Origin of the sequence: Pseudoalteromonas sp. 2CM32C, from assembly GCF_023161925.1 — a bacterium.
Classification (GTDB): domain Bacteria; phylum Pseudomonadota; class Gammaproteobacteria; order Enterobacterales; family Alteromonadaceae; genus Pseudoalteromonas; species Pseudoalteromonas marina.
Map to the genome: position 1 here is coordinate 466,608 of NZ_JALNTI010000003.1, position 42,020 is coordinate 508,627.

The following is a 42,020-nucleotide window of genomic DNA, read 5'->3' on the forward strand; positions in this document are numbered from 1 at the left end:
GGAGTGGTAGTTCAGTTGGTTAGAATACCGGCCTGTCACGCCGGGGGTCGCGGGTTCGAGTCCCGTCCACTCCGCCACTTGTTATTTCCTCAATAACGAGCTTATAAAGTCCTTGATTAAATAATTCAATAAAATATTATTTGGCTATCAGCTATCAGCTATCAGCTATCAGCTATCAGCTATCAGCTATCAGCTATCAGCTATCAGCTATCAGATCGACTCTTTTATACTAACCTGCTAATATTCCTTATTATTCTTCATTATTCAGCTTCATATATCTGCATGAATTACCAAGAATCTAACCTCACTTTTAAAAAGGAAGCATTAAGATGAGCACATTAGGTCAACAATTAAAGCAGCTACGAAATGATAAAAAACTGAGCCAACCAGAGTTCGCTCAGCAAGTGGGGATAGAGCAGAGTTATTTATCAAAACTTGAAAACGATAAATCAACTCCCTCAAATGAAATATTTAGAGCCTTATTAATAGCATTAAATCTTTCAATTGATGAGTTTATGAAGCCGCTTGTATCAAGTCATGATAAAACCAGACTTATGCAAATACCCGATGTAGAGCTGTGGTATAAAAGTAAAGAAGTAAAGAGCTCAGCCACGCAGCGTAAGGTTATTTATCTCGCAATGTTTTTAATATCTATTGGTTGTGCGTTGTTTTATGCAGGACATGAAAACTATGTGTTCAATGAGCGCTTTTACGAATATAAATCACAAGGTGTGATCAAAACAGATGAACCTCTGAATGTTTTTACTCATTGGAATATTTATATTATTGAGTCGAATCGAGAAAAAAGAGATGAGAAAAATCGGGAAATGCAGGCCAGAAGGGTACCAAGTTTTAAGTTAATGGATGAGTATGTTGGTGAGTCATTTGTCGAAGACGTTGAGGGAGGTAAACGTGTGTATAATGCAAATGAACTCCCAAGGACCTTGTCACATGCGGGCAATAGTTGGTTTGAATTTATCGGCATATTTACTGCTGTGTTTGGTTTGGTTCTTGCTGTACTTGAGCCAAAATTAACACGCCACCCACACTAAGTATTTTAATTAAAAATACGCAGTTTAACTTTCAGTTTAGCCCCAGCTTCGTGTGGCTTAGGTAATTTTATAAGCAATTATACAATCAGCTCGATAAGTCGCTAATACTTAAAATATTTAAGGATAATATTTAAATTACTTTAAAGAGTGTATGTGCCTTGTAACTAAGTCAAAGCACCTTATCTGTTTAAACAATCTTAATTTTGAAAAAGCACAAGGGTAGTCGCCGTTAACGGTATCGGTGGTCTCAGGGCTTCTGATGTCGTTAGTGTTATCTGTAGCTGTTGTGATGGGCTTTGTTTCTCATTAAAACTTTATACTATAACGCTAATTTATAAGGATATTTTATGATTGAAGTCATTGGTTTAAATAAGCAATTTTCCAACAATGTAGTTTTTAAAAATTATAACCAGGTTTTTTCAGATCAAAAACTCTGCATAGAAGCACCTAATGGCCACGGTAAAACCACCTTACTTATGATGCTAGCGGGGCTTGATAAACCGCAAAGTGGCTCACTTTTGTTTGCGGGGAGGGAGTTGAATGAGCCCACAAAAACAGTGGCCATAGCCAGTGACCGTATTACGTTACCTGATTTTTTAACAGCCCATCAAATTATTGACTTGTCTGTTAGTGCTGTCGACTGCCCGTGGCCACATGAGCTGGTTAAAGGGTTTAGCTTTACAGCATTTTTAAATACGCGTTTTGATGCTTTGTCCTCGGGTAACCAAAAAAAGTGTCAGCTAATATTAGCGCTAATGCGGAAGTCACCGTATTTACTACTTGATGAGCCAAGTGCTGCGCTTGATCAAATAAGCATTGAGCATCTTTTAAAATTACTCGATGTGTATTTAAATGATAAGCCTAATGGGCAAATTATTATTACTTGCCATGAGCCGGCTGTATTTATTGAGCATGGCTTTAAGTGTGTTTCGCTATGAGTTTCGCGAGCGTAAAAGGTAAGCTTGAGCAGTATCGTGCATTTATGAGTTATCGGTACCTAGCATACACGTTTGAGCTTAAGCAGCTGCTACTGCAGTTAAAAAGCTTTGGTTTGATATTTTTAGTGGTGTTGGGTTCATCTATTTTAGGCTTGGTGTTGTTGCTCTTTTTGGGCCTAGGGAAAATTATAGATAGTACAGATGCACCTGCATATGGTGCCCAAATAGCCTTGTTTTATTTGTTATTGCAAAGTGTGATGTTAAGCGCGATTAAGTCGGCAATTAAAAATAGCAAGCAACGGCTATTTCAACACACAATAGCTTGTCCTAGCTGGCTGAACATAGCAGATATTAAATTATTACTTATTAGTAATGGCTGGCTTATAGCGAGTCTGTTGATAGCGCTTGATTTAACCTGGGCTCAGTGGATAAAAGTACCGCACTTTTTTGTTTTTATGTTTATACAGTTAGGTTTAGGCATTGTTTGTTTATACAAACCTAGCGCACTCGTGTATGGATTTATTTTAAGTACTTTATTTTTGTTTACTCCTTTTGAGTTATCGCCGCTAATTTATCATTTGGGTTTTGCAATTATCTTTCTTTTAAGCGTATTCATTCCTGTCATTAATATAAATGGAATGACGAGTGTTCGGTCTTTATTTAGCTTTTGGTTTTGTTACTTCATAAACCATATTTGGACATTAGTATGGCGTATATCGTTGCTTTTGTGTGTATTTATGGCATCGGCTGAGTTATTGGCAAAGCGACCAGATCTTGTGAATATAATAGCCGGTGTGGCGGTTGCTTTTATTGTGCTTTTTAGCAGCTCATTACAATTTGATTGTACTAAAGTTTATGGACAACATCGGTTGTTTTTTAAAATGAATCAAAAGGCGCGAGCGTTTTATATTAGCCAGTTTATGCCCAGTATGCTTTTATTTTTAGGAGCCTTTATAGCCTATAGCATTACGTTTGAGAGATTAAACAGCACTTTGCTAAGCCTGGGGTTTGTGTGGTGTTTATTGCAGGTTTATTTTGCACAAAAAAAACCAGCGCATTATGCGCTGGTTTGGATTATTTCTACCGTTGGGTTGCTTGCTTTACTAAACTAGTTAAGCAGCATCCACTTTTGTAATAACACTATCTCGAGCTGCTTTGCCTGCAAGCAAATCAGCAGGGTCAAAGTCATCTACGTTAATTACGTCTAAACGAGCTTGCTCTACAGCGGCTAGCTTATCGGCCTCGGCTTGGCTTAAAATACCTGCTTCAAGACCCATTTGTGCCACTTTATCAAGTTGGAAGAACGGTAGTTTAACACCTTTCTCTTTACATACTCTTTCAAATAATGGCTCAACTTCTAGCACGTCTTTAAGCGTTTGCTCCTGACGACCTACAAGGTTAAGAGGCTCATTTGTTAAGTATACATAACTTGCTAAACGGTTACGTGTTTCGCTAGGTACTTGTAAGATTTGAGCTAGTTTATGCTCTAACTTATCAGTCGGTTTGCGCACCGGGCGACCAAACGGGAACAATAACACTTTTAATACGCCACGAAGTGGTGCAGAAGGCATATTGTTAATTAAATCAGCAAGCGCACGTTGACAGTGGTAAAGGTGATCCTGACAGCTCCATTGAACAAGCGCAAAATCTTCTTTTTTACGGCCTTCGTCGTTGTAACGCTTAAGCGTTGCAGATACTAAGTAAAGGTAGCTAAGTAAGTCACCTAAACGTGCAGAAATACGCTCTTTACGTTTAAGAGAGCCGCCAAATACAGCCATGCTAATATCTGACATAAGTGCTAAAGAAGCACTAAAGCGCGACGCTATACGGTAAAACTCAGCTGTTTCGTCATGGTAAGGCACACTTGTAAAGCGAGCACCTGTAAGGGCTAGCCATTTAGTACGCACTAGGTTTGACATAGTAAAGCCTATATGACCCATTAGCGCTTTATCAAATACGTTAAGCGCTTCTTCGCGGTCTTCAATTTCGCACGCACCTAGCTCGGTTAGTACAAACGGATGACAGCGAATCGCACCCTGGCCGTAAATGATCATATTACGGGTCAGGATGTTTGCACCTTCAACGGTTATGGCAATAGGTGCACCTTGATAGCCACGACCTAAATAGTTATTTGGACCAAGCATGATCCCTTTACCGCCAAGAACGTCCATTGCATGGATTGTTGCATCGCGCATTTGTTCGGTTAAGTGATATTTAATAATCGCTGATACAACAGATGGTTTTTCACCTAAGTCAACCGCACCAGTCGACATACTTACTGCTGCATCTGAGCTGTATGCGTAACCGGCAAGTTTAGCCATTGATTCTTCAACACCTTCCATTTTACCAATCGGTAAACGGAATTGACGACGAATACGGCTGTATGCACCCGTAGCGGTTGCAATCATTTTAATGCCACCGGCAGAATTTGACGGCAAAGTAATTGCACGGCCTACCGATAAACACTCAACTAGCATTCGCCAGCCTTGGCCAGCCATATCTGGCCCACCAATAATGTAATCAAGAGGTACAAAAATGTCTTTACCGCGAGTAGGACCATTTTGGAATGGTACGTTAAGCGGGAAGTGACGACGACCAATTTCTACTCCAGGAGTATCTGTTGGGATCAACGCACAGGTAATACCTGGCTCTTTTACATCACTTAATAAGCCATCTGGATCTTGTAATTTAAATGCAAGACCAAGTACCGTTGCCACGGGCGCAAGCGTGATATAGCGCTTGTTCCACGTTAGGCTTATACCTACAACTTCTTCACCGTTCCATTGTCCTTTACACACAACACCGTAATCAGGAATTGAACTTGCGTCAGAGCCTGCTTCTGGTGATGTTAATGCAAAACATGGAATTTCTTGGCCGCTAGCTAAGCGCGGTAAGTAATGGTCTTTTTGCTCTTTTGTACCATAGTGTTGTAATAATTCACCTGGACCTAACGAGTTTGGAACACCAACAATTGACGAAAGTAATGTTGATTTACTCGTTAGTTTTTGAAGTACACAAGACTGAGCAAACGCAGAAAACTCTAAACCGCCGTATTCTTTTTTAATGATCATGGCAAAGAATTTATTGTCTTTAAGGTATTGCCATACATCTTGCGGTAAATCAGTTAGCTCGTGTGTTGCTTCCCAATCATCTAGCATGCTACATACTACTTCAACAGGGCCATCTATAAAGGCTTGCTCTTCAATAGTAAGTTTAGGCACAGGGTATTGGTGTAGCTTTTTCCAGTCAGGGTTACCGCAAAATAAATCAGCTTCCCACCAAGTTGTACCCGCATCGATTGCTGACTTTTCAGTGTCAGACATGCTCGGTGTTACTTTTTTGAATACCGTAAAGATAGGTTTGATGATGTATTGCTGGCGAATACCAGTAACTGAAAGAGGCACTGCGATGATCAAAAAGATCAACCAGCTAATTAAACCAAAAGCACCTGCGAAGGTACCGATTAATAATGTTGCAGCAGAAACACCAAGTGCTGTGTTCCAACTCGCTCTGTGGTAAATCGCAGTGCACAGCAGCACGATTAAACCGAGTGTAAATATGAGTGTCATTTTAATTCCTTAATAGAGGTCAGACCACCTCATTTAGAGTAGCGCTAGTCAGCTCAAGTTTCAAGTAAATTAGCGTGTAAAATTATAGTAAAAAGTCAGAAGTTTTGCTTTACAAAATACCTTTTAAGGGGACGGATAGTGCTTTTTGCCATACACATTATGTTTTTTATTAACTCAGAGCGTTAAAAATTTATAATTCAGGTAGCCATAATGATTTTTTTAAGTAAATATGCAACTAATTTAGAAAATTTTTTTTGTAAAGTGTACTGCTATTCATCCGTACTTTTTAAGGGCTTTTTTATAAATGTGTGAATTACTTGGTATGTCTGCCAATGTGCCTACTGATATATGTTTCAGTTTTGCAGGGCTATTAGAGCGTGGTGGTAATACGGGGCCACACAAAGATGGATGGGGCATTACGTTTTATGAGGGAAAAGGGTGTCGAACTTTTAAAGACCCAGAACCAAGCTACCAATCAGAAATTGCTAAGCTTGTTAAAGCCTATCCTATAAAAAGTGTGTCGGTTATTAGCCATATACGTCAAGGTAATCGCGGGCGAGTATGCCTTGAAAATACCCACCCGTTTACGCGTGAGCTGTGGGGGCGAGAAATAACCTATGCACACAATGGGCAGCTTTCAAACTATCACGATTTAAAACCCGAATATTATCGTCCAGTGGGTAATACTGACAGTGAACTCGCTTTTTGTTGGTTGCTTGATAAAATTCGTGAAAAATACCCTAAACGACCTTCTAATATGGCGTCTGTTTTTAGATACGCTGCCAAGCTTTCTCACACGCTGCGTGAAAAGGGCGTATTTAATATGTTGTTGACCGATGGCGTATTTGTTTTAGCGTACTGCACAAATAACTTACATTACATAACGCGCCGTGCGCCTTTTGGTAAAGCTACATTAATTGATGCCGATATGGTTGTTGATTTTCAAAAAGAGACAACCCCAAACGATGTGGTAACTGTCATTGCAACAAGGCCGCTTACTAACGATGAGCGTTGGCAAAAAATGGAGCCAGGAGAGTTTTCGTTATTTAAAATGGGTGAGCTTATATAGTTCACCCATTTTGCAAATAAATCGTTAGCTAGTTCGCTTGAAGGTTTTTAGTGTGCTCAGCTGTTGCGGTTGGGGCGGTCACAGTAAACGAGTTCATTTGAACTTCAAACTGCTCAGTCCCTTTTTCACCTTTCCACATGCGCACAAGCATGTAATCCATTTCAGGTGCAAACCAAGCGAGGGCTTGTCGCTTGTCGGTATCGTATAAACGTTTTACTTTAATTGCCTCTATGTTACCTATAGGCAAAGAAATCATCTCTGTGCCTACCACTTCAAAGTTATAATCCCGACGGTTACCTTTTTTATCAACAAGCGGAAACGAGAAGTTGGTTTCGCCTTTTTTTAACCCTTCACGAACCTGAACTTGATACGAAATGGCATCTTGAAAATCATCAGTCCACTCGCATTTTAGCGGGTACTCACTGTTACTGCTGGTAACAATTTCATTCTCTTTGTCAAAATCAATTTTATAGTTTTTATCAGGACCTGTTCCTTTACGTACCATTGAATAATGATCAGGAGAAACCTTACCGTCTTTAAACGTAAATTTAGAGGTTTCTTTACGCGAGTCAGAAAAAATCATCCACTCAATGTCACTGTGGTAGGTTAATTCATAATTTTCATCATCAAGCTTTTTAAGAGAACGAACTGCCGTGCCGTGATTGCTGCCTTTACGCAAAATATCATACTTGGCTTCGTATTGAGTCAATTCGCCTGCAATAAGGCTTGTTGGAAGTAAAGCGCCCGCACATAGCATTAGGGCGCTTATTTTTTTATTGTGGGTAGTGCGCGCCGTGTGCAGGAAGTTGTTTTTTGTCAAGAACCGCATAATCTGCTTCCATAGTAAGTCTTTGTTCACTGAACCATTTGACCACCAAAGGATAAATTATATGCTCTTGTTCGTGCACGCGTTTTGCTAATGTGTCTGCTGTATCATCCTTGAGTACAGGTATTTGCGCTTGAAGAATGACCGGACCACCGTCTAATTCTTCAGTTACAAAGTGAACACTTACGCCATGAACATCGTCTTTTGCATCAATTGCTCTTTGGTGGGTATTCAGCCCCTGGTACTTAGGCAACAAAGATGGATGAATGTTCAACATTTTTCCAATATATTTTTGCACTAAGCTAGGTGTAAGAATACGCATAAACCCAGCTAATACAACTAGATTTGGTTCAAAAGAGTCAATAACGTTCATTAACTGCGCGTCGTAGGCCTCGCGCGAGTCAAAATCTTTATGACTGAGTACTTGCGTTGCAATGCCTGCATTTTTAGCACGTTCTAGGCCATATGCGTCTGCTTTATTGCTAATAACAGCCGCAATATGTCCGTTTATCTCGCCACGTTCACAGGCATCAATGATGGCTTGTAAATTAGAGCCACTGCCTGAAATTAAAACTACTAGACGAGTAGGTGCCATTACTTAGCACCACCTACGATGTCTACTTGCTCTTCGCCTGGTGCCGCATCTTGGATTTCGCCAAGGTGCCAAGCGTTTTCACCTAAATCTTTAAGCATAGTTAAGCTTTGCTCAAGTTTGTTGGCAGGTACAACCAAAACCATGCCTACGCCACAGTTAAATGTACGGTACATTTCATGTGTAGTAATGTTACCGTTTTCTTGTAACCAGTTAAAAACACTTGGCCACTGCCAGCTATCGCCTTTAACCACAGCTTTAGCTGATGCAGGTAATACGCGTGGAATATTTTCCCAAAAGCCACCGCCGGTAATGTGCGAAAGGGCATGCACGTCAACTTGCTTAAATAACTCAAGTAAAGGTTTAACGTAAATACGTGTAGGCTCTAATAAATGCTCGCCTAATGTTTTACCATCAATAACTTGATTGGTGTCGGCGTTAGATACCTCAAGTACTTTACGAATTAAAGAAAAACCATTTGAGTGTGGGCCACTAGAAGCAAGGGCAATAAGCTGATCGCCTGCAGCTACTTTAGTACCATCAATGATTTTTGATTTTTCAACCACGCCGGTACAAAAGCCTGCCATGTCGTAGTCTTCACCATCATACATACCTGGCATTTCTGCTGTTTCGCCACCAATTAGGGCACAACCTGAAATTTCACACCCTTTACCAATACCTGTTACTACGTCGGCTGCTGTATCTATGTCTAGTTTACCCGTTGCATAGTAATCTAGAAAAAACAGGGGTTCAGCACCTTGAACAATTAAATCGTTTACACACATAGCTACTAGGTCAATACCTACGGTATCGTGTTTTTTAAGGTCAATTGCCATACGCAATTTTGTACCCACGCCATCAGTACCCGCTACTAATACAGGTTGTTTATAACCTTCAGGAATTTCGCAAAGTGCGCCAAAACCACCAATTCCGCCCATCACTTCAGGACGACGGGTTTTTTTAACTACGCCTTTAATACGCTCAACAAGTGCATTACCAGCGTCGATATCTACGCCCGCGTCTTTATAGCTAAGAGACTGTTTTTGTTCGCTCACAGGTTTTCCTCAAAATAGTTGTTTTGGGTTGCTTAGAAACGCGCGTATTTTACAACAATTGCATCTGCGCGGCTAGCGTAAATATAGGTTTGAAATAATTAACAAGGACACTTGTCCGCTGTTTGTTGTTTAAATAAACAAAAAAACGCCCGTTGGCGTTTTTTTAGTATTAAAAGCGTTAAATTAACCGCTATGCTTTGGCGGTTAGTATCGCTCTAAGTGGAGCAGGGTAGCCTTCAATGGTTTTACTGGTGTCGGTTGGGTCTAAAAAATCAACTAACGATTCGTTTTCCATCCAATCGGTTTTGCGTTGTTCATCAAGCGTGGTCATTGCGCAATCTTTTATTTGCACATCTTTAAAGCCAACGCGCTCCATCCACAGTTTTAATGCAGCAGTACTTGGAATAAACCACACATTGCGCATTTTTGCGTAGCGGTCGGTAGGCACGAGTACTGTATTTTCGTCGCCTTCAATAACTAAGGTTTCCAGCACTAACTCGCCGCCCGGGCGAAGCTGCGCTTTTAACTGCGCTAAAAAATCAATTGGCGAGCGACGGTGATAAAGTACCCCCATTGAAAAGACCGTATCAAAGGCTTTAAGCTCTGGCAGGGCTTCTACACCTAATGGTAATAAATGCACGTTTTCGTCGGGGTTGAAGTGTTTAATTGCCTGAAACTGGCACAAAAATAAGTCAGAAGGATCAATACCTACTACAAACTCGGCGCCTTCTCCGCGCATGCGCCATAAATGATAGCCAGAGCCACAACCAATATCTAACACTGTACGGCCTTTTAATGGCTCAATATGTGGAAGGAGGCGATCCCATTTCCAATCACTGCGCCATTCGGTGTTTATTTCAATACCGTGCACACTGAATGGGCCTTTTCGCCAAGGCATCATGCGCTTTAATAAGTGTGTAGTTTGCTTTTGTTGGCCTTCACTCATTTCCCCTTTTGAGCCAATTTCTACTTTAGTGACTATATCAACGTGAGTTGTGTTTATTTCAGGCAAATTTTTAAGCACTTTTTGCCATTGTGGTAAATCACCATGGCTTGCCTCTAACTGCCAATGTTTTACTTGGGCAGGTAGCGTTTCTAGCCAGTGGCTAAGTGGGCTTTGTGCAATTGCAGCGTAAAATTGGTTAAACCATTGAGACATAAATTACTCTTTTTATTTAATTGCTACCATTGAGCAAAAATTAAAACATTGATACCACACTTGTGTTTGGCTAAAGCCAATATCACTTAACCTATTAATATGCGTGCTGAGTGTATCGGGGCGCATAACGTTTTCTATTGCTGTGCGTTTTTGACTTATTTCAAGCTCAGAGTAGCCATTGTGACGTTTAAAGTCGTGATGCAAATCTATTAATAAGTTATCGCATTGCTCGTTTTCAGCTTTAATTTTTTCACTAAGTAGTAATACACCACCGGGCTTTAAATTAGCGTATATTTTTTCAAGCACGGCTTTACGTTGTGCATGAGGTATAAATTGCAGTGTAAAGTTCATTGCTACAACCGATGCGTTTTGAATTTCAAGCTCGTTAATATCGCCAAGGGTAACAGTAACCGGCACGTCCGATTTAAACCCTTGTAAATGCACCTTACAACGCTCAACCATCGCTTGTGAGTTATCTACTGCAATAATGTTGCAATTATCGGTGCGAATATTACGGCGCATGCTCAGCGTAACCGCGCCCAATGAGCAGCCTAGGTCATACAAGTTAGAATTACTTTGAGCGTATTGGCCCGCTAATTTACCCATAGTGCTTACAATGGTGGCATAACCAGGCACTGATCGCTGAATCATATCAGGGAATACTTCAACCACATTTTGGTCAAAGCTGAAATCTTTTACTTGTTGCTCAGAGGCGTAAATACTGTCTTTTATGGTCACGAAGGCAGTCTCTTTAAAAATAATAAGGTTATTTTAACATTTTATGCTGGATAGTCAGTGATAAATTCAGTAGGTTGGCTAGAATTATGAATAATAAGTACAAAAGAGAACGTTAAATGAGCAAAAGTAAAGTTATTAGCACCGACGATATACTAGCAACGCTTTGTCACTCTGTGACAGGGGTACTTTCATCAGCAAGCGGTAACGAAATAAGTTACTCGGCCATGGTTCAAAAAATAACACGCACCTGCATGCGACCAGACATTGGTTGCTTTGTATTGTTTGATGGCGGCTTTACAGGGCTTGTTGTAACCAACTTTACATCGCAGGCTGCAATGGAAATCTACGGCGACTACATGCGCAACATGGGTATGCCAGAAGAAGAAATTGCACATAGTCACTTGTCAGACGATGTTTCAAACGTAATGGGCGAGTTAATGAACCAAATAGTAGGTGACTTTACTTCTAAGGTTCGCGAGCAATTACATACCTCTATTACGCAAAATCAGCCAAAAATGATGGCGATTAATAAACAAGTGCAAATTTCGGTAGATACCACAATGGATCGCCCACAAGCACGACGTGTTACTTTTACTACACGTAATCAAAATATTTTTTACCTAGAACTGGCAATGGATAAAACCGAGTTTATTAAACTGCACGATTTTGACATTATTGAGGCTATTGACCCTGATGACATTATTGAAAACGAAGCAAAGCAAAAAGCTGAAAAAGCGCAGGCTAAAAAAGAGCCCGTGCAAGATGATGCCGATGACGACTTTATGGCTGAGTTAGGGCTTTAACACCCAAAGTTGTCAGTTTAAAGCTTTCAAAATTGAAAAAGTATTAACAATAAAAGCGCGATTTAGATCGCGTTTTTATTGTTTATGGGGTTTTATTTACTAATAAGAGGTGCTGTGCAAAAAAGCTTATATGTACGGATTCTCTCCCATCGCCACCACCACACAAAAAATTCTTAAATCTAACTCTAGCTGGTGGTATTGTGGCTCCATGTGGCAACACAGCTTATAAAAGCTTTTGTTGTGGTCTTTTTCTTTAAAATGGGCTAGTTCGTGTACAACCAGCGCTTTTAATAATGGCTCGGGGGCGCGCAGTAAATCGCTGTTTATTGCTAAATCGTGTTTGCGGGTTTTACCTTGCATACGGTAGGTGTGAGTACCTAATGCGTTAGTTACCATGTCACCTTGTTTTTTAAACGCAGCGCGACCAAAAGGTGGAGCGTTTTTTAAATACTGCTTTTTAAGTTCTGTTGCGTAGCTGTAAAGCAGTTTGTCGCTGGTAATAGTATGTGCGTCTGGGTATTTTTTAAGTAAGTAGTCACATACCTTATTGTTACTAATAAGACTTAATACTTGCTCAACAATGTTTGCAGGGTAGCCTGTAAAGTAACGGGCGTATTCACTCATTTTTATATCTCTATATTTTTGTTTTAATTTTTAAAACAGGGCGTGCTGCTGCGCTTCTTTTTCGCCGCTGAACGGGTTGAGTACTGGGTGATTATACCCAAGATCTTTACAAAATTGACGTGCAAGTAGTGGCGACTCACGATTATCGGCAGTATGAAAAAACACATAAGGGGATTTACCCTCATCAAGCCATTGTTTTACTTTACTCAGCCACGGTTTATAAAAGGCTTGATAGTCGTTTTGTAAATCAGCGATTACAAACCGGGCCATAGGCTGCGAGCCAGTAGCAATAGCGTGTACAGGTAAGTGAGGCTTTTTTTGTTGGGCGTCTATTAGCGCTTCGGTGGTTGGCTTTACTGCAAAAAGCGCTCGTGTATCCATTGAAATACGATTTATGTTATTTGCTATTAATAGTTGGTTGAGTGCTACCTCGGATTCACCTTTTTTAAAAAAATCAGCATGGCGGACTTCTACACCATAGGTAATCTCTTTAGGCAGTAAGCTAATAAAGTGTGCCAATTTGGGTAAATCGTTTGGGCCAAATGCTTTGGGTAATTGCAGCATTATTTGCCCTGTTTTTTCAAGTAAAGGAGCAAATAATGTAAGCCAGTCGCTAAGCTCTGTTTGTACGTTGCTAAGCGCTAGCTCGTGGCTAAAACGACGATGAAATTTAAAGGTAAATCTAAAATCGTCAGGTACGCTTTGTGCCCAGCGCAAAACAGTACTAGGTGATGGGTCGGCGTAAAAACTGGTGTTACCTTCTACCGAATTAAAATGCTGTGCGTATTGGCTTAGCATGTCGGCGCTTTTACATTGGCTTGAAAATAAATTGCCTTTCCATGCACTGCTAGACCACTGAGGGCATCCAATATATAACATAAGAAATAGCTGATAAATTACATCGTGGCGCCAGTGTAGCAAATACCAACAGCGCCTGCTTTAAATTAACACCAACACACCAAACACGCCTAGCATCTTCAACCTACTTGGGTATAATGCAGGGCTTAATTTGAATATTCTTAGATTGCTTACGGCTTTATTTGAAGTGTGGTAGCTCTTTTTTAAATTATGCGCCTATAAAAACAAATAATTTTTACCGTTGAAGCCTTTTATCTGACAGGAAAACTATGCGCTCTATATACTGCGGACAGCTAAATAAAACTCACGTAGATCAAGAAGTTGAACTATGTGGCTGGATCAACAAACGACGTGACCTTGGTGGACTTATCTTTGTCGATTTACGCGATAGAGAAGGTTTAGTACAAGTTGTATTCGATCCAGAAGTTGAAGGACTCATGGATACAGCGAATAAGCTTCGCCAAGAATTTTGTGTTCAGTTAAAAGGGGTTGTACGTGCTCGCCCAGAAAGCCAAGTAAATAAAGATATGGCTACAGGCGAAGTGGAAATTTTAGGCACCGAGCTTACAATTATCAACCGCTCAGAGCCATTGCCGCTTGATTTTAACCAAACAAACTCTGAAGAGCGCCGCTTAAAGTACCGCTACTTAGACCTTCGTCGCTTAGAAATGAGCGACCGCATTAAATTACGCGCTAAAGCAAGCAGCTTTGTTCGTCGCTTTTTAGATGAAAACGGCTTTTTAGATATCGAAACACCGGTACTTACAAAAGCAACGCCAGAAGGTGCTCGCGATTACTTAGTACCAAGCCGTGTGCATAAAGGCAGCTTTTACGCATTACCGCAATCGCCACAATTATTTAAACAATTGTTGATGATGTCAGGTTTTGACCGTTACTACCAAATTGTTAAATGTTTCCGTGATGAAGATTTACGTGCCGATCGCCAACCTGAATTTACTCAAATAGATTTAGAAACCTCGTTCATGAGCTCGGATCAAGTACGTGGTATGACTGAAAAAATGATCCGTGAAATGTGGCAATCGTTACTCAACGTTGACTTAGGCGACTTCCCAATTATGCCTTACAGCGAAGCGATGAGTTTATACGGTTCTGATAAGCCAGACTTACGTAACCCAATGAAATTAGTAGACGTTGCTGATTTAGTGAAAGATGTTGAGTTTAAAGTATTCTCAGGCCCTGCAAACGACGAAAAAGGCCGTGTTGCTGTATTAACAGTACCGGGTGGCGCTAAGCTTTCGCGTAAGCAACTTGATGATTACACTAAGTTTATTGGTATTTACGGTGCTAAAGGGTTAGCATGGATGAAAGTAAACGACCGTGATGCAGGCGCTGAAGGCGTGCAATCGCCAATCGCTAAATTCTTAAACGAAGATGTGATCACACAGTTACTTGAGCGTACTAATGCACAAACTGGCGATATCATTCTATTCGGTGCAGATAAGCGCAACACAGTAAATGAAGCCATGGGTGCACTACGCCTTAAAATTGGTGTAGATTTAGAAATCACTAATCTTAACAGTTGGGCACCACTTTGGGTTGTAGACTTCCCAATGTTTGAAGAAGACGACGAAGGCACATTACACGCTGTGCACCATCCGTTCACGGCACCAAAAGATATTAGCGCAAGTGAGCTTGAAGCAAACCCTGCAGCGGCTATCTCAGATGCCTACGATATGGTATTAAACGGCTACGAGGTGGGCGGTGGCTCGGTACGTATACATAATGCAGATATGCAAGAAGCAGCATTTAGAATTTTAGGAATTGATGCACAAGAGCAACAAGACAAATTTGGCTTTTTACTTGATGCCCTTAAATACGGTACACCGCCACATGCAGGTTTAGCATTTGGTCTAGACCGTTTAGTTATGCTTTTATGCGGAACAGATAACATTCGTGACGTTATTGCTTTCCCTAAAACTACACAAGCATCTTGTTTATTAACCGACGCGCCAAGTAAAGCGAATAATGATTCGTTAACTGAGCTTGCAATAAGTGTGGTAGAAAAATCAGCCGCTAGCGAAGAGTAATTTGAGCTGAGTTTACAGCATTGAATTTAAAACCCTTAAGTTGTTTGCTTAAGGGTTTTTTTGTGGTTAAATTTAGCGCAGATTATAATTTAACCACTATGAAAAGGAATTCCCATGTCAATTAATCTCACTTTATTTGGCGAGTTTTTAACATTTTTCATCTTATTTTGTATTCCTATTTTTGCGCTTATTAGCTACAAAATTGGCAAGCGAAAAAGCACCAGCCCAGGTGTTTTAGCTTTTGTAGGCGGGTGCTTAGCATTATTTCCATTATTTGGGCTTATTTATATTGCAGTGCTTGCGCTAAGAAAAGATTTGCCAGAGAGAGGCGACTACAGCCATTGATAATTGTGAAGAGGAAAGCGTTAAGTAAAAAGTTTAACTAAAACATTAGAAGCAAAGACGATGCCTAAGCTTCTAAACGTTACATGCGTTCTTTAATTATCGGCTAGGGCCATTTTTATTGCGTGCACTGGCTAGTTGCCTAGCAATTGCTAGTAACGCCGGTGAAATATCGTCAGCGCCATTTTTAATTAAAGCAGTAACATCACCAGATGAAAACAGCCCATCACGCGGTGATTTAATTCCTAATTCACGAACAAAGTCCTTTGTTTTACCTGTACTGCCGGTTTCAATAAACTTAAATATAATCCGTTCATTGTTGTTTTTAGCGGGTGTTTTTAATGTGCTAATTTCATCATTAATTAAGGCTAACTTTTCTTCTAGAATTTCAATGCGCTGTTCAATGGTGCTGTATGATTTCATGTATCGGATCTTTTACTGAGTATATTGGAACAATTGCCTCTATTATCGCACAATTTTGTGTTTGCGGCTGTTAGTCTTTTTCAACATTTTTTAATCTATAATTTAAATGTAAATAAATTTGGTATAACCACACAGACTACTATTACTTTTAAGGCTGTCATTAATAGTATAAAACGCCTAAACTAACCCGCATTAATTATAATAAACAATACGTTAAGTAATATGCATAAAACACTTTTTTACCTCACACTTCTTTTCACAAGTGTAAGCTCCTATGCCAGCGAAACATATATTACAGACATTAGCCGTGATCGTGAGATCCCAATTAGCATTTCGTTGCCAACAAATAACGTTAAATGCAGCAAACAAAATAAATGCCCAGTTGCCTTTATTAATGCAGGGTATGGTATGGGTCACAATAGCTATACTTTTGCCAGTGATGAATTTAACAAACAAGGCTATTTAGCCATTGCAGTGGGCCATGAATTAAAAACAGATCCTATGTTAAATGTGCATCCACCTTATATGGCAACTCGCATGGAGAACTGGCACCGCGGTGTGGTCACCCTTAAGTTTTTAGTCAATAAATTAGCAGCCAAATACACAGAGTATGATTTTTCAAAGCTCACTTTATTTGGTCATTCTAATGGTGGAGATATTTCAGCCTTGTATGCTGCAATGTATCCTGATGAAGTCAGTGATTTAATTACGCTTGATCATCGCCGCATGTTACTGCCTCGTAATAAAGATATTCGTGTACTTACCCTTAGAGGTAGTGATTACCCGGCAGATGTCGGTGTGCTTTTAAGCGAAAAAGAGTTGAGTGAGTTTCCGGTTACTCAATTACGTATAGAAAAATCGCGCCATAACGATATGTATGATGGTGGTCCTCACTGGTTGGTTGATAGAATAAGTAAAGAAGTTGCTAACTTTATGAATTAGCCGTTTAACGCGCCGCTTTAGCAGCGCGTAATGGTAAGTTTTCCTTATGCGTAATTTACGTAGCGGTTTGCCCAATGTGCAATAATTGTTGCTGCGTAATCGGCATCGTTTTTATTTGTCAGTAAATGATCGGCGTTATCTAGACTTATAAAGCTTTTTGGGTGCTTAGCGGATGCGTAAATTTTTTCAGCTTCAGTAATGTTTACGGTTGTATCAACCGGTGAGTGCATGACTAATAAAGCGCGTTTAAGTTTACTTATGTGGCTTTTATCGTATTTAGCTATATCGTCGATAAATTGCTTTTTAATGGTAAATTCACGCCCAGCTAAACTCACTTTTGCTTCGCCAGCTGCGTTTATTTCATCTAAATGGGCTTCAAAATTATGTGCTACATGTTGTGCATCTGACGGTGCGCCAATGGTTGTAATAGCTGTCACCTCAGGAATATATTGTGCAGCAGCAAGCACTGCGGCACCCCCTAAACTGTGACCGATGAGTAATTGCGGTGCTTTAAAGTGCGCTCGTAAATGATCAGCAGCAGATACTAAGTCTTGAATATTTGATGAAAAGTTACTGTTTGCAAAGTCGCCATCGCTGTTGCCTAGGCCGGTAAAATCGAAACGAAGTACAGCGATTCCTTGCTGTGTTAAAGCACGACTAATACGTGTTGCTGCTGCAATGTCTTTACCGCAGGTAAAACAATGGGCAAAGAGGGCATAAAATTTTACTTCACCATCGGGGAGTTCAAGTTGTCCGGCAAGTTCTAAATTACCACTTTTAAAAGATACTTTTTGTCGCATGGGTCGCCTTTTTGAACAAATAAAATACGTTGTAATACTAGACCATACATATGCATCAATGTGTGCAAATTCAATCGCTTTTATTTATTGATCTTGATCAACGCACCCTTTGATGGGGGTGTTTTGCGGACATATGTCCTTATGTTTTTGGGGCTGTTTGTCTATCCTCGCATGGCGCTATAATGAAGTCCTTGCTACTTTATATACATAAAAGTACTTGAAGTACCTAACTTCAATTAACCTATTCACTGGAACGTACAATGCAATTACCTACTGTTGATTATAAAGCTCCCGATGCGGCTGCACAATTTGTTGAATCGTTAAGAAATACTGGATTTGGTGTTTTAAAAAATCACCCAATTCCACAGTCTTTAGTTGAGTCTATTTACAAAAACTGGCAAGACTTTTTTAACTCAGAGCAAAAGCACGACTTTTTATACTCTAAAGAAACACAAGACGGTTACTTTCCGCCTTCTGTGTCTGAAGTAGCTAAAGGCTTTACCGTTAAAGACATAAAAGAGTACTTTCATGTTTATCCAAAAGGGCGTGTACCTGCCGAACTTGAAGCTGATGTACGTGAGTACTACCGCTTAGCAAACGAGTTTGCTGCAACACTTTTAAGCTGGGTTCAAGCTGAGGCGCCTGCCGATGTGCGTGCTAAGTTTTCGATTGATCTAAAAGACATGATTGCAGACTCTGATCAAACATTGCTACGTATTCTACATTACCCACCAATGACAGGTGATGAAGAGCCAGGCGCAATTCGCGCAGCTGCACATGGCGACATCAACTTACTAACTGTATTACCAGCGTCAAACGAGCCGGGCTTACAAGTTCAAAAGACAGACGGCGGTTGGTTAGATGTACCATGTGATTTTGGTAGCTTAATTATTAACATTGGCGATATGCTGCAAGAAGCATCTGGCGGCTATTTCCCGTCTACTATTCACCGAGTTATTAATCCAACAGGCAAAGCCTCTACTAAGTCGCGTATTTCATTACCTCTGTTTTTACACCCGCGCCCAGATGTTGTACTTTCAGAGCGTTACACCGCAGATAGCTACTTGCAAGAACGTTTACGCGAGCTAGGTGTTAAGTAATACCTGAGCTTAATTAAGCCTTACCTTTAGGTTTTTAAGCATTAACAAAAAACGGCTCTTAGCCGTTTTTTGCGTTTTAAGCTTAGTAATATATGGCCTTCAATTGAGTGCAAACTAAATAATGGCATGCATTCTAGCCCACGACAGGTATAATGCGCGCAACTGGCCGTTTTGGCCTTATTTAAAAGAGAGTTTATATGAGTTTTGAAGGTCTAGGTTTATCACAGCCTTTAGTTAATGCGGTTTTAGAAAAGGGCTATGAAACGCCAACGCCAATTCAGGCTCAAGCAATTCCTGCAATTATAGAGCGTCGCGATGTAATGGCGGCAGCACAAACTGGCACAGGTAAAACAGCGGGTTTTACGCTTCCACTTATCGAACGTTTATCTACGGGCCCAAATGCAAAAAGTAACCATGTACGTGCGCTTATTTTAGCGCCTACACGTGAACTTGCACTTCAGGTAAGCGAAAACGTTGAAGAGTACGCTAAGCATTCAAACGTGAGTTCGTTTGTTGTGTATGGTGGGGTTAAAATTAACCCGCAAATGCAGCGCCTGCGTAAAGGTGTCGATATTTTAGTGGCAACGCCTGGGCGTTTAATTGATTTACATAATCAAAATGCCGTTAAGTTTGATAGCGTAGAAGTGCTCGTTTTAGATGAAGCCGACCGCATGCTCGACATGGGGTTTATTCACGACATTAAACGTCTTATTTCTAAAATGCCTGCTAAGCGCCAAAACCTCATGTTTTCGGCTACGTTTTCAGATGATATTCGAGCGTTAGCTAAAGGATTAATAAATGATCCGGTTGAAATTTCAGTCGCTGCAAAAAACACCACAGCTAAAAGTGTAACGCAAAGCGTTTACGCGGTAGATAAAGGCCGTAAAACAGCTTTACTAAGCCATTTAATTCGTAGTAACGATTGGCAGCAAGTTTTAGTATTTAGCCGTACTAAGCATGGTGCAAACCGTTTGGTTAAACAACTTGAGCGCGACGATATTGTAGGCGCAGCTATTCATGGTAATAAATCGCAAGGCGCACGTGTAAAAGCGTTAGATGGTTTTAAAAGTGGCGAAGTACGTGTACTTGTAGCCACTGATATTGTGGCACGTGGCCTTGATATTGTTGAGCTTCCGCATGTTGTTAACTACGACTTACCAAATGTGTATGAAGATTATGTTCACCGTATTGGCCGAACAGGACGTGCGGGTGCATCGGGCCATGCAATTTCGTTTGTTACAATTGATGATGCAGTCGATTTATACGGTATTGAACGCTTTATTGGTGAGCTTATTCCTCGTGCTGAAGAAGAGGGGTTTGAACCAGTAAACCCAGTAGCAGAACGCGCATTAGACGCACGCCCATTACCTGCTAAAAAGCCAAAGAAAAAGCAACCTTTTAACAAGCCTAAATCTGATAGCAGTAAGCCAAATAGTAAAAAGCCAAATAATGGCGGCAACGGTACTGGCCCTCGTCGTGGTGGCTCTAAAAAGCCTGCTGCTAAAAAAGATGATAACGCACAAAACCCTTGGGCAAAGCGTCAGTCGGTAGGCGGAAACGGTCAGCGCCGTCGCCGTCCAAATAATAATGACTAACTAGGTTTAGTTAGTTTTAATAAAAACGCGCTTACTTTAAACGGTAGCGCGTTTTTTAATGTATTAAATACTTTACCATTAAACCTACAAACAAAGTTACACTTACGCTAAGTAGTGTGCCTAACATTACGTATTCGGTGAGCTTTTTATCTTTACTGGCGCTTAAATCGCCAAACCTAAAGACCGACTTAGCCGCTAATAAAAATCCAACACCTGCAAATTGATCGAGTAAAATAAAGCTCAGCATTAACACGCGCTCCAACATGCCAATACTTTGCCCTGCAAGTACTAAGCTGCCTTTACTGCTAAAGTTACCCGTTAAACGCTCTAGCATCATTCTAATAAATACTGCACTTGGGCTTAAAATAATTAAATAACCGCACGCAACCCACAGCACATTTGGGTTAGTGACAAGTGAATATAGGGTGTTTAAAAAGTGTGTATTATCGCTCAGCCATACGCTTAAGTAGATTATTACGGCTATGTGGGCAAATTGATCCATTAAAAAGGGCACGACACCTTTGCTTGAGTAAGATTTGGCTATATCAATTGCGTAATGACTAAGCATAATAACGGCGGTTGCTATTACAACACTGCTAATTTGTTGCCAGCCATAAGTGTATTCCCACGCGCTAATAATTATTGCGCTAGTGACCCCATGAACCAATACATGAAAATACAGTTTAGTTGCCTTGAAGTGGCGGGAGTTTCTGTCGTTAACCCAGCTCATAGGTTGCCAGTAAAAATCAGCCAATAAATGGCCAATAATTAGGGCTACGAGTAAAAGCGAAAAAGCCATTAGCATCTCCTTTGATTTATATTTTTTATAATGTTGCTCGCATGCTCTAAAAATCGTTCGATAAGTTGGTAATGGGCTAAATTAAGTAGCTTAGTTACGTTTTCTCTGCTGGTTTTAAGATCTTTTGCTAAAGCTGCATGGCTATTATCTGTACTGGTTAAATAGGCGTACAAAGCATTGGCTTGTTTTTGTGTTATTTTAGTGAGGAGTACATCAGCAAAGGCTAAATTAAGGTTTAAACTTTCATGGATGTTTTGAGGAGGCGTATTAAATAAAAACCGTTGATTGGCTATTTTATCAAGGCCATGACCCGAAAGAGTAAATGCTGAACCTGTAGCTGTTTTTATATCATTGCGCGGGTTATCTATTTCCCCAATAGCCATACTTTGTCTGACTTCGTACCCTGATGCCTTCAAATATAAATAAATTAAAACGGCATGCTTAAACAAATACTCAGGGTTATTTATTTGTAATTGAAAAGAGTCGCCTCGATAAATATTCCAAAGTGTACTCTCGCCCGATACACAACGTAAACTTTGCTCTAGCTCATAAAGCATGGCATCGTATTGCTGTTTAGGAATAGTTTGCGATTTAATAATATCGCCGCTGATCACACCAATCATAACAATCCAAATTAGTTACTTTTTTAAATGTAACCAAAAATGGTTACATAGCGTTATGTAACTAATTTAGGTTACTTAAAAGCAAATAGCAAGGTACACTGAGTTTAAATTATTTCGCTATGGCTATTATTCTAACTAGGGCATTACATGACTTCATTTAACTCGCAGCAAAACATTAAACCGCGTGTAGGTGTATTTGTTGACGTACAAAATATTTATTACACGTGTAGAGAAAGCTATAGCAAAAACTTTGATTACAATGCTTTTTGGCGAGTTATCCAGGAGCAGTACGAAATAGATTGTGCGTTTGCTTACGCTATTTATCGTGGAGATGAAAAGCAAAATCAGTTTCAAAATATTTTGAGAGCGATTGGGTTTGAGGTAAAACTAAAGCCGTTTATTCAGCGCCGAGATGGCAGTGCAAAAGGCGACTGGGATGTAGGCATAACGATAGATATGTTAGAGCATGGAAAAAATCTCGATAAAGTAATTTTGCTATCGGGCGATGGCGATTTTGCACTGTTACTTGCGCATTTAAAAAATCAATATAATGTGCCGTGTGATGTTTATGGAGCAGATAAGTTAACCGCTGAAGTACTCAAACAAAGTGCGGAGCAGTTTCATTTGATTGATGATAATTTATTACTTTAAAGCTTACAAAAAAGAGGCTAAGTGCCTGCAACATGAGAGTTTTTAATACAGAGCCTATATAGTTTAATATAGGCTTTATTGTTGCTGTAATAAATTGGGTTTGCTCGTCGGTTATGTTAATTTTAAGCGATGACGAGTAATTAAGGATTTACATGCTCAACTACAGTGATATGCCACTTGATAGATGCTCCAATGTGCGAAAAGACCCAATATGGCTCAAAGGTCAATTGTCGTCGCAAAGCGTGTGGCTTTTGGTAAAAAACAACGAGACATTATTTATTAAAAATACGCCTCAAATAAAGTTTTTACCGTACGAGAAAATTGCACAGCTAAACTTAACCAATGCGCTATTTTTAGGCTTAAACACCACACAGCAGGGGGTGTTTGCCCTAGATGTATCTACTATTGATGACACAACACTTACCCCCATAATAAGTGGCGCAGAGTTTATGGATATTCGTAAGCAGGGGCCGCTTATTGATATAAAAGAGGGGTCTATGGCTGCGCTTGCCCGCGGGTTGTGTTATTGGCATGCAACGCATCGTTTTTGTGGACGTTGCGGCAGTAAAAACCACTTAGTTGAAGCGGGACATTCGCGTTTATGTGAAAACGAGCGCTGTAAACACCCTACTTTTCCTCGTACCGATCCTGCGGTAATTATGGTTGTAACTAAAACGTTTGCCGATGGCATTGAGCGATGTTTGCTTGGCCGCCAAGCAGTGTGGCCTACAGGAATGTATTCGTCATTAGCCGGCTTTGTAGACCCAGGTGAAACTTTAGAGCAAGCTGTTGCCCGTGAGGTAAAAGAAGAGGCAGGGATTGACGTTGATGACGTAACCTATGTAGCGTCTCAGCCATGGCCATTTCCTTCATCTATCATGCTTGGTTTTTTTGCTAAGGCAACGTCTGAGCAAATTAACGTAGATAAAGACGAACTTGACGATGCTAAGTGGTTTAGCCGTGAAGATTTGGCAAACTTTGGTAATTGGCATGACGAAGGAGAGCATTTAAAACTTCCTCGTACTGATTCTATTTCTCGCTATTTAATTGAACATTGGCGTACTAATCCATAAGGAATAACCATGTCGAGTGACAGTAATAAAAATACTCAGCTTGTGTCATCTGGGCGCAAAAAAGCTTACACCCATGGTGTAGTAAACCCCGTTGTGCAGCGCGCATCAACGGTGGTATTTGATTCGGTTGCAGAACTTAAAGAAGCAGCGAAGAAGCGTGGCGATAAAACCCTTTTTTATGGGCGTCGTGGCACTACCACCCATTTTGCATTACAAGAAGCCATTACCGATTTAGAAGGCGGTGAAGGGTGTGCGCTTTATCCGTGTGGGGCAGCTGCAATTAGCCAAGCGTTATTGTCGTTTTTAAAAAGTGGTGACCATATTTTAATGGTTGATAACGCGTATGAGCCTACTCGCGATTTTTGCGATAAAATTTTAGCAGGGCTAGGAATTACCACTACTTATTACCCGCCAACAGTTGGTGCAGGCATAAAAGATTATATTAAGCCAAACACCAAGGTGTTATTTTTAGAATCGCCAGGCTCCATAACGATGGAAATTCAAGACGTACCAGCCATGGTAAACGTAGCCAAAGAACATAACGTTATGACCATGCTGGATAATACTTATGGAAACGGCCTTCATTACCGACCGCTTGAGCATGGCGTCGATATTAGTATTCAAGCGGCAACAAAGTACATTGTTGGTCATTCAGATGTAATGATGGGAGTTGCAGTGGCAAATAAAAAATATTGGCCAACCCTTCGCGAACATTCTTACTTACTAGGTCAGTGTACAAGTGCTGACGATGCATACTTAGCATTACGCGGTTTACGCACGATGAGCGTGCGTTTAAATCAGCATGAAAAGGCGGCATTAGAGGTGGCAAAATGGCTTGAGCAACATGAGTTAGTTGATCATATTCGCCATCCTGCATTTGAAAGCTGCCCCGGGCATGCGTTTTTTAAGCGCGATTTTGATGGTAGTAATGGGTTGTTTTCAATTGTTATGAAAACAGGGAATCAAAAAGCGATAGATGAATTTTTAGATAGCCTTCAGCATTTTAAAATGGGTTTTTCGTGGGGTGGCTTTGAAAGTTTAGTTACCGCTAACTTAACAATGAAAGGATTGCGTTCAACCACCGGGTGGGATTTGGGACCGGTTATTAGATTGCATATTGGCCTTGAAGATATCGACGACTTACTAGCCGATTTAAGCCAAGCGCTTGAGGTATACAAGCAGCATTTATAATTACGCGCTAGTTACATTTTAATGGTTTGTTACAAAGCTCACTCTTCGTGGGCTTTTTTTTGCTGGTAATTCAAGGTGTTTACACTTAGGGTAGTTATATTAGGCTTTGAACTAAAGCATGAGCAACGTCATTAAGGATAGTCAATGGCAACACCATTACCAATAAACGTAGGGCGATTAACGCAAATTGCGGGATTTGAGCTTGTACGTATGTTTTTAACTAAACGTGGGCTTATAGCACTTGCAGCATTTGCACTCGTTTGGTTAATTATTTTACGCTACCCGATAGGGCAAGCTGTGAGCATTATTAGCTCCCCAAACTTTGAGCAAATAGCTCGTGATATTTCAGGCTCAATTGGCTTGAGTAAACTTCTTGATTGGCCTGAAGCTGAGTTTGCTATGTATTGGCTAATTGCTTTGTACAGTTTTCCTGTGTTTAGTTTATTTATTTGTAGTGACCAAACAGTGGGTGACAGAGAGCGCGGTACACTGAGGTTTTTATCATTACGTTCAACCCGATTTGAAATTTTGTTTGGCCGGTTTATAGGGCAATTAGCTGTATTAACGTGTTTGGTCGCAATTACTCTTGTGGCTACATTAGCGGTATTAGGGTATCGCGATCCGAGTTTGTTGGTAGGGGGCGTTGGCCGCGCTGTGTCGATATTTTCAATTCTTATAGTTACATTTGCACCATTTGTGGCGTTAATGACTTTAATTAATACTTTTGCACGTTCATCGCGGTTATCAATTGTACTCGCTATTTTATATTTTACAGCGGGTGGAATTGTAGTGGGTTTACTACAGTGGCAAATACCGGCATTAAGCGTGCTAGATTATTTATTCCCGGGTGTACAAATAGAGCAACTCGCCGGTCAAAACCTGCCATTATTGAGTGCCGTGGGAATACCACTTGTACAAACTGCTGTGTTAATGGCAGTGGCTCAACGTATTTTTGCAAGGAGCTCACTATGAATCCACTAATTACAGGGCGTAATTTAAGTAAGTCGTATGGGTCTAAACTTGCGCTTAATAATGTGAACTTTGAAATTGAGCAAGGTGCTCCTGTTGCTCTTGTTGGCCCAAATGGTGCGGGTAAAACGACATTATTTAGTTTGTTATGCGGCTATATAGCGCCCAGCAATGGTGAGCTTGAAATACTTGGCCATAAACCCGGCAGTGCCGCCTTATTTAATAAGGTCAGTGCTTTACCACAAGATGCGCAGCTCGATCCGCGTTTTAATATAGATAAACAACTTGCTTTTTACGCCAAATTACAAGGTATGAGTACCAAGCAAAGCCAAACAGAAGCATTACGCGTGCTTGATTTAGTTGGGCTGCGTGAAATTGCTAAAAACCGTGCAGGTGATTTATCTCATGGTATGCGCAAACGTGTAACTATAGCGCAGGCTCTTATTGGTTCGCCGCTAATTGTTATGCTAGATGAGGCAACCGCAGGACTTGATCCTATTCATGCCAGAGAAGTACGTGAGTTGGTGTCAACGTTGAGCTCTGAAGCAACCTTTATTTTAAGTTCGCACGATTTAACTGAGCTTGAGCGGTTATGTTCCCAAGTGCTGCATTTAGATAAAGGCGTATTGAGTGAGCACCAAACAAAAGTAAATCAAACCGACAAACACTTTTACACATTAATGCTAAACGAGATGTATGAAAACGTTGAGCAACAGTTACAGTTACTCAATGGTGTAAGCTCTGTTTATATGAGCCAACACAAAGAGTATGTTATTGAATACACACAATCTGAGCAGGCACTTGATATTGCACTATTACAGTTTTGCCACCAACATAATTGGCAATACAGGCAATTGGTTAATGGCCATACATTAGAAAATCAAATTTTTAAACAGGAGAAAGTATAATGGGTTTATTAAGCGGATTAATGGGTAACGCAAGCGAAGTTGATGATTCTGATTTAGAAAAAGTACTCGCTAATACATTAATTGAGGGTGAGCACGTCGAAAAAGCCTATAAAGTTATTCGCGATATGTTCATTTTTACTAATAAGCGCTTAATTTTAATTGATAAGCAAGGTGTAACTGGTTCTAAAATGGAAATGGTGAGTATTGCTTACTCTAAAATTACCAAGTTTAGCAAAGAGAGTGCAGGGCACTTTGATTTGGATGCTGAACTTAAAATTTGGATTGGCTCTGACCCAACGCCACTTACAAAAGAGTTTAAAGCAGGCGATAACATTAATGAGGTTTATAGAGTAATTAGCCAACACGCTCTATAATTGTACAACTACTTTAAGTAGTTGTTGACTAAATGTTGCAACTACTTTAATTTTACAGTTTCTTACACCTCCTTACAATTAACTCAACAAATACAATGGTTTAATTAAGTTTTCATTCAGTTTCCCGGCGTTAGCATATGCCCACTTTAGTAATTTAGCTAAAGCATAAAACGCAATGTACATAGGGAAGTCTTACAATGAAAAAATTAGCAGTTATTATTTCAAGCATTTTATTATCTAGCACTGCGGCTGCTGCAGACAGCTATAACTCAATCAGTAACTTAAGTTACAAAGACAGCGACAATAACGATACCGTTGCTGTAGATTCTATTTATTACTTATCACCTAAAAAAACATTAGGCCCGTACGACCAATTTGAATACATTAATAAACAAAGCAACATTTACGGCGCATACGCTGATGACGACTTTAGCGATACAACGTTAGTTGGTGGTGAGTACTTTATTAATGAATTTGTTATTGGTGCATCATACACAAACCTTGATGTTGGCAATCATAACGAAGCATATACAATTTCAGGCGGTTACTTTTTTAACCCAGATTTGCTTGCAAAAGTGACGCTAGTTGAAAATAAAGATGGCGAAGACTTCGCTTTATTCGATTTAGCGTATAACCATATGCTTAACAGTACCGATTACATTGGTGTAACTGTTACTGCGGATGATGATTTTGATTACCGCGCCGTTGCTGCTAAATACTTTATTGATTTACAGCAAGGTAACTACTTAACATTTGAAGGTAAATACGAAAGCATTGATGATGCTGAAAACCAATGGGTGGCAGAAACGAATTACTATTTCTCAAAAGCGACCTCTGTATTTGCAAGCTACGATAAACAAGATACCTACAGCTTTGGTGCTCAGCACTTCATTAACAAAAATATTGGCCTTAAAGTAGGTTACGAGAACAATGCCGATGACTCTGATAATGATGCTTACTTTGCAAACATGCGTTTTCAGTTTTAATTAATAACACAATTTAAGTTTTCAGCTTAATTAAAATATAAGCCCGCTCATGCAGCGGGCTTTTGTATTGATAAGGCTTATACGTTTTATTTGTTAGTTGCTTTACACATACCAAAATTAATAATTACAGACTAGTTTATCCTTTATTCCCTAATTTACAGGCTTAGTAGGCAGCGTATTTGCAATGATTGTATTTAAACTAAGATGGGTCATACTTAGGTTATTAATTTCTAATGTTAAAGGAATGTAGGCATGTCGGTATTTATCATTTTACTGGTTGTTATGGTGGTTATTTTTGCTGTTAAAGATATCCGCTTAAACCTGATCAGTAGACCCACGTTTAAAATGTTTAAAAAAGTACTTCCACCGCTTTCGCAAACAGAGCGAGAGGCTATGGAAGCAGGCGATGTTTGGTGGGATGGAGAACTATTTAGTGGTAACCCTGATTGGAAAAAATTACACAATTTTCCAAAGCCAGAATTGAGCGAAAAAGAAAACGCATTTATGGCTAATCAGGTTGAGACCCTAATGGCGATGCTAGATGATTACCAAATAGTGCAAAAAGACAAAGACTTGCCAAAAGAAGTATGGGATTACTTAAAAAAAGAAGGTTTTTTTGCATTAATCATTCCTGAAAAGTTTGGTGGGCGAGAGTTTTCGGCTATTGCTAATTCAACCATTGTTTCAAAAATTTCGACTAAGAGTTTAACTGCGGCGGTTACAGTAATGGTGCCAAATAGTTTAGGGCCGGGTGAGCTATTGCTGCATTACGGTACTAAAGAGCAACAAGACCGCTGGTTACCAACGCTTGCTAATGGTGAAGATGTTCCATGTTTTGCACTTACAGGCCCAGAAGCAGGCTCTGATGCCGGTAGCATTCCAGACTCTGGCGTTGTTTGTAAAGGAGAGCACAATGGTGAAGAAGTAATTGGCCTACGTTTAAACTGGTCAAAACGTTACATTACCCTTGCACCCGTTGCTACAGTATTAGGCCTTGCTTTTAAAATGTATGACCCCGATGGTTTATTAGGAGACGAAAAAGAGCTTGGTATTACGTGCGCACTTATTCCAACCGATCACCCAGGAGTTAAAACAGGTGAGCGCCATTACCCACTTAATATGGCATTTATGAACGGTACAACTTATGGTGAAGACGTGTTTATTCCGCTTGACTGGATTATTGGTGGGCAAGAGTGTGCGGGGCGTGGATGGCGCATGCTGGTGGAGTGTTTAAGTGCAGGGCGTGGTATTTCGCTGCCGGCTTTAAGTGCTGCAACCGGTCACCTAGCGGCTAAAATGACTTCAGCATATGCCGTAGTTCGCCAGCAATTTGGTGTATCTATTGGGCAATTTGAAGGTGTGCAAGAAGCGCTTGCTCGCATTGGTGGCTTAACTTACACGCTAGAGTCATGTCGATTAATGACGGCTGGCGCAATCGATTTAAAGCTTAGCCCTTCGGTTGTCACTGCTATTGCCAAATACCATATGACTGAAATGGGTCGTACAGTCATGAATGATGCGATGGATATTCATTCAGGCAAAGGCATTCAGGTGGGGCCAAATAACTATTTGGCACATGGTTATATGGGAATACCGGTGTCTATTACGGTAGAAGGCGCAAATATTTTAACTCGAAATTTAATGATATTTGGCCAAGGAGCAACCCGTTGTCATCCCTTTGTTCTAAAAGAAATGGAGGCCGCTGCACTTGAAGACGACGATGCTGCTTTGAATCAATTTGATGGTTTATTAATGAACCATATATTATTTGCGATAAGTAATGCCAGCATGGCTTTTATACATGGTTTAACACGTAGTTACTTTGCAAAAGCGCCTGTTGGCGGCGAAACAGCAGTTTACTACAAGCACCTAAGCAGAATGAGCAGAGGCTTGGCTATTTGTACCGACGTAGCCATGTTAATGTTAGGTGGTGAGCTTAAACGCAAAGAGATGATATCTGCCCGATTAGGCGACGTATTGAGCCAGTTGTATTTAGCTTCTACGGTTTTAAAACGCTACGAAGACGAAGGTCGTCAACAAGCAGACTTACCTTTTGTTAAATATGCGATAGAAACATCGTTATTTGAAATTGGCCAAGCGTTTGATGGTTTTTTCAAAAATTTCTCAAACCCAATTATTAATTTTGTGCTTAAGCGTATTGTATTTCCAATTGGTAATCATTACGAAAAACCAAGCGATGAAATTGCACAACGTATTTGCGAGCATATGACACAACCAGGTGTGTTTAGAAATCGCTTAACTCATTTGTGTTATGTAGATGAAAACGCAGGTACAGGGGTAATGGAAAATGCATTTTTAGCTATGCACGATATGCAGGCTCAATTCAAAGATTTAAAACAATGGCAGCGCAAGGGTAATATTCCTGCAACGCTCGATATTGAAGGTGCGATTAACTTTGCATTAGACAATGATTTAGTAACGCAAACCGATGCCGATGCTATGCACCATGCTAATAAGCTACGTAAGCAAGCAATAGCGGTTGATAACTTTCAGCAAGGCGAGTTGTAGCTAATTATTTGAACCGTAAATAAAAAAGGCCTTACATGTGTAAGGCCTTTTTTTAATATAATGATTAACGTGCGTATGGGTCTGCAACTATTTTGTCGATATACCATTTACCTTTTTTACGTAGCATTTTTACGCTACGCATGTCATCTATTTTGTTACCGTTTAAATAACCGGTGAAAATAAGATTTATTTTAGCATTGTCACCATACTGTTCGCGTACACTCATATTGGTCATATCGACTTCAATAATAACTTCATCGTACTGCATGTTAACTAAGTTACGAGTAAATTGTTTAGCTGTACCGTACGACTTCATGATTCGCGTAAGGTTGGGTGTTGCCATGGTTGTTGCTTTTTGAAGGTCTTGCTGATTGTACAAGGCATCAAAGTAGGCTGTTGCAGTGTCACCGGGTGAATCGCCAAGTTTTTTTACATCATCGCCACAGGCAACTAAAAACAAACACAGAATAAGGCTGACTAAATAGGTTATTTTTTTCATGTTAATTCTTGTTGGTTAGTTTTATTTAAGTGTGTGGTGAATTAGCTAATATGTAAAGACATGGAAGGTAAATAAAAAGATATTGCAGAGTAAATAATAAAAAAGGATGCCTAGGCATCCTTTCAAAAAATGGTTAGCTATGATTATTGAACAAGCTCTTGGTCACTAAATTCCTCATCAAATAGCGGGCTTGATAAGTAACGTTCAGTGGCACTTGGTAAAATAACAACAATATTTTTGTCGGCATTTTCTGGTTTTTCAGCAATACGTTTTGCTGCCACTACAGCAGCGCCCGATGAAATACCCACTAGTATACCTTCTTTTTTCATTAGCTCATGTGCCATAGCAATTGCATCTTCGTTAGATACTTGCTCTGCAGCATCTATTAGGCTCATGTCTAGGTTTCCAGGGATAAATCCTGCGCCAATACCTTGGATTTTATGTGGCCCTGGCTTAACTTCTTCACCGGCGAGTGTTTGGCTGATCACTGGCGAATTAGTTGGCTCAACAGCAATAGACTTAACATTTAGACCTTTCTCTGTTTTAAGGTAGCGACTAACACCTGTTATAGTCCCGCCAGTACCTACGCCTGCTACAAAGTAATCTACTTTTCCGTCAAGAGCATCAAAAATTTCTGGACCTGTAGTCTCAAAGTGTATTTTTGGGTTTGCTGGATTCTCAAACTGCTGTAGCAAGATATACTTTTCAGGATCGGTGGCTTGAATCTCTTTTGCTTTTTGGATTGCACCATTCATACCTTTAGCACCGTCTGTAAGCACAAGATTAGCACCCAACGCTTTTAAAAGTTTACGACGCTCTAAGCTCATAGTGTTAGGCATAGTAAGCGTTAGTTTATAACCACGTGCTGCGGCAACGAAGGCCAATGCAATACCTGTATTACCTGATGTAGGCTCGATAAGTTCTTTACCCTCAGTTAGCTGACCTGCTTTTTCAGCCTCCCAAATCATCGATGCACCAATGCGGCATTTTATACTAAAGCTTGGGTTACGCGCTTCCACTTTAGCGAATACATTCCCACCTGTAACACGTTTAAGTTTTACCAGTGGTGTATTACCGATACTAAGTGAGTTATCTTCAAAAATAGTAGACATAATGTTCCTTTGGATACAATCTGATCAACGTGCTAATAGCCTTTGCTACTAACTATATGTTGACACTTTACTGAGAGTTTAAAAAAATAAAAGTAAAGTTTGGCTATAAGATATATCTATTGAGCTTATAACTAAGTGAAATAAAAATCTATATTAGCTGTGCCTTTTGTTATTAGGTACGCACATTAAATTTAATGATAAGACGCTTTTGTTTGTTATGTCGGCTTTTTACCTATAAATAAAATAAAGAGAAGCTTAAATATTTAAATAGGCGCAGACACTCATGCGGCCTAACGGCTAATAAATTGAGTGATTTTTGAATATGATACTTTACCGAGGTCAAATGCACTTTTTATTGATGATTATTTATGCAAACAAACTTTAGTTCAGCGGTTTTATGACACAAGCTAACCAAAACATGATAAAAACGTTTATCTAACAATAATTGAGTAATAAAAATGAAGTTAATTTTAAAGTTAATTGCCGGCATTGTGGCTGGTATATTGGTAGGCTTTTATGTGCCTTTGACAGGTGTTGAACTCTTATTTACGGTTAAAGAGTTAATTGGTCAAATTATTTCCTTCACTATTCCTCTTATTATTTTGTTTTTTATTGCTTCTGGTATTGCAGGGCTTCCTAAAGGTTCTGGCCACTTACTTGGTAAAACGGTTGGATTTGCATATAGCTCTACCGTCATTGCCGGCACGCTTGCTTTTTTATTAGTCAGTGCTGTTATCCCATTTTTAAGTGGGGGTATTACATTCGAAGCTGAAGTAGCCACGGAAATAGGCAGTTTTATTGATATAGAAATCCCACCATTAATGGGTGTGATGACTGCGCTTGCTACGGCTTTCATATTTGGTATTGGTATGAGCCAGCTTGAATTAGACACATTAAAAAAAGTATCGGATCAGGGTCGTGATGTAATAGATGCGTTATTGTCAAAAGTGATTATTCCGGCATTACCGTTTTATATTGCCGGTGTATTTGCTGAAATGACTGTAGCAGGCACAGTGGTTGATACGCTGCAAACATTTGGCGTGGTGCTCATTGCAGCCCTTGTAATGCATTGGCTATGGTTAAGTGTTCTATATATTGCAACAGGCATTTTATTGAAGCGTAATCCACTTGAATTAGTTAAAAATATGCTACCGGCTTATTTTACTGCATTAGGTACTATGTCGAGTGCAGCAACTATTCCTGTGTCGTTGCAATCAAGTAAAGCAAATAATGTTAAAGAAGACGTAGCAAACTTTACTGTACCTTTATGTGCCACCATTCATTTGTCGGGTTCAACGATTACTATTGTTACGTGTGCCATGGCCGTTATGTTTTTATCGCCAGGTATGGAAGTGCCATCGTTAATGGGCATGTTGCCATTTATATTTATGCTCGGTGTTGTGATGATTGCAGCGCCAGGCGCACCGGGTGGTGCGGTAATGTCGGCGCTTGGGCTTTTAACAAGCATGCTTGGCTTTAATGAAGGGGCTGTGGCATTAATGATTGCACTGTACTTAGCACAAGACAGCTTTGGTACGGCATGTAATGTTACCGGTGATGGTATTATTGCATTATGGGTTGACCGTTTTAGTGAAAAGTCAGCCTCTTAAATCGCTGGGCACATTGATTTCAGTACTTTTAACTTTAGTTAACGTGCCTGAGTGAGAGCGATAATATTAGTTATTGTTTCGCTTTAACTGTGTTAATGTGACAAATTAAATTATTTAGACGTGTGTAGTTGAGTTAATGAGGGTATTGCATTGATTAATGTACTTTTAGTTGATGATCATGAACTAGTACGAACTGGGATCAGACGCATATTAGATGATGTGCGTGGGTTTAAAGTTGTAGGTGAAGCAAAAGACGGTGAAGCCGCTGTTCAGTTTTGCCGACAGCACACACCTAATATTGTACTTATGGATATGAATATGCCTGGCATGGGTGGATTAGAGGCAACTAAAAAGATTTGTCGCTATTGCCCAGATGTAAAAATTATCGTTCTTACTGTTAATTGCGAAGACCCATTTCCGTCTAAAGTAATGCAAATTGGTGCACACGGCTTTCTTACCAAAGGAGCTGGTTCTGATGAAATGGTTCGTGCTATTCGTTCAGTTCATGCTGGTCAACGCTACATTGCGCCTGAAATTGCACAACAAATAGCACTGGCACAGGTTACTGGTCGTACAGACGAAAATCCGTTTCAGAGTTTATCAGAGCGCGAACTTCAAATAATGCTTATGATCACCAAAGGTGAAAAAGCACAAGATATTGCAGAGCGCTTAAACCTCAGTTCTAAAACAGTTAATAGCTATCGTTACCGAATGTTTGAAAAATTGAATGTAGGTGGCGATGTTGAACTTACACATTTAGCTATTCGTCATAAGATGATTGACATAGACGTGTCGTACTAACCCTTTTATATGTCTGAATTTGATCACGTACATTTTTTAAAAACGCTATCAAGCGAGCCCGGTGTTTACCGCATGCTTGATAGTGATAACCAAGTTATTTATGTTGGTAAAGCTAAACAATTAAAAAAACGCGTAAGCAGTTACTTTAGATCCAACATTACCGACAGCAAAACCCGTGTTTTAGTCAGTAACATTAATGATATTGAAGTCACACTGACCAACACCGAAACCGAAGCGCTACTGCTCGAAAATAACCTCATAAAAAAATATCAGCCTCGTTATAATATTCTACTGCGAGATGATAAGTCTTACCCCTATATTTTATTAACGAACCATAAGCATCCGCGGTTAGCGTTCCATAGAGGGAGCCGCAAAATAAAAGGTGAGTATTTTGGTCCATTTCCGAGTGCAGGCGCGGTCTCGGAAAGTTTGCGTTTAATGCAAAAAATATTTCCCGTTCGTCAATGCGAAGATGCTTATTATCGTGCCCGAAGTCGCCCTTGTTTACAGTATCAGCTCAAGCGTTGCTCTGCGCCATGCGTTAACAAAGTTACCGAGCAAGACTACAGTGAACAAGTTGACTATGTTCGTAAATTTTTGACGGGTAAATCGGATGAAGTCATTGCCGAACTAATAAAAAAAATGGAAGCGGCCAGTGCGGAGCTCAACTTTGAGCTTGCCGCAAAAGTACGTGATCAAATAATGCTACTGCGTAAAATGCAGGAGCAACAATCTATTTCGGGTAATTTTGCAGAAATGGATGTGGTGGGCTTCGCGCATTTAAATGGATTAAACGGCATACATTTATTGATGATTCGCGATCATAAAGTACTAGGCAGTAAAACGTACTTTCCAAAAGTACCAAAAGATTCAAGCGAGCAAGAAATTTTAACTTCATTCTTAGGTCAATATTATTTAGCACCAGGTGCAACAGGACGCATTGCTAAAGAAATTATACTCCCGTTTGAAATAGAAGAGAGCAGTGCGTTAAGCGAAGCACTGACGCAAATAAGCGATCGTAAAGTGGCGCTTAAAGTGGTTACACGTGGAGAGCGTGCGCAATACCTTCAACTAGCAAATAAAAATGCGTTAAACAGTATTGCTGTCAAACAAAGTACACAAGACTCTATTAATAAACGCTATGCCCAATTAAAAGCAACATTACGCCTAGATGATATAGCGCGAATGGAATGTTTTGATATAAGCCATACTATGGGAGAAAACACGGTAGCAAGTTGCGTTGTTTTCGATTCGCAAGGCCCAAATACAAAAGAATACAGGCGCTATAATGTAACCGGTATAACCGGTGGTGATGATTATGCAGCCATGGAGTTTGCTTTAAATAAGCGTTACAACAAATTAGTGGATGAAGACAAAATCCCCGATGTAATATTTATTGATGGCGGTAAAGGACAGTTAGGGCGTGCAGAGCAATATTTTTCTAATTGGTCTCATTCTAAAATGCCTCTGCTAGTCGGGGTTGCAAAAGGAACGAGCCGTAAACCTGGCCTAGAAACATTACTCATAGATGGGGGGCGTAAAACAATTCCGATGGATTCTGATGCGCCTGCACTTCACCTAATACAACATATACGAGATGAATCTCACCGTTTTGCAATAGCTGGGCATCGTAATAAGCGCCAAAAACAGCGAACACAATCATTGTTGGAAGAAATTAATGGAGTAGGTTCTAAACGTCGCCAAACATTATTAAAATATTTAGGGGGCATGCAGGGGGTAAAAGCTGCTAATATAGAACAATTAAAGAAAGTTCCCGGGATCAGCCCTGATATGGCTGAGAAGATATTTAACCATTTACATGACAAGGGCTAGCCCTTCATGCGAATATAAAAGAAAAGACATATCCAAGTAGTTATGTGGAATATTCCAAACACACTCACAACATTTAGACTTTTTCTTATCCCCATTTTTTTGGTGATATTTTATTTGCCTTATAGCTGGGCTTTTTTTGCTGCCGCTTTTATTTTTTGGCTTGCATCAATTACCGATATACTTGATGGCTACCTTGCAAGAAAATTAGAACAATCAACGCCATTTGGAGCCTTTTTAGATCCTGTTGCAGACAAGGTAATGGTGTGTGCTGCACTTGTTGCTCTCTCTGATCAATATCAGTCAATGTATATGACTATTCCCGCACTTATTATTATTAGTCGAGAAATTGTTATATCAGCATTAAGAGAATGGATGGCTGAGCAGGGCAAGCGCGGCAATGTAGCTGTATCTAACATGGGTAAAATCAAAACTGCTGCGCAAATGTTAGCCATCATTGGTTTGATTTGGCAATATGACACCTGGATGAATTATTTAAGTTTTGGGCTACTCTATATAGCAACCTTTTTGACCTTGAGTTCTATGCTCCAATATTTGAAGGCTGCATGGAGTGAATTGACCAAAAATTAACTGTAAATGTATAATAACGCACCGTTTTAGATAAAAAACAAGCAAACAGTTCAAAACTAGCATTTTTTGTATTGACGCGTTTAATAATCTCTGTAGAATGCGTCCGTGTTGAGAGGGCATAGCCCCCAAGATAACGAAATGCGGCACTAGCTCAGTTGGTAGAGCGCGACCTTGCCAAGGTCGAGGTCACGAGTTCGAGCCTCGTGTGCCGCTCCAAGTTATCTAAGGTTATAACCCCAGTGCTGGGGCGGAATGGCAGAGTGGCCATGCACCGGATTGCAAATCCGTTTACCCCGGTTCGACTCCGGGTTCCGCCTCCAATCAACACTCCACACGCTTTAAAAAGCAAGCTCGATGCCCGAGTGGTGGAATTGGTAGACACAAGGGATTTAAAATCCCTCGCTCTTAGAGTGTGCCGGTTCAAGTCCGGCCTCGGGCACCACTTTGTGGTTTAGTTATATGCACCAACATATAACTTTTAAAATGTAATAGTAGAATTAATATGATGCGGCACTAGCTCAGTTGGTAGAGCGCGACCTTGCCAAGGTCGAGGTCACGAGTTCGAGCCTCGTGTGCCGCTCCATATTAGTTTTATCCACTTGCTTTAAATAGCAAACTCGATGCCCGAGTGGTGGAATTGGTAGACACAAGGGATTTAAAATCCCTCGACTAACAAGTCGTGCCGGTTCAAGTCCGGCCTCGGGCACCACTTTAAATTATCATACCAAGATAATTTAAAGTTGATAAATTAGTATTTTTGGCGTTAGTTCGGTTGCCAGAATGTTTGTCGCGATACAGTCGCGTACAAACGTAAAAATTACTGAAAAAGTTTAATGCGGCACTAGCTCAGTTGGTAGAGCGCGACCTTGCCAAGGTCGAGGTCACGAGTTCGAGCCTCGTGTGCCGCTCCAAATTATATGGAAGCGTTAAGGCGGAATGGCAGAGTGGCCATGCACCGGATTGCAAATCCGTTTACCCCGGTTCGACTCCGGGTTCCGCCTCCACATAATTTACTCCACGCGCTTTAATTAGCAAACTCGATGCCCGAGTGGTGGAATTGGTAGACACAAGGGATTTAAAATCCCTCGACTAACAAGTCGTGCCGGTTCAAGTCCGGCCTCGGGCACCATCTCTATATAAATCCCAAATCCCAAATTCGAAATCACAAAAACTCACACCACAAATTTTTTAATATATATTCAAATCTCATTTATCTAATCTATTTTTAATATCTCCTTAACTTTACTATTTAAAGATTTTGTCACTTAGCCTTTGCAAGGCCCAATTTTTATCGTCATTACTCTATTTCACTCAGCTCAGTTAATACCAATCCGAAATAGTACTTAATTATGTGAATCTGTATGAGTAACGCACTTGTCCATAACAAAATAAACAAATCAGAACATTAGTAATTTAATTACTCCTTTATCTATCTTTTAGTCAATCAGATATTTTCAACACGATGAGAGTAAGGTTTGCTCTTTTAAAATAAAAAAGTAGTAACTAGAGCTAGATTGAGGAAAATGTGACGTGGCTATAATAGGTTTTAAATGAGTTGTATACGCGACTCTTAAGAGCCACTTATATCGGATGAATTGTTAGTGCAGTTTGCTTTGAACCTTATAAGTAGGGTATTCGCTTAGCAAGCCTTGTATAAGCGCAACACACATTAAAATAAGTATGATTGAAAATGGGAGTGCAGTAGTTACTACACCCGATTGAAGTGCTTGTAAGGCTTGCGAGCCGCCAACCCAAAGTAACACTGCTGCTATCATACCTTCGACAGTAGCCCAAAATATACGCTGTGGCACTGGTGCATCAATTTTACCGCCAGCAGTTATGCCGTCTATCACCAGTGATCCTGAATCAGATGAAGTGATAAAAAAGACTAAAACTAAAGCAATAGAAATAATAGAAATAAAGCTAGAAAACGGTAGCTGTTCATATACCTGAAATAAAGTAACTGAAATATCAGTCAAACCATTTTGTCCAAGTGGTCCGACTTTGTCTATAACTTGTGTTATTGCCATATTGCCAAATACACCCATCCACACAAGGCTAAGCAGAGTTGGTAGACCTATAACAACAAGTAAGAACTCTCGTACGGTGCGCCCTTTAGAAACACGCGCTATAAACATACCAACAAACGGTGACCAAGATATCCACCACGCCCAATAAAATACAGTCCAAGAATGCATCCAACCTTCATCGGGCCTATTAAAAGGATTACTCAATGGTACAAAATGTTCTACGTATGCTCTCAGGGTAAGCCAAACAGCAGGGATTGAATCAGAGAATGTAAGTACGATAACAACTAACAGCAAAAAAAACGCACAAATTAAATTAACGTTGCTTAGTACTTTTACACCGCCCTCAATACCTCTAATAACAGAGAAAATAGCAATACACGTTACTAAGGCAATAACAGATATTTGAAAAGCAGTGCCATAATCGGTGCCTAATAGGTAATTTATACCACTGGTCGCTTGTTGTGCGCCAAGCCCCAGTGATGTTGCTAAACCAAATAAAGTCGACAATACCGCGAGTATATCTATGATATGCCCCATCCACCCCCATGCGCGATCAGCAAATAAGGGATAGAAAACAGAACGTATAGACAAAGGCAGGCCTGTATTAAATGCAAAAAAAGCCAAGCTTAAGCCAACTACTGCGTAAATTGCCCATCCGTGCAAACCCCAGTGCTACATAGTCGCACCTAAAGCTAATGAATGTGCTTGTGCTGAATTGGGTTCAACCCCCATAGGCATATGATACCAACCTGTATAATAAGCTGTTGGCTCTGCAACACCCCAAAATAGTAATCCAATGCCCATTCCTGCAGCAAATAACATGGCAAGCCACGATATGTAACCATGCTCTGGACGAGCTTTTACACCGCCTAAACGAATTTTACCTAAGGGAGAGAATGCCAAGATAATACAAAAGATTACAAAGGCATTAGCAAGTAACATAAAGTAACTATCGAATTGATTTATGATAACGTCTTTAGTGGAGGTTAGTGCATCGCGGGTAACAGTAGGGTCAAAAACCAAGCTAAGCAATACAAATAAAACAACTAAAAAAGCGCTTATTCCAAATACAGGGGTATGTATATCAAACCCCCATTTTTGAATATTATCTTGTCAAACTTGATAATCAGTAGTATCGATACTGTATTTTTTGTCATGTCATCCATCGGCTTTCCTTTTTTAGATACCTCTTTGTGTTCCTATACGTAGTAAATATAAAGTAGTAGTAAAAATTAATCTTAGTTTTTAATGTTGGGTAAATAAATTTTAGAACTAAAAAAGCGAGCCGGAGCTCGCTTTTTTATTTTTTATTTCCAAGCTAGAGGGTCTACCTCTTTGTCTAGTTTTGGATGTTTACTTTTATCAAACGAGGGGATTAGGCCTTTTTTACGTTGTTCGTTATAGTCTTTTGAAAGCCATACAACGACACCTGAAAGCATAAATAACGCGATTACATTAACAATAGCCATTAAACCCATAGATATATCTGCTAATGTCCAAATTAATCCGAGCTCACCTACGGCCCCAAACATAACCATTCCTAAAACGATCAGACGGAATATAAACATCCCTTTTTGGGAGTTATGTTCTAAAAACATAAGATTAGTTTCTGCATACGAGTAATTAGCAACAATAGAGGTAAAGGCAAAGAATAAAATTGCAATAGCGATAAAATATGTGCCCCAACTACCAACATGTTCTGATAATGCTGCCTGAGTCAATTCTATACCCAATACTCCTGATTCAGGAATTAATTGCTGAGATAGAAGGATAAGTGATGCAGTCGCAGTACAAATCACAATCGTGTCAATGAAAACCCCAAGCATTTGCACATAACCCTGTGAAGCAGGGTGGGGAGGGTATGGTGTTGCAGTTGCTGCAGCATTAGCAGCGCTACCCATACCCGCTTCGTTAGAGAACAAACCACGTTTAATTCCTTGGATCATCGCCTGTATTACACCATAACCTATAGCGCCAGCACCGGCTTGCTCTATTCCAAAAGCACTGTTAATTACTAACATGAATACATCAGGAAGTGAGGAAAAGTTAATAGCACAAACATAAAGCGCAACACATAAATAGGCCAAAGCCATAAAAGGCACAACCATTTCAGCAAATCGAGATATTGTTTTAAGGCCCCCAAATATGATGATCCCAGAACCAATAACTAAACAAATACCTACAATATATTTTGGGATATCAAATGCTACTTCAAAAGCGGCAGCAATAGAGTTTGACTGCACAGCATTAAATACCAGACCAAAAGCTAAAATTAAACACAGTGAGAATAAAACCCCCATCCAACGCTTACCTAGGCCGGTTTGCATATAGTAAGCTGGACCACCTCTAAAATTGCCTTCAGCATCTTTTGTCTTATAAGCTTGTGCAAGTGTACTTTCGGCAAAGCTTGTCGCCATACCAATTAATGCAATTAACCACATCCAAAAAATAGCTCCCGGGCCACCCAGATACAATGCAACAGCGACACCTGCCATATTTCCAGTACCAACTCGAGCTGCTAATGAAGTACAAAAAGCTTGAAAAGAAGAGATTTCGTTATTCCCACATTTTCGAGATCCAAACATAACCTTGAACATATGTGGAAATTGTACAAATTGAATAAAACCTAATTTAAAGGTAAAAAATAAACCCGCTGCTATTAATAAGTATACGAGAATGTGCCCCCACAAGAGACCACTTATACTATTTATTATATCTGCCATAAATACTACCTAAAGACATGCGTTAAAAAAGTGACCGCAACTTACCATAGGAATGACAAAGTGTTTAGAATAAACGACCATAAAAACAAAGTTATCAACAGGTGTTTGTGGGTAACTTGTGTTTAGGGTGTGCGCTTGCTTGGGGTGCAATTTAAATCACTTTTTTAGCTAAAAAAGGCTTGCGTTAA

36 protein-coding genes, 9 tRNA genes and 2 pseudogenes are annotated in these 42,020 nt (G+C 40.0%); 31 read left to right on the forward strand and 16 right to left on the reverse strand.

The window, feature by feature from the left end; genetic code table 11:
• The 4 genes from MTF67_RS09115 to MTF67_RS09130 all read left to right on the forward strand — a co-directional run bounded on the left by MTF67_RS09115 (nt 1) and on the right by MTF67_RS09130 (nt 3,102).
• Nucleotides 1-77: transfer RNA gene (locus MTF67_RS09115), tRNA-Asp, on the forward strand.
• A 252-nt stretch (nt 78-329) separates the two neighbouring features.
• On the forward strand, nt 330-1,052 hold the full coding sequence (locus tag MTF67_RS09120) for a helix-turn-helix transcriptional regulator (RefSeq protein ID WP_039038067.1): 723 nt from the start codon (nt 330-332) through the stop codon (nt 1,050-1,052).
• A gap of 347 nt (nt 1,053-1,399) precedes the next feature.
• The gene (locus tag MTF67_RS09125) at nt 1,400-1,990 is read left to right on the forward strand and encodes an ATP-binding cassette domain-containing protein (protein ID WP_039038066.1); all 591 of its coding nucleotides are present in this window, start codon (nt 1,400-1,402) and stop codon (nt 1,988-1,990) included.
• Entirely contained in the window at nt 1,987-3,102 is a 1,116-nt protein-coding gene (locus tag MTF67_RS09130; protein ID WP_248519337.1) for a DUF6136 family protein, read from the forward strand. Before MTF67_RS09125 ends, MTF67_RS09130 begins: the two co-directional genes overlap by 4 nt.
• Here MTF67_RS09130 and fadE read toward each other — a convergent pair whose 3' ends face one another.
• Nucleotides 3,103-5,559: an acyl-CoA dehydrogenase FadE gene (gene fadE, locus MTF67_RS09135; RefSeq protein ID WP_006794046.1), complete on the reverse strand. Its 2,457-nt coding sequence runs from the start codon at nt 5,557-5,559 to the stop codon at nt 3,103-3,105. It lies immediately after the preceding gene.
• A gap of 304 nt (nt 5,560-5,863) precedes the next feature.
• On the opposite strand from fadE, the gene MTF67_RS09140 reads away from it, so the two are divergent.
• Entirely contained in the window at nt 5,864-6,628 is a 765-nt protein-coding gene (locus MTF67_RS09140) for a class II glutamine amidotransferase (protein ID WP_008132190.1), read from the forward strand.
• Between the two features lie 28 nt (nt 6,629-6,656).
• Here MTF67_RS09140 and MTF67_RS09145 read toward each other — a convergent pair whose 3' ends face one another.
• The 5 genes from MTF67_RS09145 to cmoA all read right to left on the reverse strand — a co-directional run bounded on the left by MTF67_RS09145 (nt 6,657) and on the right by cmoA (nt 10,998).
• Nucleotides 6,657-7,385 carry a DUF3108 domain-containing protein gene (locus MTF67_RS09145; protein ID WP_010557113.1) on the reverse strand — a complete coding sequence of 243 codons (729 nt, stop codon included), beginning with the start codon at nt 7,383-7,385 and terminating at the stop codon, nt 6,657-6,659.
• Between the two features lie 16 nt (nt 7,386-7,401).
• Complete coding sequence (purN, locus tag MTF67_RS09150; protein ID WP_006794043.1) at nt 7,402-8,049, reverse strand: phosphoribosylglycinamide formyltransferase; 648 nt, start codon at nt 8,047-8,049, stop codon at nt 7,402-7,404.
• Nucleotides 8,049-9,101 carry a phosphoribosylformylglycinamidine cyclo-ligase gene (gene purM, locus MTF67_RS09155; protein ID WP_248519338.1) on the reverse strand — a complete coding sequence of 351 codons (1,053 nt, stop codon included), beginning with the start codon at nt 9,099-9,101 and terminating at the stop codon, nt 8,049-8,051. The genes purN and purM overlap by 1 nt, the downstream gene beginning before the upstream one ends.
• A gap of 190 nt (nt 9,102-9,291) precedes the next feature.
• Nucleotides 9,292-10,260 (reverse strand): tRNA 5-methoxyuridine(34)/uridine 5-oxyacetic acid(34) synthase CmoB, encoded by a 969-nt coding sequence (gene cmoB, locus MTF67_RS09160; protein WP_248519339.1) that lies wholly within the window; start codon nt 10,258-10,260, stop codon nt 9,292-9,294.
• 12 nt (nt 10,261-10,272) lie between these two features.
• Nucleotides 10,273-10,998: a carboxy-S-adenosyl-L-methionine synthase CmoA gene (gene cmoA, locus MTF67_RS09165; protein ID WP_006794040.1), complete on the reverse strand. Its 726-nt coding sequence runs from the start codon at nt 10,996-10,998 to the stop codon at nt 10,273-10,275.
• A 116-nt stretch (nt 10,999-11,114) separates the two neighbouring features.
• Between cmoA and MTF67_RS09170 the strand changes: the two genes are divergently transcribed.
• Nucleotides 11,115-11,801, forward strand: coding sequence for a DUF3334 family protein (locus MTF67_RS09170; RefSeq protein ID WP_006794039.1), 687 nt, complete (start codon nt 11,115-11,117; stop codon nt 11,799-11,801).
• A gap of 126 nt (nt 11,802-11,927) precedes the next feature.
• Here the strand turns inward: MTF67_RS09170 and MTF67_RS09175 are convergent, their stop codons facing one another.
• Both MTF67_RS09175 and MTF67_RS09180 read right to left on the reverse strand, forming a co-directional pair.
• Nucleotides 11,928-12,425: a YgjP-like metallopeptidase domain-containing protein gene (locus MTF67_RS09175; protein WP_248519340.1), complete on the reverse strand. Its 498-nt coding sequence runs from the start codon at nt 12,423-12,425 to the stop codon at nt 11,928-11,930.
• A gap of 30 nt (nt 12,426-12,455) precedes the next feature.
• Nucleotides 12,456-13,304: a DUF72 domain-containing protein gene (locus MTF67_RS09180; RefSeq protein ID WP_248519341.1), complete on the reverse strand. Its 849-nt coding sequence runs from the start codon at nt 13,302-13,304 to the stop codon at nt 12,456-12,458.
• A gap of 248 nt (nt 13,305-13,552) precedes the next feature.
• On the opposite strand from MTF67_RS09180, the gene aspS reads away from it, so the two are divergent.
• Nucleotides 13,553-15,331, forward strand: coding sequence for an aspartate--tRNA ligase (gene aspS / locus MTF67_RS09185; protein WP_138741093.1), 1,779 nt, complete (start codon nt 13,553-13,555; stop codon nt 15,329-15,331).
• 114 nt (nt 15,332-15,445) lie between these two features.
• A complete protein-coding gene (locus MTF67_RS09190) occupies nt 15,446-15,676 on the forward strand; it encodes a hypothetical protein (protein WP_010557107.1) in 231 nt (76 codons plus the stop codon).
• 96 nt (nt 15,677-15,772) lie between these two features.
• Here MTF67_RS09190 and MTF67_RS09195 read toward each other — a convergent pair whose 3' ends face one another.
• Nucleotides 15,773-16,096 carry a hypothetical protein gene (locus MTF67_RS09195; protein WP_006794033.1) on the reverse strand — a complete coding sequence of 108 codons (324 nt, stop codon included), beginning with the start codon at nt 16,094-16,096 and terminating at the stop codon, nt 15,773-15,775.
• Nucleotides 16,097-16,318: 222 nt separating this feature from the next.
• On the opposite strand from MTF67_RS09195, the gene MTF67_RS09200 reads away from it, so the two are divergent.
• The gene (locus MTF67_RS09200) at nt 16,319-17,038 is read left to right on the forward strand and encodes an alpha/beta hydrolase (RefSeq protein WP_248519342.1); all 720 of its coding nucleotides are present in this window, start codon (nt 16,319-16,321) and stop codon (nt 17,036-17,038) included.
• 56 nt (nt 17,039-17,094) lie between these two features.
• Here the strand turns inward: MTF67_RS09200 and MTF67_RS09205 are convergent.
• Nucleotides 17,095-17,838 (reverse strand): annotated as a pseudogene (locus MTF67_RS09205) (alpha/beta fold hydrolase); the annotation flags it as partial.
• Between the two features lie 260 nt (nt 17,839-18,098).
• Here MTF67_RS09205 and MTF67_RS09210 point away from each other — a divergent pair.
• Nucleotides 18,099-18,938, forward strand: a complete 840-nt coding sequence (locus MTF67_RS09210) for a 2OG-Fe(II) oxygenase family protein (protein ID WP_006794030.1) — start codon at nt 18,099-18,101, stop codon at nt 18,936-18,938.
• 197 nt (nt 18,939-19,135) lie between these two features.
• Nucleotides 19,136-20,533, forward strand: coding sequence for a DEAD/DEAH box helicase (locus tag MTF67_RS09215; RefSeq protein WP_248519343.1), 1,398 nt, complete (start codon nt 19,136-19,138; stop codon nt 20,531-20,533).
• Between the two features lie 55 nt (nt 20,534-20,588).
• Here the strand turns inward: MTF67_RS09215 and MTF67_RS09220 are convergent, their stop codons facing one another.
• Nucleotides 20,589-21,332 (reverse strand): DUF3307 domain-containing protein, encoded by a 744-nt coding sequence (locus tag MTF67_RS09220; protein WP_248519344.1) that lies wholly within the window; start codon nt 21,330-21,332, stop codon nt 20,589-20,591.
• Entirely contained in the window at nt 21,332-21,955 is a 624-nt protein-coding gene (locus tag MTF67_RS09225; RefSeq protein WP_248519345.1) for a hypothetical protein, read from the reverse strand. Before MTF67_RS09225 ends, MTF67_RS09220 begins: the two co-directional genes overlap by 1 nt.
• 147 nt (nt 21,956-22,102) lie before the next feature.
• On the opposite strand from MTF67_RS09225, the gene MTF67_RS09230 reads away from it, so the two are divergent.
• The 8 genes from MTF67_RS09230 (at nt 22,103) to MTF67_RS09265 (ending at nt 30,636) form a co-directional block, all read left to right on the forward strand.
• The gene (locus MTF67_RS09230; RefSeq protein ID WP_248519346.1) at nt 22,103-22,606 is read left to right on the forward strand and encodes an NYN domain-containing protein; all 504 of its coding nucleotides are present in this window, start codon (nt 22,103-22,105) and stop codon (nt 22,604-22,606) included.
• 152 nt (nt 22,607-22,758) lie between these two features.
• The gene (gene nudC / locus MTF67_RS09235) at nt 22,759-23,679 is read left to right on the forward strand and encodes an NAD(+) diphosphatase (RefSeq protein WP_248519347.1); all 921 of its coding nucleotides are present in this window, start codon (nt 22,759-22,761) and stop codon (nt 23,677-23,679) included.
• A gap of 9 nt (nt 23,680-23,688) precedes the next feature.
• Complete coding sequence (locus tag MTF67_RS09240; RefSeq protein ID WP_248519348.1) at nt 23,689-24,870, forward strand: cystathionine beta-lyase; 1,182 nt, start codon at nt 23,689-23,691, stop codon at nt 24,868-24,870.
• A gap of 144 nt (nt 24,871-25,014) precedes the next feature.
• Entirely contained in the window at nt 25,015-25,842 is an 828-nt protein-coding gene (locus tag MTF67_RS09245; RefSeq protein WP_248519349.1) for an ABC transporter permease subunit, read from the forward strand.
• Nucleotides 25,839-26,747 carry an ABC transporter ATP-binding protein gene (locus MTF67_RS09250; RefSeq protein WP_248519350.1) on the forward strand — a complete coding sequence of 303 codons (909 nt, stop codon included), beginning with the start codon at nt 25,839-25,841 and terminating at the stop codon, nt 26,745-26,747. Before MTF67_RS09245 ends, MTF67_RS09250 begins: the two co-directional genes overlap by 4 nt.
• Nucleotides 26,747-27,121, forward strand: coding sequence for a PH domain-containing protein (locus MTF67_RS09255; RefSeq protein WP_006794021.1), 375 nt, complete (start codon nt 26,747-26,749; stop codon nt 27,119-27,121). The genes MTF67_RS09250 and MTF67_RS09255 overlap by 1 nt, the downstream gene beginning before the upstream one ends.
• Before the next feature lie 197 nt (nt 27,122-27,318).
• Nucleotides 27,319-28,107: a putative porin gene (locus MTF67_RS09260; RefSeq protein WP_006794020.1), complete on the forward strand. Its 789-nt coding sequence runs from the start codon at nt 27,319-27,321 to the stop codon at nt 28,105-28,107.
• 252 nt (nt 28,108-28,359) lie between these two features.
• On the forward strand, nt 28,360-30,636 hold the full coding sequence (locus MTF67_RS09265) for an acyl-CoA dehydrogenase (protein WP_248519351.1): 2,277 nt from the start codon (nt 28,360-28,362) through the stop codon (nt 30,634-30,636).
• 64 nt (nt 30,637-30,700) lie between these two features.
• Here the strand turns inward: MTF67_RS09265 and MTF67_RS09270 are convergent, their stop codons facing one another.
• A complete protein-coding gene (locus tag MTF67_RS09270; protein ID WP_006794018.1) occupies nt 30,701-31,135 on the reverse strand; it encodes a hypothetical protein in 435 nt (144 codons plus the stop codon).
• 143 nt (nt 31,136-31,278) lie between these two features.
• Nucleotides 31,279-32,247, reverse strand: coding sequence for a cysteine synthase A (cysK, locus tag MTF67_RS09275; RefSeq protein ID WP_006794017.1), 969 nt, complete (start codon nt 32,245-32,247; stop codon nt 31,279-31,281).
• A gap of 458 nt (nt 32,248-32,705) precedes the next feature.
• Here cysK and MTF67_RS09280 point away from each other — a divergent pair, with 458 nt between their 5' ends.
• The 12 genes from MTF67_RS09280 (at nt 32,706) to MTF67_RS09335 (ending at nt 38,208) form a co-directional block, all read left to right on the forward strand.
• On the forward strand, nt 32,706-33,857 hold the full coding sequence (locus MTF67_RS09280; protein WP_006794016.1) for a dicarboxylate/amino acid:cation symporter: 1,152 nt from the start codon (nt 32,706-32,708) through the stop codon (nt 33,855-33,857).
• A 150-nt stretch (nt 33,858-34,007) separates the two neighbouring features.
• A complete protein-coding gene (uvrY, locus tag MTF67_RS09285; protein ID WP_006794015.1) occupies nt 34,008-34,658 on the forward strand; it encodes a UvrY/SirA/GacA family response regulator transcription factor in 651 nt (216 codons plus the stop codon).
• Nucleotides 34,659-34,667: 9 nt separating this feature from the next.
• A complete protein-coding gene (gene uvrC / locus MTF67_RS09290; protein WP_008132243.1) occupies nt 34,668-36,491 on the forward strand; it encodes an excinuclease ABC subunit UvrC in 1,824 nt (607 codons plus the stop codon).
• Nucleotides 36,492-36,533: 42 nt separating this feature from the next.
• A complete protein-coding gene (pgsA, locus tag MTF67_RS09295) occupies nt 36,534-37,079 on the forward strand; it encodes a CDP-diacylglycerol--glycerol-3-phosphate 3-phosphatidyltransferase (protein ID WP_058429426.1) in 546 nt (181 codons plus the stop codon).
• Nucleotides 37,080-37,219: 140 nt separating this feature from the next.
• Nucleotides 37,220-37,295 (forward strand) — tRNA-Gly (locus tag MTF67_RS09300).
• Between the two features lie 30 nt (nt 37,296-37,325).
• Nucleotides 37,326-37,399: transfer RNA gene (locus MTF67_RS09305), tRNA-Cys, on the forward strand.
• A gap of 36 nt (nt 37,400-37,435) precedes the next feature.
• Nucleotides 37,436-37,521, forward strand: a tRNA-Leu gene (locus tag MTF67_RS09310).
• Between the two features lie 65 nt (nt 37,522-37,586).
• Nucleotides 37,587-37,662: transfer RNA gene (locus MTF67_RS09315), tRNA-Gly, on the forward strand.
• Between the two features lie 39 nt (nt 37,663-37,701).
• Nucleotides 37,702-37,788: transfer RNA gene (locus tag MTF67_RS09320), tRNA-Leu, on the forward strand.
• A 126-nt stretch (nt 37,789-37,914) separates the two neighbouring features.
• Nucleotides 37,915-37,990: transfer RNA gene (locus tag MTF67_RS09325), tRNA-Gly, on the forward strand.
• Nucleotides 37,991-38,009: 19 nt separating this feature from the next.
• A tRNA-Cys gene (locus tag MTF67_RS09330) sits at nt 38,010-38,083 on the forward strand.
• Between the two features lie 38 nt (nt 38,084-38,121).
• Nucleotides 38,122-38,208: transfer RNA gene (locus MTF67_RS09335), tRNA-Leu, on the forward strand.
• 469 nt (nt 38,209-38,677) lie between these two features.
• On the opposite strand, the pseudogene MTF67_RS09340 reads toward MTF67_RS09335, so the two are convergent.
• Together MTF67_RS09340 and MTF67_RS09345 are read right to left on the reverse strand one after the other, a co-directional pair.
• Nucleotides 38,678-40,213, reverse strand: a pseudogene (locus MTF67_RS09340) (BCCT family transporter).
• A gap of 203 nt (nt 40,214-40,416) precedes the next feature.
• Nucleotides 40,417-41,832 (reverse strand): alanine/glycine:cation symporter family protein, encoded by a 1,416-nt coding sequence (locus MTF67_RS09345; protein ID WP_248519352.1) that lies wholly within the window; start codon nt 41,830-41,832, stop codon nt 40,417-40,419.
• Nucleotides 41,833-42,020 lie beyond the last annotated feature (188 nt).

Excerpts from the sequence above, each read along its gene's own strand:
- MTF67_RS09120 (WP_039038067.1), top strand. The coding sequence starts at position 330 with ATGAGCACATTAGGTCAACAATTAAAGCAGCTACGAAATGATAAAAAA.
- MTF67_RS09125 (WP_039038066.1), top strand. The coding sequence starts at position 1,400 with ATGATTGAAGTCATTGGTTTAAATAAGCAATTTTCCAACAATGTAGTT.
- MTF67_RS09130 (WP_248519337.1), top strand. The coding sequence starts at position 1,987 with ATGAGTTTCGCGAGCGTAAAAGGTAAGCTTGAGCAGTATCGTGCATTT.
- fadE (WP_006794046.1), bottom strand. The coding sequence starts at position 5,559 with ATGACACTCATATTTACACTCGGTTTAATCGTGCTGCTGTGCACTGCG.
- MTF67_RS09140 (WP_008132190.1), top strand. The coding sequence starts at position 5,864 with ATGTGTGAATTACTTGGTATGTCTGCCAATGTGCCTACTGATATATGT.
- MTF67_RS09145 (WP_010557113.1), bottom strand. The coding sequence starts at position 7,385 with ATGCTATGTGCGGGCGCTTTACTTCCAACAAGCCTTATTGCAGGCGAA.
- purN (WP_006794043.1), bottom strand. The coding sequence starts at position 8,049 with ATGGCACCTACTCGTCTAGTAGTTTTAATTTCAGGCAGTGGCTCTAAT.
- cmoB (WP_248519339.1), bottom strand. The coding sequence starts at position 10,260 with ATGTCTCAATGGTTTAACCAATTTTACGCTGCAATTGCACAAAGCCCA.
- MTF67_RS09170 (WP_006794039.1), top strand. The coding sequence starts at position 11,115 with ATGAGCAAAAGTAAAGTTATTAGCACCGACGATATACTAGCAACGCTT.
- MTF67_RS09175 (WP_248519340.1), bottom strand. The coding sequence starts at position 12,425 with ATGAGTGAATACGCCCGTTACTTTACAGGCTACCCTGCAAACATTGTT.
- MTF67_RS09180 (WP_248519341.1), bottom strand. The coding sequence starts at position 13,304 with ATGTTATATATTGGATGCCCTCAGTGGTCTAGCAGTGCATGGAAAGGC.
- aspS (WP_138741093.1), top strand. The coding sequence starts at position 13,553 with ATGCGCTCTATATACTGCGGACAGCTAAATAAAACTCACGTAGATCAA.
- MTF67_RS09190 (WP_010557107.1), top strand. The coding sequence starts at position 15,446 with ATGTCAATTAATCTCACTTTATTTGGCGAGTTTTTAACATTTTTCATC.
- MTF67_RS09195 (WP_006794033.1), bottom strand. The coding sequence starts at position 16,096 with ATGAAATCATACAGCACCATTGAACAGCGCATTGAAATTCTAGAAGAA.
- MTF67_RS09200 (WP_248519342.1), top strand. The coding sequence starts at position 16,319 with ATGCATAAAACACTTTTTTACCTCACACTTCTTTTCACAAGTGTAAGC.
- MTF67_RS09210 (WP_006794030.1), top strand. The coding sequence starts at position 18,099 with ATGCAATTACCTACTGTTGATTATAAAGCTCCCGATGCGGCTGCACAA.
- MTF67_RS09215 (WP_248519343.1), top strand. The coding sequence starts at position 19,136 with ATGAGTTTTGAAGGTCTAGGTTTATCACAGCCTTTAGTTAATGCGGTT.
- MTF67_RS09220 (WP_248519344.1), bottom strand. The coding sequence starts at position 21,332 with ATGGCTTTTTCGCTTTTACTCGTAGCCCTAATTATTGGCCATTTATTG.
- MTF67_RS09225 (WP_248519345.1), bottom strand. The coding sequence starts at position 21,955 with ATGATTGGTGTGATCAGCGGCGATATTATTAAATCGCAAACTATTCCT.
- MTF67_RS09230 (WP_248519346.1), top strand. The coding sequence starts at position 22,103 with ATGACTTCATTTAACTCGCAGCAAAACATTAAACCGCGTGTAGGTGTA.
- nudC (WP_248519347.1), top strand. The coding sequence starts at position 22,759 with ATGCTCAACTACAGTGATATGCCACTTGATAGATGCTCCAATGTGCGA.
- MTF67_RS09240 (WP_248519348.1), top strand. The coding sequence starts at position 23,689 with ATGTCGAGTGACAGTAATAAAAATACTCAGCTTGTGTCATCTGGGCGC.
- MTF67_RS09245 (WP_248519349.1), top strand. The coding sequence starts at position 25,015 with ATGGCAACACCATTACCAATAAACGTAGGGCGATTAACGCAAATTGCG.
- MTF67_RS09250 (WP_248519350.1), top strand. The coding sequence starts at position 25,839 with ATGAATCCACTAATTACAGGGCGTAATTTAAGTAAGTCGTATGGGTCT.
- MTF67_RS09255 (WP_006794021.1), top strand. The coding sequence starts at position 26,747 with ATGGGTTTATTAAGCGGATTAATGGGTAACGCAAGCGAAGTTGATGAT.
- MTF67_RS09260 (WP_006794020.1), top strand. The coding sequence starts at position 27,319 with ATGAAAAAATTAGCAGTTATTATTTCAAGCATTTTATTATCTAGCACT.
- MTF67_RS09265 (WP_248519351.1), top strand. The coding sequence starts at position 28,360 with ATGTCGGTATTTATCATTTTACTGGTTGTTATGGTGGTTATTTTTGCT.
- MTF67_RS09270 (WP_006794018.1), bottom strand. The coding sequence starts at position 31,135 with ATGAAAAAAATAACCTATTTAGTCAGCCTTATTCTGTGTTTGTTTTTA.
- cysK (WP_006794017.1), bottom strand. The coding sequence starts at position 32,247 with ATGTCTACTATTTTTGAAGATAACTCACTTAGTATCGGTAATACACCA.
- MTF67_RS09280 (WP_006794016.1), top strand. The coding sequence starts at position 32,706 with ATGAAGTTAATTTTAAAGTTAATTGCCGGCATTGTGGCTGGTATATTG.
- uvrC (WP_008132243.1), top strand. The coding sequence starts at position 34,668 with ATGTCTGAATTTGATCACGTACATTTTTTAAAAACGCTATCAAGCGAG.
- pgsA (WP_058429426.1), top strand. The coding sequence starts at position 36,534 with ATGTGGAATATTCCAAACACACTCACAACATTTAGACTTTTTCTTATC.
- MTF67_RS09345 (WP_248519352.1), bottom strand. The coding sequence starts at position 41,832 with ATGGCAGATATAATAAATAGTATAAGTGGTCTCTTGTGGGGGCACATT.